At 43.2% G+C, this 57,404-nt stretch carries 36 protein-coding genes and 1 pseudogene (1 of these 37 only partly in view); 12 read left to right on the top strand and 25 right to left on the bottom strand.

Translation table 11 applies throughout. The annotated features are described in order from the left end of the window. Window positions 1–267 precede the first annotated feature (267 nt). The 10 genes and pseudogenes from I3249_RS01745 to I3249_RS01700 all read right to left on the bottom strand — a co-directional run. Window positions 268–2,664 (bottom strand): annotated as a pseudogene (locus I3249_RS01745) (AAA family ATPase); the annotation flags it as partial. A 637-nt stretch (window positions 2,665–3,301) separates the two neighbouring features. Next, the gene (locus I3249_RS01740) at window positions 3,302–3,697 is read right to left on the bottom strand and encodes an ATP-dependent Clp protease adaptor ClpS (RefSeq protein ID WP_101206289.1); all 396 of its coding nucleotides are present in this window, start codon (window positions 3,695–3,697) and stop codon (window positions 3,302–3,304) included. Between the two features lie 166 nt (window positions 3,698–3,863). Then, the gene (locus tag I3249_RS01735) at window positions 3,864–4,730 is read right to left on the bottom strand and encodes a hypothetical protein (RefSeq protein ID WP_238068243.1); all 867 of its coding nucleotides are present in this window, start codon (window positions 4,728–4,730) and stop codon (window positions 3,864–3,866) included. A gap of 103 nt (window positions 4,731–4,833) precedes the next feature. After that, window positions 4,834–5,901, bottom strand: coding sequence for an N-acetyl-gamma-glutamyl-phosphate reductase (gene argC / locus I3249_RS01730; RefSeq protein WP_238068242.1), 1,068 nt, complete (start codon window positions 5,899–5,901; stop codon window positions 4,834–4,836). A 111-nt stretch (window positions 5,902–6,012) separates the two neighbouring features. Continuing rightward, a complete protein-coding gene (gene hemE / locus I3249_RS01725) occupies window positions 6,013–7,149 on the bottom strand; it encodes a uroporphyrinogen decarboxylase (protein WP_238068241.1) in 1,137 nt (378 codons plus the stop codon). Between the two features lie 92 nt (window positions 7,150–7,241). Continuing rightward, the gene (gene proB / locus I3249_RS01720; protein ID WP_238068240.1) at window positions 7,242–8,414 is read right to left on the bottom strand and encodes a glutamate 5-kinase; all 1,173 of its coding nucleotides are present in this window, start codon (window positions 8,412–8,414) and stop codon (window positions 7,242–7,244) included. A 78-nt stretch (window positions 8,415–8,492) separates the two neighbouring features. Next, window positions 8,493–9,698 (bottom strand): Obg family GTPase CgtA, encoded by a 1,206-nt coding sequence (gene cgtA / locus I3249_RS01715; protein ID WP_057759175.1) that lies wholly within the window; start codon window positions 9,696–9,698, stop codon window positions 8,493–8,495. A gap of 289 nt (window positions 9,699–9,987) precedes the next feature. Then, a complete protein-coding gene (locus I3249_RS01710; RefSeq protein ID WP_238068239.1) occupies window positions 9,988–11,430 on the bottom strand; it encodes a glyceraldehyde-3-phosphate dehydrogenase in 1,443 nt (480 codons plus the stop codon). 355 nt (window positions 11,431–11,785) lie between these two features. Then, entirely contained in the window at window positions 11,786–13,033 is a 1,248-nt protein-coding gene (locus I3249_RS01705) for a lipocalin family protein (RefSeq protein ID WP_238068238.1), read from the bottom strand. A gap of 449 nt (window positions 13,034–13,482) precedes the next feature. Then, window positions 13,483–14,607, bottom strand: coding sequence for an NUDIX domain-containing protein (locus I3249_RS01700; RefSeq protein WP_238068236.1), 1,125 nt, complete (start codon window positions 14,605–14,607; stop codon window positions 13,483–13,485). Window positions 14,608–14,899: 292 nt separating this feature from the next. Here I3249_RS01700 and I3249_RS01695 point away from each other — a divergent pair, with 292 nt between their 5' ends. Further along, window positions 14,900–15,064: a hemin uptake protein HemP gene (locus I3249_RS01695; protein ID WP_010200173.1), complete on the top strand. Its 165-nt coding sequence runs from the start codon at window positions 14,900–14,902 to the stop codon at window positions 15,062–15,064. A 151-nt stretch (window positions 15,065–15,215) separates the two neighbouring features. On the opposite strand, the gene I3249_RS01690 is transcribed toward I3249_RS01695, so the two are convergent. Next, on the bottom strand, window positions 15,216–20,210 hold the full coding sequence (locus I3249_RS01690) for a translocation/assembly module TamB domain-containing protein (protein ID WP_238068234.1): 4,995 nt from the start codon (window positions 20,208–20,210) through the stop codon (window positions 15,216–15,218). Window positions 20,211–20,312: 102 nt separating this feature from the next. Next, window positions 20,313–23,804 (bottom strand): BamA/TamA family outer membrane protein, encoded by a 3,492-nt coding sequence (locus tag I3249_RS01685; RefSeq protein ID WP_238068232.1) that lies wholly within the window; start codon window positions 23,802–23,804, stop codon window positions 20,313–20,315. Between the two features lie 529 nt (window positions 23,805–24,333). On the opposite strand from I3249_RS01685, the gene I3249_RS01680 reads away from it, so the two are divergent. The 7 genes from I3249_RS01680 to I3249_RS01650 all read left to right on the top strand — a co-directional run bounded on the left by I3249_RS01680 (window position 24,334) and on the right by I3249_RS01650 (window position 33,879). Continuing rightward, a complete protein-coding gene (locus I3249_RS01680) occupies window positions 24,334–25,665 on the top strand; it encodes an MFS transporter (RefSeq protein WP_238068230.1) in 1,332 nt (443 codons plus the stop codon). Window positions 25,666–25,911: 246 nt separating this feature from the next. After that, entirely contained in the window at window positions 25,912–26,556 is a 645-nt protein-coding gene (gene coq7, locus I3249_RS01675; protein ID WP_057759163.1) for a 2-polyprenyl-3-methyl-6-methoxy-1,4-benzoquinone monooxygenase, read from the top strand. Window positions 26,557–26,799: 243 nt separating this feature from the next. After that, entirely contained in the window at window positions 26,800–27,924 is a 1,125-nt protein-coding gene (locus I3249_RS01670) for a hypothetical protein (RefSeq protein ID WP_238068229.1), read from the top strand. Between the two features lie 299 nt (window positions 27,925–28,223). After that, window positions 28,224–30,704 (top strand): alpha/beta hydrolase, encoded by a 2,481-nt coding sequence (locus I3249_RS01665; RefSeq protein WP_238068228.1) that lies wholly within the window; start codon window positions 28,224–28,226, stop codon window positions 30,702–30,704. A 466-nt stretch (window positions 30,705–31,170) separates the two neighbouring features. Beyond that, a complete protein-coding gene (locus I3249_RS01660) occupies window positions 31,171–32,652 on the top strand; it encodes a cytochrome ubiquinol oxidase subunit I (protein ID WP_238068250.1) in 1,482 nt (493 codons plus the stop codon). Further along, a complete protein-coding gene (gene cydB / locus I3249_RS01655) occupies window positions 32,652–33,668 on the top strand; it encodes a cytochrome d ubiquinol oxidase subunit II (RefSeq protein WP_238068227.1) in 1,017 nt (338 codons plus the stop codon). Before I3249_RS01660 ends, cydB begins: the two co-directional genes overlap by 1 nt. Before the next feature lie 94 nt (window positions 33,669–33,762). Beyond that, window positions 33,763–33,879 (top strand): DUF2474 domain-containing protein, encoded by a 117-nt coding sequence (locus tag I3249_RS01650; RefSeq protein WP_101206161.1) that lies wholly within the window; start codon window positions 33,763–33,765, stop codon window positions 33,877–33,879. A gap of 182 nt (window positions 33,880–34,061) precedes the next feature. Here I3249_RS01650 and murU read toward each other — a convergent pair whose 3' ends face one another. Continuing rightward, a complete protein-coding gene (gene murU / locus I3249_RS01645; RefSeq protein WP_238068226.1) occupies window positions 34,062–34,799 on the bottom strand; it encodes an N-acetylmuramate alpha-1-phosphate uridylyltransferase MurU in 738 nt (245 codons plus the stop codon). A gap of 46 nt (window positions 34,800–34,845) precedes the next feature. Next, entirely contained in the window at window positions 34,846–35,949 is a 1,104-nt protein-coding gene (locus I3249_RS01640; RefSeq protein WP_238068225.1) for a phosphotransferase, read from the bottom strand. 381 nt (window positions 35,950–36,330) lie between these two features. Between I3249_RS01640 and lptD the strand changes: the two genes are divergently transcribed. Both lptD and I3249_RS01630 read left to right on the top strand, forming a co-directional pair. Beyond that, entirely contained in the window at window positions 36,331–39,405 is a 3,075-nt protein-coding gene (gene lptD, locus I3249_RS01635; RefSeq protein WP_238068224.1) for an LPS assembly protein LptD, read from the top strand. 156 nt (window positions 39,406–39,561) lie between these two features. Further along, on the top strand, window positions 39,562–40,947 hold the full coding sequence (locus I3249_RS01630) for a peptidylprolyl isomerase (protein ID WP_102091960.1): 1,386 nt from the start codon (window positions 39,562–39,564) through the stop codon (window positions 40,945–40,947). A gap of 477 nt (window positions 40,948–41,424) precedes the next feature. On the opposite strand, the gene I3249_RS01625 is transcribed toward I3249_RS01630, so the two are convergent. Next, entirely contained in the window at window positions 41,425–42,555 is a 1,131-nt protein-coding gene (locus I3249_RS01625; RefSeq protein WP_238068223.1) for an endonuclease/exonuclease/phosphatase family protein, read from the bottom strand. A gap of 438 nt (window positions 42,556–42,993) precedes the next feature. Between I3249_RS01625 and asd the strand changes: the two genes are divergently transcribed. Further along, window positions 42,994–44,127: an aspartate-semialdehyde dehydrogenase gene (asd, locus tag I3249_RS01620; RefSeq protein WP_238068222.1), complete on the top strand. Its 1,134-nt coding sequence runs from the start codon at window positions 42,994–42,996 to the stop codon at window positions 44,125–44,127. A 64-nt stretch (window positions 44,128–44,191) separates the two neighbouring features. Here asd and I3249_RS01615 read toward each other — a convergent pair whose 3' ends face one another. Then, window positions 44,192–44,785, bottom strand: a complete 594-nt coding sequence (locus I3249_RS01615; RefSeq protein ID WP_238068220.1) for a heme-binding protein — start codon at window positions 44,783–44,785, stop codon at window positions 44,192–44,194. 418 nt (window positions 44,786–45,203) lie between these two features. On the opposite strand from I3249_RS01615, the gene tgt reads away from it, so the two are divergent. Continuing rightward, window positions 45,204–46,355 carry a tRNA guanosine(34) transglycosylase Tgt gene (tgt, locus tag I3249_RS01610; RefSeq protein WP_238068218.1) on the top strand — a complete coding sequence of 384 codons (1,152 nt, stop codon included), beginning with the start codon at window positions 45,204–45,206 and terminating at the stop codon, window positions 46,353–46,355. Between the two features lie 140 nt (window positions 46,356–46,495). On the opposite strand, the gene I3249_RS01605 is transcribed toward tgt, so the two are convergent. From I3249_RS01605 to uppS, 9 genes are all read right to left on the bottom strand, one after another. After that, window positions 46,496–47,848 (bottom strand): sodium-dependent transporter, encoded by a 1,353-nt coding sequence (locus I3249_RS01605; RefSeq protein ID WP_238068216.1) that lies wholly within the window; start codon window positions 47,846–47,848, stop codon window positions 46,496–46,498. A gap of 300 nt (window positions 47,849–48,148) precedes the next feature. Then, window positions 48,149–48,928: an acyl-ACP--UDP-N-acetylglucosamine O-acyltransferase gene (gene lpxA / locus I3249_RS01600; RefSeq protein ID WP_201579408.1), complete on the bottom strand. Its 780-nt coding sequence runs from the start codon at window positions 48,926–48,928 to the stop codon at window positions 48,149–48,151. Between the two features lie 173 nt (window positions 48,929–49,101). Beyond that, window positions 49,102–49,638 (bottom strand): 3-hydroxyacyl-ACP dehydratase FabZ, encoded by a 537-nt coding sequence (fabZ, locus tag I3249_RS01595; RefSeq protein ID WP_238068215.1) that lies wholly within the window; start codon window positions 49,636–49,638, stop codon window positions 49,102–49,104. Window positions 49,639–49,690: 52 nt separating this feature from the next. After that, window positions 49,691–50,707: a UDP-3-O-(3-hydroxymyristoyl)glucosamine N-acyltransferase gene (lpxD, locus tag I3249_RS01590; protein ID WP_238068214.1), complete on the bottom strand. Its 1,017-nt coding sequence runs from the start codon at window positions 50,705–50,707 to the stop codon at window positions 49,691–49,693. Window positions 50,708–50,853: 146 nt separating this feature from the next. Then, window positions 50,854–53,253, bottom strand: coding sequence for an outer membrane protein assembly factor BamA (gene bamA / locus I3249_RS01585; RefSeq protein WP_238068213.1), 2,400 nt, complete (start codon window positions 53,251–53,253; stop codon window positions 50,854–50,856). A gap of 262 nt (window positions 53,254–53,515) precedes the next feature. Beyond that, window positions 53,516–54,892 carry an RIP metalloprotease RseP gene (gene rseP, locus I3249_RS01580; protein ID WP_238068211.1) on the bottom strand — a complete coding sequence of 459 codons (1,377 nt, stop codon included), beginning with the start codon at window positions 54,890–54,892 and terminating at the stop codon, window positions 53,516–53,518. A 96-nt stretch (window positions 54,893–54,988) separates the two neighbouring features. After that, window positions 54,989–56,191 carry a 1-deoxy-D-xylulose-5-phosphate reductoisomerase gene (gene ispC, locus I3249_RS01575; protein ID WP_238068208.1) on the bottom strand — a complete coding sequence of 401 codons (1,203 nt, stop codon included), beginning with the start codon at window positions 56,189–56,191 and terminating at the stop codon, window positions 54,989–54,991. A gap of 184 nt (window positions 56,192–56,375) precedes the next feature. Then, the gene (locus I3249_RS01570) at window positions 56,376–57,185 is read right to left on the bottom strand and encodes a phosphatidate cytidylyltransferase (RefSeq protein ID WP_238068206.1); all 810 of its coding nucleotides are present in this window, start codon (window positions 57,183–57,185) and stop codon (window positions 56,376–56,378) included. A 199-nt stretch (window positions 57,186–57,384) separates the two neighbouring features. Next, on the bottom strand, window positions 57,385–57,404 hold the end of the coding sequence (gene uppS, locus I3249_RS01565; RefSeq protein ID WP_238068204.1) for a polyprenyl diphosphate synthase. Its footprint extends 739 nt past the window's final position; only the last 20 of its 759 coding nucleotides appear in the window; its start codon lies off the right edge, out of view — the gene reads right to left on this strand; it ends in the stop codon at window positions 57,385–57,387.

Genomic DNA, 57,404 nt, shown 5'->3' with positions numbered 1-57,404 from the left:
AGCGCTTAAAGCCTGCATCATTCTGTTCAAGTAGCTTATCTATGTTTGGCATGGTTTCCAGCCAGTTGTGAGTGCATCAGTTATTGTAAAATCCTCTGCCACTTTTGCAAGAGGTCTAATAACTTAACTGGCTAAAGACTCAGAGTCAGGATGTGGTTCATGAGTTTCAATAACTGTTAGAATAATACGACTATCAGCTGAGCCTTTGTCTGACACCTTATCAAGCTTCATCGTGTCACTCTCTTGAGAGTCATCGACTTTAGGCTCTAAGGTCAGGTGTACGACACCGCCATTAACCAAATCTCCAAATAAAATCATACTTGCCAATGGTTTTTTGATTTCATCCTGAATCAAACGCTGCATCGGACGTGCACCCATTAGACGGTCATAGCCTTTATCTGCTAGGTAATCACGTACATCGTCATCAATCTCTAATGTCACTTGCTTATCATCAAGCTGTACTTGTAATTCAACCAAGAACTTATCGACAACCGATACAACAACTGACGTATCTAGAGGATTGAACTGAATAATGGCGTCTAAGCGATTGCGGAACTCTGGCGTAAAGACACGTTTCAGCGACTCTGTATTATCACGACTATGGTCTTGTTGCGTGAAGCCCATTGACGAGCGACTGATACTATCAGCACCAACGTTCGTTGTCATAATAACGATGACTTGCTTAAAGATGGCCACACGACCATTGTTATCAGTCAACGTACCATGATCCATCACTTGTAGTAACAAGTTGAACACATCTGGATGCGCTTTTTCAATCTCATCAAGCAACAATACACAATGTGGATGCTGATTGATTTTTTCGGTGAGTAAGCCGCCTTGATCATAGCCAACATAACCTGGAGGTGCACCGATCAAGCGTGATGCCGTGTGCGCTTCCATATACTCTGACATATCAAAGCGTACTAATTCTACACCTAACAGGTTCGCTAACTGACGCGATACTTCTGTTTTACCCACACCAGTCGGACCTGCAAACATAAACGAACCAATTGGCTTATCTGGGGCTTTTAATCCTGCACGTGATAGCTTGATAGCATCAGCCAACGTAGCAATCGCCTCATCTTGACCAAATACCAAGTGCTTTAGATCTCGATCTAGGTGCTCAAGGATACTCTTGTCATCACTCGATACAGATTTAGGTGGAATACGTGCCAGTTTAGCAATAATAGCTTCGATATCAGCAACATCAATTTTCATCGGTGGCTTTTGACCTTTTGATAATTTCACACCATCTGCTGATTTAGCACTATCGCTCGCTTTCGCAGTCGCTGCCTCATCCTGCATTTCATTATCTGTATCACCATCGATACCTTCGATATCAGCATCAATCTGCGCATCAAAATCTTGCTCTAAATCAGCAATGAAACTTTCTTCCGCTTCGATATCATCGACATCAGGCACCACACCTAAGCGCTTATACGCACCTGCTTCGTCAATTACGTCAATAGCTTTGTCAGGTAAAAAACGCTCATGAATATGTTTGGCTGATAACTGTACCGCTGTGACCAACGCTTCATCCGTATACTCAACATTATGGAATTCTTCATAACGAGGTTTCAGACCGCGTAGGATATCGATGGTGTCATCCACACTAGGTTCTTTAACATCGATTTTTTGGAAACGACGCGACAATGCATGGTCTTTTTCAAATACTTGGCGGTACTCAGTAAAGGTTGTTGAACCGATACAACGCAGCTCACCGTTAGCAAGCGCTGGCTTGATAAGGTTTGATACATCCATATTGCTACTCATAGATGAACCAGCACCAATAATCATATGAATTTCATCAATAAAAAGAATAGCATTTGGTTTTTTCTTTAGCGCATCAAGCAATGACTTCATGCGTTTTTCAAAGTCACCGCGATACTTAGTTCCCGCAATCAGTGAACCGATATCAAGGCTATAAATCACGCAACCGTTAAGAGGCTTTGGTGCTTTATCGTTAATGATTAACCATGCTAAACCTTCAGCGATAGAGGTTTTACCGACACCAGGCTCACCTACTAGCAATGGGTTATTTTTACGACGGCGGCACAGTACTTGGGCAGCACGTTCAATCTCAGAGGCACGGCCAATCAAAGGATCTGTTTTACCTTCAGCGGCTCGCTGGTTTAGATTGGTCGCAAATTCAACCAAGGGATCTTTGCTGGTCTTTTCAGAAGCACTACGACGCTCAGTGCCTGTAGAACCGCGTGATTCAGATGGCTCTTCTTTATCTTGACCATGTGATAAATACTGGGTTAGCTCAAGGCGACTGATACCTTGTTTTTTAAGCAGGTAGACAGCATAAGTATCGTGCTCTGAAAACATAGAGACCAAAATATCAGAGCCTTCTACCAAACGACCACCACCGATCGATTGCACGTGAAAAATAGCACGCTGCAAGATACGATCAAAGCTTTGAGTCGGCTGCGGTGACTGTTCTGTATCAGCATCGATAGTTGGCGTGTGTTTATTAATATAAACCTCAAGCTCAGTACGCAACGCCGAGACATTAGCATTACAAGCAGTCAACGTATTGGCAGCATGAGTGTTTTCTAATAAGGCCAAAAGCAAGTGTTCAACAGTGAGATACTCATGCGATTTTTGGCGCGCAAGCGTCATTGCTAAACGTAGAGAAACTTCAAGATGACGACTTAACATAACAACTTCCTACGGTTATATCTATCTTTATAATTGATAGTTTTATGAATGAGTTAGTAAGTAAATCAGGGTGGTAGATGAATTGTTCAAGGGCTATATTCGTATTATTAGAAGTCATGAATAAATGAGGTGAGCGGTAGACTATTGATTAAATACTATAATCTCGCTATCAGCCAACAGTAATCATAACTATCAATGGCCGCTTTTCTTTATATCAACACGATACTTCGACGGAGTCAATCTATTAACACAGACTAAAATGTATCAAAGCGTGCTACAAGCTAGTAGCGACAACCTTAATAACGAATATTAGATGTTGAAAAACTGATTAGATAGAAAGAGAGATTGATATTTGAAAAGCTAGAAATGACGTGGTTTTAGCAAATTCAACGGAGATACTTAGTCTAAAATTATTGAACAGGCTGTTTTAATAGATAGGGTTATTTGCCATATAAATCAAGACTCTATGGATAATAAAACTATTTTAAAAGATTATACTTGTATATAAAGGGAATGACTGAAAAGTCAAAAAAGCTCACTATGAAGGTGAGCTTTGAGAAGGATTACTTAGAAATAAAGAACAGTAGGTAAAGCTTTAATAGAGCCATATATCAGTATAAAAAATTAATAAACTGCTCTACTCGCCTTGATGTGGTTCGATTTGGGTCAATAACGGATAACCTTCACGATGTGCCAGACTATTTACTTTTTTAGCCTTGGTCTCGGCGATATCTTTGGGATAAATGCCAGCAATACCTTTGCTGCTATTATGAATAGTCAGCATAATCTCGACCGCAGAATCCATACTATGACGAAATTCTGACTGCAATATGTATACCACAAACTCCATCGGTGTGTAGTTGTCATTGTACATAACGACCGCATACATAGGCGGTTTGGCTACTTCAGGCTCTGCGACCAATACATCTGCTTGCGGTGACGTTTCACCATCGGTATCACCGTCTTGTGCACGATGAGCAGGCATATTGGGGAAGTGCCAATCAGCAACCGTTGGCGTGGCTTGTGATATCATTTTTTTCATCATAATCAAAATATAAGTATAAGGTAAGTTTAAGATAGAAGAGATTGTTAAGGCAGGCGATAAGGCATGGTATAAAGCACAACCACTAATTAGGGCCATTGTGCTTTGATTTCAACCACAGCATCGTCATTGAGTGTTTCAATAAGACATGAGGTAATTAAGGTACGATAGGACTTTCATCAACTTCTGGTAAATCTAGGAGCGATGGTAGCATGTTATCCACACTATCACCGAGCTTCCAGTCATACAACTGCTCTACTTTTTGACCACCAGCTTGCAAAGTCAGTTTGGCTTGCAATGGTCTAAAGCCTGATGGCATTACAAAGCGACCACGTATCCGAACGATACCTTCGATCATATGGTATGCAGGGTCAAGTGGCACCTCTACAAGGTCATCATTGTTAAGTAATGTCAATACAGGCCGTAGGCGTTTGGCTTGACCATCGCTACTGAGCATCCCAATATCAAAACCATACTCAAAAGCACTTTCAGGTAATGGCGAAATTTTGGCACCTAATACCTGTAAAGGCATACCACCTTTCTCACGGATGACATCTGAATATAGCTCATTGAGCTGTGATACTTGTTTATTTTCTACCGTCAATTCTTGCTGGCTTTCACGCAGCTCTTTTAAATTAGCCAAACTGATAGCCAGTTCTTGTTTGGCAGTTGCCGCTTGGTTAGTAGCTATCTTATTGCTAAGGCGCAAATCTTCTAGCGCTTGTGTCGCTTCAGTGCTATCGATGATTGCTTGCTTGGCTTCTGTTTCCATCGAATGAAGGCCACGTTGGTAACCAAGCTTATGACCGAATACCAGCCCAACCACCGCTGTCACTAGGACTGCCACTACAAACAGTGCCAATACCAATGTAGAAGCGCCGCGTTGTGAGCTAGCAATACCACTTATAGGGGCATTATTATTTCTAAAGGAATGCTGTTTGCGCTCCAAGCTAGGTATAACCGAGTCTTTGCACGATAGACGTGCTGGCTGTGAGCAAAAGCGTAGTACGAGCTGAACACGCATTTAGACAGTATCTCTTAAGGGTAAGGGCAAGTCATTATAGCCGAATTTATAATCAATACCTAGCACCGTAAATGTGAATGATTGGAATATGAAGTCTTTGATATTAAGGAACAATAGGTGCAAAGTTCAGACCCATTGACTCATCAAAACCGAACATCACATTCATGTTTTGCACAGCCTGCCCAGCAGCACCTTTGACTAAGTTATCTTGAACGACGATAACTGTTAGCTCAGCGCGCTCATTGTCCTGATGTACCGCAATGCGTAGACGGTTACTAGCGCGAACACTGCGCGTATCGGGATAAAGCCCCTTCGGCATGACATCAACAAACAACTCTGACGCATAGCTATTTTCAAACGCTTGCTGCCAATCGATAGCAGCACCAGCATCGGTCAGCTCCATATGAATAGAGCTTAGCATGCCCCGAATCATCGGTACTAAATGCGGCAAAAAGCGAATACGGTGTGTAAACTGACTGTCTAACAACTGTGCCACACCCTGCTCAATCTCAGGTAAATGACGATGGCCTTCGACGCTATAAGCTTTAAAACTATCTGTTGTCTCAGCATAGTTAAGTGCAAGTGATGCTTGACGACCTGCGCCAGACACCCCAGATTTTGCATCAATAACGATACGAGACTCGATCAAACGCTCTGCTTGCTTATTCTGAGCTTCGATAATTGGTTTTAGACCCAAAATCGCAGTGGTTGGATAACAGCCTGGGTTGCCTACTAGTAACGCATTTGCAAGCTTGTCACGATTGATTTCTGGTAAGCCGTAGACTGCTGTTTCCAACAACTCAGGACAAGCATGTGACTGCTTGTACCAATGCTCAAAGTCAGTCAGTGACTGCAAACGAAAATCAGCAGCCAAATCGATAACCTTAACCCCAGCTTGTGTAAGCGCTTCGGCTTGCTTCATTGCCACACCATGCGGAGTCGCAAAAAACACAACATCACATTTTTGCAATGCAGCAAGCGTATTATCACCCAAGTCGCTAAAAACGATGTCAGACACACCTCGTAAGCTTGGGAAGATTTCATCAGCACGAGTGCCAGCTTCGCTACGAGAAGTTAATAAATCAATAGAAACCTCAGGATGAGCAGATAATAAGCGAATGAGCTCAATACCCGTATAGCCTGTACCACCGACGATCGCTGCTGAAATCATAAAACACCCTTTTCTTGGTAAATACTGAATATGCACTGATAGATTCTATGTTTGCCTGTAATTCTACAAATATAGAACAAAGATAGAATCACTCTCTAAATATTCTGACTCTTAAATTTTATAGTCGTGTACTGCATCCACAAACACTTTGGCATTGTCAGGATTGACCCATTGGGTGATACCATGACCTAAGTTTGCTATGTAACCAGTCTTTTCACCGTCGGCGTAAGCACGGTCAAGCATGGCGTTCACTTCAGAACGGATAGTGGCAGGCGAGCCGTATAACGTCGCTGGATCTAAGTTACCTTGGATAGCTTTGCTGCTTTGCAGTTTTTTATGCTTTTTGGTCAACTGACGCTGACTCTTAGTCAGTACTTGACGCGCACGATCAATCGGCATCGTCCAGTCTAGACCTAGCACATCTGCTTCGCTGTCAGCCTGAATATCAAGCCATAACCCACCGCCTTTAGTGAACAGCACTACAGGTACTTGTGGATGACGTTCCTTTAGTTCGGCGACAATACGTTTATTATAAATGTGTGAAAATTCGATAAATTGACGATGGCCTAACGCCCCGCCCCAACTATCAAATATCTGAACGATTTGAGCGCCAGCTATGATTTGGGCATCTAAGTAGTCGATAACTGACGTTGCAAGCTTGTCTAATAACTGATGTAAAAAGTCAGGGTTACTATACAAGAAGCCTTTGGTATAACGATAATCCTTTGAGCTACCGCCTTCTATCATATAAGTAGCCAACGTCCACGGACTACCAGAGAATCCAAACAATGGCACTTGACCATTTAGCGCTTTGCGAATACTGGTTACAGCACGCATTACATAGTCAAGAGAATCATTAGGCTCAAGCACTGGCAATCTATCAAGATCAGCCTGCTCACGGATAGGATGTTTGAACTTAGGGCCTTCACCCGTTTCGAAATATAAGCCCAATCCCATCGCATCAGGGATAGTTAGAATATCACTAAACAAAATAGCAGCATCTAAGTCATAGCGACGCAATGGCTGTAGAGTCACTTCAGTAGCGCGGTCTGTATCTTTGCACAGGCTCATAAAGTCACCCGCTTCAGCACGAGTGGCCTTATATTCTGGCAAATAACGACCAGCTTGGCGCATCATCCATACCGGTGTGGTATCAATGGGCTCAAAACGTAATGCACGTAGCAATCTATCATTTTTTAAAGGTGCAAACTGTTGTTGAACCGAGTTACTACCGTCTGAAGCACTCATGTACAAATCTCCAAAACAGCACAATATCCATATTTATCAATGGATATTGTGCTGGATAAAATAAGTTGAATAAAAAAGGTTATATGAAAGCGCTATACAGTTAATGCAAGATTGTCGCGGTGTACCATGACGACACGTTCTTCGCTACTGCCAAAGATCTTATCGAACTGTTCGGTACGCTCACGAGCGACGCGGCGCGCATCATTCGATGAAAAGTTTACCTGCCCGACGGCTATACGTTCGCCAGTATCTTGATGGATGATTTCTACCACATCACCTTCATCAAATCCGCCCTGCACTTCTACAACACCCACTGGCAATAAACTTCTATTGTGCTCAGTCAATGCTCTTGCAGCACCTGCATCGACAACCAAACTACCTGACATACGCAGATGCGCAGCTAGCCACTGTTTACGCGCGATGATTTTATCTTCGTCATTAGTCGTCAGCAAGGTACCTACGGCTTCGCCTGATACCACACGAGTGATAACGTCATCGATAGCACCGCTAACGATAACGGTAGGACAACCACCCATTGCTGCAAGGCGTCCAGCACGGATTTTGGTCAACATACCACCGCGTCCAAGTTTACCGCCGTCTCCTGCAATATCAAATAAATAATCCGCCATTGCACGCTCTTGACGAATCATCTTAGCATCAGGATTATCACGTGGGTTATCAGTGAAGACACCTTCTTGATCGGTTAAGATAATGTACAAATCAGCATTAACCATTGCGGCTGCCATCGCACCCAAGGTATCGTTATCACCAAATTTAATCTCATCAATCGTGATGGTATCGTTTTCGTTGATAACAGGTAGTACGCGCCATTCTAATAACTGTGTCAGCGCATCCGTCGTATTGAGATAACGACTACGATTAGATAAATCATCATGAGTTAGGAGTAGCTGCGAGCTTTGAATGCCATGCTGAATCAAAGCTGACCACCATGTTTCAATCAACCCCATTTGACCAATAGAAGCACAGGCTTGTAGTGCTGCTAGTTTCTTAGGACGTTCCTCAAGGTTCATACGTACCACACCTTCAGCAACAGCACCTGATGATACCAGCAGTACCTCAACGCCTTTTTTGTGCAGCTTAGCAATTTGCTTTGCCCACTCATATATGGCAGTACGATCCAGCCCTCGACCGTTATTGGTTAATAGTGATGAACCAATTTTGACAATAACGCGCTGAATATCAAAGTTGCGAGTTTGCTTAACAAATCTTGCTTCTTCCATCGTGTTTGCTATGTCATCTGCCATATAAACTCCTTTTTTTCATATAAATTGATTGTAGGGATTAAATTCACAATTCAAGTATAACTGCTCAAGCATACTAGCTTAAGGAACGTACATTACCTCAACGCCATCGTCATCATCATCGTCAAAATCAGACGCATCCAAGCCTTCACGCGCCGCTTTACGAGCTGCACGATATGCTTCACGCTGTGCTTCAGTGTTAAGACGTACTTCAGCTTCTAGACGCTCAAAACGTTCTTTTTGTGCTTCAGCGAAGATAGGATCTTCTATTTCACGCTCACGCTCAAGTTCGATATCATTCATTAGATGATATTTGACCGCATCAACGCCTTCACCAGTTAGCGTTGCCGTACGGAAGACCATACCAGTCCAACCAAGCTCTGCGACAATATGAGTACAAAGCGCATTCAAATCTTCATCATTGACCTGATCGATTTTGTTTAATACCAGAATCTGCGGCAAGTTGGCCAATTCAGGAGAAAAACGCTCAAGCTCGTTTAAAATAACACGGGCATTCTCGACTGGGTCGCTGCCATCAACAGGCTTAACATCAACTAAGTGTAGCAGACGACGCGTACGCGCAACATGCTTCAAGAAGCGAATACCAAGTCCGGCGCCTTCTGATGCACCTTCAATAAGACCAGGAATATCTGCCATTACAAATGAGCGATGACGACCAATATCGACCACACCCAAGTTTGGTACTAAGGTGGTAAACGGATAGTCAGCTACTTTTGGTCTAGCAGCAGAAACTTGACGGATAAAGGTCGATTTACCAGCATTAGGCAAACCAATCAAACCAACATCAGCCACTACTTTTAGCTCAAACTTAAGAACTTTTAGCTCACCTTCAAAACCTGACGTCGCTTTACGCGGTGCTTGGTTGGTCGAGCTTTTGAAATGGGTATTACCTAGACCACCGTCGCCACCTTTGGCAATCAGTAGTGTCTGGCCAATCTCAATCAAATCGCCCAATACTTCGTCTGTTTCGGTATCAACTACCGTGGTACCAACTGGTACTGGTAAATAAAGATCATCAGACCCTTTACCTGAACAGTTTCTACTATGGCCGTTCTCAGCACGCATGGCGTCATGACGACGCGTATAACGATAGTCAACTAGGGTGTTGGTGTTGTCTTCTGCAATGACATACACATCTCCGCCCTTGCCGCCATCACCACCATCAGGTCCACCACGTGGGACATACTTCTCTCGGCGAAAACTGGCGATTCCGTTACCACCGTCACCTGCTTTTACCGTTACGACGGCTTCATCAATAAATCGCATCTTACGTTCCTTAATTCACAATCCAGTCTATAAACTGGTTACAACCAACGGTTGTATTTTGGGGTTTTGCTATGTTGTTGCGTCAAAATAAGCACTGTATAAATACTACTTTTACTTAGTGCCCATTATGACAATAACACCCGATAATCAATCGGACTATCGGGTGTTTAAGTATGACAGTTAAAGTCCTACCAAGCTATTTAAAGTAGCATCTGCTACAGCGCCATTCTTGTGACACAATAGCGCTACTATACTTGGTATGACGTATTGCTCTACTGTATTTCGTATTCTATGCTGGAATCTGAACGTAGCTGATCCCGGCCATTTGTGTCGCCAAACGCAATACCTGAGTACTATAACCTACTTCGTTGTCGTACCAAACATATACGATAGCTTGGTTGTCAGTCAAAATAGTGGCTTGAGCATCGATAATACCAACATGAGTCGTACCAACAAAGTCAGTTGATACCGCTTCTGTAGAATCTGTATAAGCAATCTGCGACTGCCAAGTGCTGCTGTTAGCCATTTTACGCAAGAACTCATTCAACGCATCAGCGCTTGCTGGTGCAGTTTTTAGATTCACGTTCAAGATTGCTAGGCTGACGTTTGGTGTTGGTACACGAATAGCGTTACCTGTTAGCTTACCATTTAGTTCTGGCAATGCTTTACCAACGGCTTTTGCGGCACCAGTACTGGTGATAACCATGTTCATCACAGCACTACGACCACGGCGGTCTGCTTTATGATAGTTATCAACCAAGTTCTGATCATTGGTAAATGAGTGAATAGTCTCTACATGACCATTTACAATACCGTACTCATCATTCAATACATTCAGCGTTGGCGTAATCGCATTGGTCGTACAGCTAGCAGCACTAACGATCGTATCATCACCAACGGTATCATTGTTCACACCATAAACGACGTTTTTGATATCACCGCCAGCAGGTGCTGTTAGCAACACTTTTTTCACGCCAGTAGACTGTAAGTGTTTGCCAAGGCCTGCTTCGTCTTTCCAAATACCGGTGTTATCGATAACAAGAGCGTTATCGATACCATAAGCAGTATAGTCGATTTCGCTTGGGTCTTTGGCATAGATAACTTGTACAAAACGACCATTAACGATCATGCCGTTATTATCATCATCAATGCTAATGCCACCTAAGAATCTACCATGGATTGAGTCACGCTCAAGCAATGAGATACGTTTAGCCAAGTCACCAGCAGCGGCTGGACGTACAACAATCGCTTTCAGTTGTAGACCTTTTGCGCTTGAGGCTTGTGACAATAGCAGACGAGTCAAAATACGACCGATACGGCCGAAACCATACAGCACAACATCCGTCGCGCCATTTACAGCACCAGCGTTGTTAATAGACTGTAGAGCGGTTTGTAAGTCAGTATCATTAGCAATCAATTGACCAACATCGATACGAGTGGCTTGGATATCAGTGTTTTCTGAGATAACTTTTACCATCGCTAGAGTATCAGCGATATCGATAGCTTTGGCGCTATGGTCGCGTAGTGCTACTTTTTGATGTAAAGCAAGTATTTGACCAACTGAGGTAGAGTCTAGCGTTTCGCCAAACAAAGTCACTTGTACGTCTTGCTTGTTATAGAGCTTGTTTAGTAGCCCCATAAGCTCAATCGCTTGTTGCTCTTGATTGTTGTAGTTGTTCAAGTGGTCTTGATGTAATTGGCGTAAGGTATCAGCGTTGCTCACGAGAAACATCCTTATGGTCAGTAATGTATGATCAATAAAATATGAAGAAGTGTAAAATAGATAGGTCGTGTATGCTCTAAATGGCGACTCTAATATGATAATCAACCACTATCAATATGGGTTATTGACGCTAGAGTATTTGAATCGCCTAGATTTTAGCCTAAAACGCCTCATTTTGCCAGTGGTAACCGATTAGCTAGCGTGCATAATAGGTTTTACTCTTATATACAGCTCTTATATATAGTTCTCATATACAGCTAGTAATAAAAATAAAGGCAGCCACATATGCTGACTTATCGAGACGTAATTAATAATAATCGCTATAGAGATAGATTAATTAAAGCAGTAATTTCAGTTACATCTATTATGGCGCTAGATTCACCGTTTGGTTGCTCTGCGACGTCAAGGTAAATTCTTTTAAGTCATAACCTTGCTGCTGAGCGATTTGACGATATTTAGTATACGTTTCCTGACTGATATTTGGCGAGCGTGCTAGTAGCCATAAGTATTTTTTATCAGGCGTTCCTACTAGCGCAGTTTTATACTCTGCATCACGTGCCAGCACCCAATAATCAGCACGGCCGACTGGAATCCAGCGAATCCACTTCGGCAAGAACGTCACTTTTAGTTTGCTGCCGCTTTCATCGACTGGCTTAGCCAAGCCTTCTGCAACAATACCCGAACCATCCTCGCTCACACACTTATTAGTAACCGTGATTCCCGAACCGTCATCTTTTTGAGCATAGTTGGCGGTGACATCACCAGCACACTTGCGCTGGAAATACATTGGCAAACGGCCAATCTCATACCAAGTACCTGCATAGGTATTAAGATCTACGCTATCTACAGTAGTTGGCGTGCTTGCAGATTTATGAATAATATCGCTTGGCTTAACCGATAGCACATCAGTCGTGGTCTTCTCGCTCATCGCATCATCAGACATGCCATTAGTTGCCGTGTTATTAGTTGACATATTCATTGGCGGCGTGGCCGCATAGGCTGAGAACGCTGCTAACGGTATAATAATCGCTAAAGCAATGCCTGTATGTTTGATAAGTCCATTCATAAATATGCGCTCCGGTATTTCTTTATAAGATGAATTATTTGTTGATGAATCACTGATTTTCTCAGCGTCGATGGCGTGTTCAGAACTACTGTTTAGATTATCTATTTGATCCTCTAACAGTCCTGACATTAATGGCTCATCTTCATTTAGCTTTTGTGGTTGCTTATTTTGTAGTTGCTTATTTTGCGCTGACTTATAACCAGATGATTTATAGCCACTAGCCACGTCATGATTGTCCTCATTGCTATTTTTTAGATCTTTGCTTATTTCATTGTTACTCATAGCTGACTCTTTTGCCCTAGGGCTTTTGTCGGCGCTTTTGTATCCAAAATAGCTGTCTTGCGAAGACGTGTCTTTTGCCAGATGGTGCGAATATTCGCCATTCGAGCTGTCGTGATTATAGCTAGCATCGTTACTAGCTTGGTTTGTCTGTTGCGTATCATCGCCATATTCATTGTCATTGAGCGATTGCTTAGGCTGCTGAAGTTGAGAACCAGCTGCCTGTGAATCAGTCCATGCTGACTCAGGTAACTTATTGGTTTTCATAGGAGTACCATTCTTAAATAGTGATTGTTAAAAACGCTTTATGTACGGCATCTATTTGGTCTCGTTTTCTAAAAGCCATTTGCCTTGGTATAAATTATTCGTGCAAAACTTGACTCTACAAAAGCTTTTTTATTATTGTATTTTGAGCATTACTTTTGGCTAGTCACTTGTCTATAGAAATAAGATCAACGTATCGTAGATATGCAATATATATTAAGGACAACTGGACTATTAAAACAGTAGTGCAATGTAGGAAAACGCAACGGTTTGTAAGTAACTATAGGGTTTGAGTGTTGTTTGAACACATCATAACCACACAGTTACTTACTGGATAACTAAGTTAAAAATCAGTTATTTGAACTTACTAAGCTTAATACGCAAGTCTAATAGGGGTCACATTCAGGCAAATGGAATTATAGCTTGTAGATAGCTTTCTTGAGTCATGCGGATTATATAAACTGACGAATACCTGCCACACCGATACCGCCATACTGCAATGCTTGATTGAACATAGCAGGCTTCAGACCACCTAACCCAATGACAGGCATATCTGCTAACTCTGCTAACTCTGACCATGCTTCCCAGCCAAGCGGTGTGTCATCAGGATGCGTTTGGGTAGCGAGCACAGGTGATACGAAAGCACCAATCACGGGTGGTAATGCATTCTCTATGCGCATGCTGGCAAGTTGATTGGCTGCCGTTATGCTCGCAATGTCATGGCAGCTGACGATAAGCGGATGGTCTTTAGATAACGACTGCGTGAGAGCTGTAGAACTGCCTACATCATTGAAACACTGCATCAGTGTCGAGTGTGTCAAATGCTTGGCAACTATTCGCTGGCTAATCTCTGTCTCATTAGCGGTTAATGAGCCTTGCTCATTCAAAGGCTGCTCATTATCATTAGGTAAAATCGCTAAAATATCTGGGCGTGCCGTCATCAGTTGCTCAGCAAGATGCTTAGAATTTGTGTCCTTCAAGCGGATATATACCCACGACTCTAATGCTAGATTTTCTTGGTGATACTGTAGCCATGCCGCGGCGGCATCAGTGTGTGTGCCAAAATGTGCCAAAGGATAAGTAATCGCTATCTTCGATGAGAGTTTCAACCATTCAAGGATTGTCTTATTAGCAGCGGGCAGATGATACGCTCCTGCCAAAAGCTGTGATTTGCTTACCCAAGTTAATGCCTGCCCTTCTAAACCCTGCTTACGATGTTTATGCTGCTCGTACTGCTCTGCTGTCAGCTCAATCTTATAAACCTGTAAGCTGACCTGCTTGTCGCCATAATCATGATGCAAACGCCCAAGCTTAACGATAGTATTATCATCAAGTAAGATACCTGTCTCTTCAGCCACTTCTCTTATCAACGCCTGCGCTGCTGACTCATCTGCTTCTATCTTTCCCCCGACAAACTCATAACGATTTCCTTGATGCTGAGTAGCATCTCGAAACCCAAGTAAATACTGATCTTTATAATGAATGACAGCCACTGCAACATTTACGATGTTAGGTTTGTTAGTTTTCGTCTTACTTTCCGGCTTGGTCTCTGATTGTTGATTTGACCCGTTCAACATACTTATATCCTTTATTTCGGTATTTACCTTGATTATTTTTGATAATTTAATAGTTTTTATAGGCTAGATGATTTATTTGGATTTAGCACTTAACTCATTAATTTATTTAAATAAAATGCTTAATCGAGATAGTTTATAACAGTAAACTTAGATAAGTTTACATAATAACTGCATTTTATTTTATCAATTGCCTTGCAAATTTATCAAATCTAAATGATAATTATTATCGTTAAAAACAATTACGCTATGGTTAGCCAATTTATAAGCCACTTTTTTTCAAAAGGAATTTACTATGAGCATGGTCATCTCTCGTTATTTAAACTGTCGTGAAAACCGTTTACCTACTTTGCAATCACAACATCTATTTGCACTGACTAAGGAGGTACGTATCGAGCATGAAGGCGAAGAGTATCGACTACGCCTAACTCGTAACAATCGCTTGATTCTAACCAAGTAACGTCTATTTAAGTGACACTTTTTTCAATACTTCTATAAAAAAACGCCTTCCTTATGAGGCGTTTTTTTATAGGCTATACAACTTAAAAATAATTTCAAAAACTCTCTCAGTTGACATCAACTAGAAAGCAGTTGTCCTCTAAATAAATAATTTAGAACTGCCAACTATAGACCACATCTACTGCATTTTCTGCTGCTGAGCTTGCTTCTACATAGATGCGGCGTGTCAATTGATAACGAACAGAAAGGCTGTTTTGCGCGTTGAAAACACCTACGCCATAGCGAATGTATAAATCAGGCGTTACATAACCTGTGACGTTGACATTGGTGTCCTCGCTACTACCTGAGGCATCGACTGTTAGGCTCTGCAAACCGAAAGCTTGCCCGATTTGATTGGTCAGGCTACGAGTGCCACTCAGACCGAAGCTCAATCCAGCGGCAGCCAGATTATTGGTCACTTGCGATTTAAACCCTTGCTCACTGATTTGTGTGGCGCTCTTATTATCGATGCGACCTGTCACCAACGCGTTCATGGCTTGTTGCTGGGTCAGTCCTGCATTGTTAAAGACGATAATATTAGGGCTTTCAGTCGTCCCTTGGACACGCAGACCAACTGTTTTGCCATTAATCGTTTTGGCCGCTTCAATACTCAAGCTCGGTTTCATCACATCGCCATTGAAACGAACTTGACCATAATTCAACTCTAGGCTTTGGCCAAAAGCATTGATATTGGTACGGCGTGAGACCTGCACAACACCTCTGGCACGCATGATACCTGTGCCATTCTGAGTCACATTAATCGCACCTGCCAACGGAATGACGGCGCCAAAACCACGGAAGTTTATATCATCGCCCAAATCAACACCGATATCAGCATTGATTGACCAAGGTTTTGAGATAGCCAGTACTTCATCGATATTACCAATCAAACGGCGATCTAGTACGACTGCATCTTCAGTCTGAGTAATGATATCTTCGCTGGCTTCAGGCGGACGAATGGTCGCAGACGGCACACTGATCGCCCCTTTTATATCAACATAACGGTCGCCTGGACGCACGATAATATCAATATCAGGATCAATTTCAGCAACCAGTAATGGGGGCTGAGTGATGACTAGGCCTTCACCGACGATACTCAACTTGGCTTGCAGTTTTTGTTGCCAGTTGACTGTCCCTGACAATTCGCCTTCACCTGTACCACTATTAAATGTGCCATCAATGGTTGCTTGTGTACCGCGGATTTTGGCTGCCACATTTACTTTAGACAGATTCACTGGCAAATCAAGCATCGCTATACGGCCGTCAGAGAGTTTTACATCGCCATAGAACTGTGGTTTGGTTAAGGTGCCGCCTAGGCCACCCGCCATTGTGACATTACCTCTTAGGACGCGCATACCGGGGAAGAAAGGCTTAAATATCGCAAGATCAAGCTCGTTCAGCACCAATGCGCCAGAGATTGGTTTAGGGTCTTTATAAGGATCAACGATCACTTCAGCATAACCACGTGCCCCGCGTCCAGTATTGATATCGGTACGCAGCTTGATACCCTCAGGCACAGACAGAGCAATGAGAGACACGCGCTTGTATGACAAAGTCATTGATGTGCTTTCGCCATCTTGAGCGAGGCCAATCTTGCCATTGTCTGAGTATAAAGTAGTATTAATAGTTGGCGGACGACCACGTTGCCATCCAACGATTGCTTTACCATTAATCTTACCATTCCAGTCAATATCTTCTGGCAAGAACACTGAGAATAACGACGTATCTAAATTCTGCAATGCTACATTGACTTCGCCTTGGTCTGGCGATGCCACTAGTTTTTCTCGTAGACAAAGCTTGCCAGTTTGATCCGTGGCCTGCCAGCAGTGAGCGGCAAGCTGTACTTTTAGATCACGATTCTCACCACCCTGATTGTAAGGTAAATTCACAATCAGCTGTGCAGGTTGCAATTGATTCAAAGTCGCATATTTAGATTTGATTCGGCCTTTTCCAATGACACCTGACCAGCTTAGCCTGTCTCGATCAAAACCACCTTTTAGCCTAGCGCCGACATCGAGTTGCTTATTGGCCACATTTAGATCGACCACATGAGACTTTTCGGTACCATTAAAAGACGCTTTAACACTATCGAAACTTTGACCAGCAGCATCTAGGCCTTCAGCCGTCACGATTAACTGGCTTGGGCTATTGGCTAAGTTGACCAGCTTGCCGCGTACACGGCCTTGACGCAATATAAAGCCAGGTAGCGCGAGTCGCTCACCGACCAAATCAATATAAATAGTAGGCAGTGCTTGTCCAGCCGGTTGAGACAGCGTGGCACCGCCCGTGACTTTACCAGCCAGTTGGCTAGACAGCTGATCTAGGCTGGTGATATTAATTTTGGTTTGTAGCTGCTTGGCATTGCCGTTAGCCGTGACATAGTTGTCACCCCAACGCAGCACAAGGTTATTAGCATTTAGGCTATCAATCAAAGCATTTACTTGCTTGTATTGCGCTTGGGCATCTTTGGTCTGAAGTTGTTTGAAGTAACTTGCTAAATCTTTGGGCAAACGCATTTTCGCCGATAGGCTGCCTTTGGCACTCAGTTGCTGACCTTTTAGCATGCCATTCAGATTGACTTGTTTAATATTGATGATTTGCTGCGTGTCACTCCAGCGGCCATCTGTATCAATCGTACCAGTAATGAGACTTGGGGTATCTTTTAGGAAATAGCCAATGTTAAAACGATCCATCACTGCCTTGATATCCCACGCAATGCCTTGACGCACATCAACGGTACCGCTGGCATCAATACTACCTGCTGCACTCACATGACGGAAACGGTTGATACGTATCAGCTGACTGTCACCACTGGCTTCTATATTTAGCTTACCTGCTGGCAATTGCTCGGCATCCAATATGCCGTTGAAATTTACGGCAAAGCGCTGCAATGCCCCTGCAGTATTTTTGCTATTTTTTGATGCATTTTGCCACTCGCCACTGGTTTTTAAATCGCCTGTGATTATCGCTGGATTATTGGGTAAGAAATAACCCAAGTTGAACTGATCAAAACGACCATCTATATTCCAGCCGATATTTTTACGTAAGTCGATAACCCCTTTCGCATCAACTGCGCCCGCTTCACCCTTATAGTTCAGCTTACGAATACTGATCAGCTTTGGCGTACCCGCAGCATCAATAGACAGACGACCTTGTGGTACATCTGCTGTATCAATCCGACCATCAAAACGCACATCAAATACTGACAGCTCACCACCTACGATATCGACACTGGCATCACCAGCACCAGTAATACCAATAGCACGATCTGCTTGCGTCGCATCGAGCTGCGCTTGCATATCGGTATTGTTTAAAGTAATCACATGACGTTGACCGCTGACACCATTTTTGGTGATGTTTAGCAATCGACCACGCGCACTTATACTACCTGTTAGGCGCTCAAGCGGTAAATCGCTACGATATTTCTTAGGGAGTAAACCTTTGGTACTGGCATCAATCTGCCATGTCAGTGGACGCTGCTTGCTCGCCAACTGAATCTGTCCTGTGCCGGATAAGTCTCCTACGATGCCATTATAATTAAGACGATTGATATCTATGACATCACCAGCCTTACGTATACGTAGATCATAGTTGCCCTTGGGGGCAGCATTTAGCTCATTGATAACGGCATTGGCATCGACTGATAGGGTTGAACCACGAACGATGACGTCTGCCTGTCCACTAGGACTGTCGATATTGCCAATATTGGGTACGTTACGGCGGGTTAAGTTTTTCCAGTTAGCGTCAATATACCAAGGCGCAACTTGCTTGGACTTGGCAGAGGTTTTACCGCGAACCATATTCGCGTTGATGTGCTCACCATCGCGCTGACGCAAATCTGCATCGATCTGCGTATTACCAGTGGCATTCTGCTGCTGATAACGCAGTGACAGCCTACCGTTAAGGGTTTGCGGCGCATAAGCTTTGAAGTCAGTATATTCATCCGGAATAGCTTGGCGAATATCAAAGTTGCTACCCGTCGCACGCACTGTGGCCTCAAAGCTGTCTTTCCAATCTAGAATACCTTGCAACGCCAAACGTCCCGCTGGCACGTCAGCATCTAGGCGATCTATACGTAGCTGACTGTTGGCAATAACGGCGCGGCCTTGATAATGACCTGATGGAATGTCTTTGGCGGTCAATTCAGTATTGATACGCAGCCGTATCTCAGAAATGACACCAGAAGCTGTAGCCGTACCGCTTTGTAGGCGAATGTTTTGGCTGTCAGCGTAAGGGATAAGAATATCATCCCACTGTAGTTTTGCATCAAACGGCGCACCCGCATCTAGCCCCTGTACTACAAAGTCGCCTTTCACATCGCTATCGTTATAACGACTACGTACTTTACCGACAGTACGTTTAAGCGTTCCCGTTGCAGATATATTTAACGGGTCGATATAGGCTTTTTCAAGGGCGCTGACTTCCGCAATCGCACTCAAATCTAGTGGATAGTCGCCCTGTAGGTCGATCTCTCCTTTTAAGGCACTGACTTTTACGATATCAGCGTACTGCAAGTCACCACGGCCAACGGTCACCGTACTACCTACCCACGTTAGATCACGCGCCGTAATATCTTGAATAACGATAGGATCTTTGGTTACTTGCTTATAGATAATTTTCTTAATTTTTGCTTGATCAAAGCGCAAGTTTACTGGCAACTTTAAGGTTTTATAATCGAACGGTTCACCAGTAGGCGGTTTTTTATTGATAATCTCTATGGTCTGGATGTCTGCATCGCTTAAATGCACTTCTTTTGCAAATACTGCACGCCAGCCTATTTTTACATAGGCCTTATCTACCAATATCTCAAGATCTTCAGTCGCTTCAATATCGATATCAGTGACCCAAATGCCATCGCGCAAGTTACCGCGTCCGTATTTGAAATCAATACCTGTCTCAACACTAATTTTTTCTAATATAAACTTCGTACCAGCGTCAGTCCCTGCTGCATAAAAGAATATGGCGAACATAATTGCTAGTACGATAAGCATCAATACCAGAAGTTTGAGCAGAAATGACAACGGATACCAACGCCTAACGGCACGGGCATCACGCTGTGCTGGATCTTCATCTGGAGCATTATTAGGCGGGGTATTTTCTGTCAGCATGACACTCAACTACGTTAAAAAATGAAGACCAGCAATCGGTACGATAAGTGATGATTAGAACATTTGGAGCTACTAAACATTTGGAATTACTACATTGAGCGATTATAACGGTGAACCAATAAAGAAGTGTAGTCGTACTGGAATGCTTTCCTCGGTCACGCCAGCAGCTACATCGACGCGCACCATTCCTACAGGCGATGCCCAGCGGATACCGACACCGACGCCGACTTTTGTCTCAGTGTCAAAATCTTTGTCGTAGGCATTACCGACATCAGTAAAGAATGCGCCACGGAAACCTGGTTTAAATTCATAGTTATACTCAGCACTACCGACCGCTAGCACCTGCCCGCCCGTTAAATAGCCTTTGTCTAATGGTGACAAGCTCTCATAGTCATAACCACGGATACTCTGATCGCCACCTGCAAAGAAACGCAACTTATAAGGCACATCGTAAAAATCATCCGCCCAGATATAACCGGCATTGGCACTACCTAATACTTGATGCTTTTTGTCTTCGCCAAAGCTATAGATACCACTAACGCCTGCGCGAATAATCGCCATATCGGTATCACTGAATGCGCTATCAGTGCCAGCCTCGATTGAGTAGTACTGGCGCATGCCCTGCGTTGGGTTGGTAGCGTTGTCAGTATCTGTTTTATTCATACCATAGCCAAATAGCAGCGCGCGCTGTTTCGGACTTGAAGAGGTAAAGCGGATAGGCAGATCATCTAGTGCTGCCCCATCAACCCCCGTCTCAAGCTCATCCAAGCGGTAACGCAAAGAGTAGCTACGATTCCAACCAGTATCACTACGGATATTACGTGCCAAAGCTGCCTTCAGCGTTGTGGTTGACAGGTCGAAGTTGCCTTCACCTTGATCAATTACCTCTTCTTCATAAGTCAAACGCCCATCTAACTTATCATTGAGCGGATGCTTCCATGGACGACTGGCATAGACAGCCACGTTTTTGCTGATTCTCGATACTTCCGTCTCAGCCCCTGCTTGATAGCCTTGACGGTTAATCAAGTTATAGTCTATTTTTGCAGTGGCGCGAACGCCTGTATCTGTTCCATAACCAAGACCAACTTGAGCATCACGTGGTTTATCCGCGTATACAAACACATATAAGGGCACTTTTTTGCTTTCTGCAACGTCTTGTGGCGTTTTACGTCCTGCCAGCGTTGGCGGTACAAAGTTCTCGTCAGCGATCAGACTCTTTTCATCAGGGAATATTTTTTGTGCGACATTACTGATTGAGTCACTGATTTTGCCCAATAGATTGTCAGCTTCCTGATCTTTTTCATCAAGTACGCGATCATTCGGCAAGCGGCTTAGTCGCTCTGCTTTTTGTCTGATGGCTTGCAGCTTATCAAGGGTGGCTTCATCAGCCTCAAAATCAATCGCAGCGATATCCGCTTCATTGACCGTCTCGCCACTATTAGCACTCAGAGCATTATCGCTCTCTGCACCTATATCACTATTATCGTTAACCGTATCTTCTTTGCTAGCAGTGACATTTGAGGCAGCTGCGCCATAATTATCCACATTGTTAATATCGTCATCTAATGTGTCGTTACCCTCGGTAGCAGCATTGTCAAACGCCAAAGTACCAGCTTCACTACTATCAGTTGGTGGTAGTATCGACTCGACGTTGACCGTATTAAAGTAACGAGTTGCCGATAGGTCATTACTGAACTTCGTGACTGCTGGACGATAAAACGGCTCACCCGGCGTAAAGCCATAGAGCTGTTGTAACAATGAAAGCTGTACTGGTAGCTTGTCAGGGTCTTGGGTCAGCGTATTGGTTTCTTTGTCGTAGGTAAAAAACACCACATCGTCAAACTCGTAACGATCACCTGTGTTGTAAACCAACGAGACATCTGCTTTATTGTCCGGCAAGATGATATCAACGGATTTGTTCAGCCAATACTGGTCAAAGTAGCCATAGGTATTGCTCAAGGCCTCTAAAGCCGCTTTACTGCTCTTATAGACACGATGATTAAAAATATCACCTTCTTGCGGTGGCAAGTCTGCCTCAAGCGATGCAAACTCTTCTTGCTCACTGCCCTCACCGCGAATCTCAATAATCCGGCTGTCTACCAATACCGGCTCGCCTAGCTCTTCAATCACCACATTGACTGTATCGCGATCAGGCTGGGTCAAACGCATCTCAACCTCGTAGTAACCAACGGCTTTAGCAGCATTCTGTGCCGTCTCACGCAGACGTGGCAATGCCGCAGTAAAGTCAATAACCGACTGAACGGAAGTATCATCAAGTGCTGCTTTGATGTTTTTCATTGGCTGAATATCATTATCGGCTTCAATCAGTTGAGCCTTACCGTTAGGAGAGTCTTCAGCGGATACTTGCTCTAGATAAATAGCGGTTTCTACGTTTGGCAGAGCCACCACGCCACCGTCGTTAAAAAAGCGATTGTACAGACGCGTCACGATATTACCTCTATTGCGCGCGCGTGGCCGTGGTCTATTGGCTTGTTCGATACTTTGATCGACAGCCTGAGTATCATTCTGATAATCTGGTAGGTAGTCATTAGGATTGATAATATCTGTCGTCGTACCTTCTACATTGGCAGGAACATTCGTGCCAGTTATCACCTCATCACTACTAACATCAGTCGTCAGGCCATTTTCATTCTTAACAATAGCTTCATTGCTAACGACATCTTCATTGCTGATAGCGCCACTTACCTCAATCGGACGTGACATCCCTTCAGCTGCGCTCGTCTGTTCTTGCGTTGTTTCATTTCTACCCAACGTATCAAGATTGCTAGGCGCTGGCAAGTTTGTTGCATCTAGCTCTGTATCTAGACCAATTGGCGATGTTGTGTCATCTAACGTAGCGATTGGCGCATCAAAATCACTATCATTATTGCTAATATTGATACTATCAATGTCTTGAGCATTCTGCGCAGCCATTGCCGCTAGCTCACGATCGATCTGCTCAGGGGTCATCATTTGATAGCCTTGCTGCTGAATCTCGGTTGCTTGTTGCAACAGGTCATCATTAGAAGCGATTGATTGAGCATTATTTGAATTATATGAAGTGCTTGGACTATCAGTGAAAATCTCTAAATTCTGAGAGTTGTTGTTTTGAGAAGTTGCGTTTTGAGCATTGGTATTTTGCGTCGACGAGTTTTTAGAGCCTGACTTTGTCGAGTTAGGTTTCTTAATGCCCAAGCTCTGTTCGCTATAGTCGTCCAATACTGACTGATCGATGATGCCTTGTTCCACTGCTTTTTTTAGACGTAGTGCATCTAGAGCTATATCTAGCTGAGTATCGTCATCGGATAATGTAGCTGATTGCTTGATAGACGCTTGATCGTTCGCACTTTGACTACTGTTAGTCTGGTTACTAAGCGTTTGATTGCTATCAGTTTGGTCAGTAGCAGATGAGTTAGTGATAGCGGTATCGTTTACATTATTGATGGTATCTGCCATTGCCGCAGGTGCTATACCGAACAAACTGGTCGCAAGCGCAGTGCACAATGCCGAACGTCTGAAATTTTTACGCGGCACTGCTGGGTACGTACTTGGGTTATTACTATCGTTTTGGATTATGGCTGTGTCACGCTGCATCATTAGAACCTTGCATGCTCGAGTTGAAGGCTGCTTTATCATCTTTACGTCCTATCAGCTCACGCGGCACAATCTTATCAACGATAACAATCGTCAAGTCTGACCGGTGAATAAACTTATAGCAGTTATCTGCAATTAATGGTTTACTACTTTAATTTTATGACTGTTTATCTATAGTGTCGGCTTTAGCACTGTGTGTCTACTGCCTTGTAGGTCTACTAGCTTAGAGAAGGCTACTAGCCTATAGATAGATAGTGTTGATGTGTAGTAGCCTTTGTTTTCACTACTATTTATACCCTAAAACGCAATCACATAAAATTTATAAATCATAACTTAGTTAAATATCGAATCATAGCATTGACTGCATGTATTTTCACCGAAGCCTTGCTATTATACGGCTTAATATTGATAAAACCTATGCTATATCTTGATATAGTTTTTAATAAAATTGACGATTATTATCATAAAAAAATTGTCGTTCAGCGCCACTCTTTTCTTTATTAGTCGCGATTTATCTGTAGGAATGTCCATGTCCAACCAGTTTCAGTTATTCAAGCGCCGTCGTTTTAGCGCTATGTTTTTCACCCAGTTTTTGGGCGCATTCAATGACAATATTTTTAAGCAGGCGCTCATACTGGTGCTGACTTATACTGCCGCCAGTAAATTGGGTGTAGAGGTCAGCATCCTTAATAACTTGGCCGCTATGCTATTCATCCTGCCCTACTTTTTGTTTTCTGCTTTGGCAGGACAGATTGCTGATAAGTATGAGAAATCAAAGCTCACGCAGTTTATTAAACTTCTTGAGCTGGTCATTATGGCTGTTGCCGCAGTCGGCTTTGTCTTTGAATGGTATGCACTGCTATTTGTCGCGTTGTTTTTGATGGGTACGCATTCGACTTTCTTTGGACCGATCAAATACGCTTATCTGCCACAAGCGATGAAAGAAGATGAGTTGGTCGGCGCCAATGGTCTTTTTCAGATGGGTACTTCGCTGGCTATTTTGGTCGGTATGATTGTCGCTGGTATTTTGACTCAGCTATCACAATCATTATATTGGATTAGTGCCACGGTGTTGGTTGTTGCTGTTTTGGGATATTTAGCCGCACGATACATTCCTACTATGCCAGCGATGCAGCCTGACCTGAAGATTAACTGGAATATTATTACCACCAGCTTAGCCACTGTCCGTTACTTATACTCTTTGCCTTTTTTGTTCTTTATCATTCTTGGCAACAGCTGGTTTTGGTTTTATGGGGCGACGTTTTTGACCCAAGTGCCAGAGTTCAGCAAGGTGATTTTGCTTGGTGATGAGTCAGTCGTTATTTTCTTACTCACATTGTTTTCTGTTGGCGTGTCAATCGGTTCGGTGCTGTGCAAAACATTGACCAAAAACAAAGTCAGCTTGCGTTTATTGCCTTTTGGTATTGCTGGATTAAGTATCTTTGCTATTGATTTGTATTTTTCACTTTCAGGTTTAGATATAAATGTGAATAATGACACATTACTTGGTATCGGTGATTTGTTTAATATAAGTGGTAGCTGGCGGGTATTCGCGGATTTATTCTTATTAGGATTCAGTGGTGGTTTGTATATCGTACCGCTATATGCTTCCATGCAAGCCTACGCACCTAAGAGTCATCGAGCACGTATTGTCGGTGCGAATAACATTTTTAATGCGATATTTATGGTTACCTCAGCAATATTTGCGATTGTTATCTTAAACGTTTTAGGATTTACGCTACCACAGCTATTCTTGATAACAGGACTACTAAATATTGTATTTGGCGCATTTTTATACATTAAACTTAATAAACATATTAAGCATGCCGTTATCCAAACCAACGATGGTATAGCGCCGTAAATACGGTTAACGCCTTAAATAAGTTTGGTTCCATAGATACAGTCTAATGTTACGTTTATGACTTCGTCATTATGATAGCTATAGTAGTTTGCCCACTATCTATAGATTATTTATGAGCTATCTAGACAATAATATTCGAGCCGATAATTTGGATTGTTTGTTATAGTAATACGCATCATGCCGTTGCGTTTAAACGGTAATACATTTTATTTTATTGACAGTTTTTAACACCATCAGGAGTGAGTTATGACCCTGCGTCCTTTATCTAAAATTGACCAGTTGTTACTTGGGGTCGATAAGGCATTACGAGCTGTCGTGCCACATTCCAATCCAAGCACGCGGCCGTTGCCCGTCAGTAGCGATGAGATTCCTGAGCTGACCATCACAGAGGCGCGGCACGTCTCAGGTCTTATGCGTATCAATCATACCGGTGAAGTATGTGCGCAAGGTCTATACCATGGCCAAGCGTTTGCCGCGAAAGATAGTGGTGTCAAACAAGCCATGCAACAATCGGCCGAAGAAGAAGTCGATCATTTGGTCTGGTGCGAGACTCGTCTAAGCGAGCTTGGTAGCCATGCCAGCGTATTTACGCCGCTTTGGTACGGTATGTCGTTTGGACTCGGTGCAGTCGCAGGCGCGATCTCCAATGAGTTTAGTCTAGGGTTTGTAGCGGAGACAGAAGCGCAGGTCAGCGAGCATCTACAGGATCATATCAAGCAGTTACCTGAACATGATCAGCGCTCAAAAGAAATACTGGCACAAATGGATAAAGAGGAGCTGCATCATCGCGAGCTAGCACTTGCAAGTGGCGGCGCTGCCCTTTCTCCGGCAGTACGTCGGACCATGCGATGGATGGCAAATCGTATGAAAGATACTGCTTATCACTTATAGCTTATCACTTATGGCTACAGGTACTGTTGTTAGTTGCTGTTGTCGATTTTCTTACTAATTAATAGCTGCACAGATTTACGTAGGTTTGCTTAATTCTAGCGATTAACAATCCTACCACAGATAGCGTAAAGCTTAATTTGCTACGGTATTAAAAATTTGTACGATTTTGCAGCAATGCGCTATTTATATTACCGTCCAATCAATGAATAACAACCAAATAAATTAAACAAGGTAACGATTTTTATGAAAGCGATTCTCTCTAGTAGCCACTCTATTAAGTCACCAAAGTTTGCAACGTTGACCGTCATGGCTGCAACCTGTGCCATGCTGTTATCTGCACCTGTAAACGCTGCAGAAACTGACGCCACTGCAACGGCTGTACCTAGTGCGATGGATTCAAGCAAACGTGTGATTCGTCTTGCTCGTCCTAATGCAGCTATCAGTCCTGCTCAAGCCAATGCCGCTCAAACAAGCTTGCCAGCAACACCTGCGAGCAACAGCCAGCCGACTAATGCGCAAACCACTAACATGCAATTAAGCGGCACTCTGCAAAACAATGCATCTGTTAGCACTGCTCAACCTCAAACACCACAAATGATGTCGCCTGCTGCTGCACCTGTCATGAACGGTACTACTCGTGTTTATGAGCCTGGTCCAATGACAGCTACCGGTATCGACTTGCGTAGCGGACAACTTCCGAACATTCCTACACCGCAAGTACAGCTCTCAGATATGAGCTTTGTCAAAACTGTACTAATTCCACAACAAAAAGGGCTAGGTACTGATAAGCTTGATGTCAGTTTATTAGATGACTTCATCGCTGACGTATCCCCTAACGCGCGTCACTATCCACCAAACTTCCCTAACCGCTCACAGCGCCATTACACACGTGAGAAAATCAAAGTATTAGCGGATTGGATCGAGCCATATGCTAAGTCGCCAAATGCTTCTTATGATGTGTTGCTTCGTGCTGCTAAGCTAAACGGCATGGGTCGCAATCTAGATTTGGGTTCAGACTACACGGTACGTGGTGGTCAGTATGTCGATCGCGCTATCAAGCTGCAACCTGATAGTGGTGAGGCTAACTTCCTATACGGCATGATGCTATCAGAAGGTGGCGGCTTCAAAGAAGGTCAAAAATATCTAGACCGAGCTGTCGCTTTAGGATACACCGAAGCAGAACAAAGCTTAGCACAGTCAGATTTACTTAGTGACCGCCGTGCTAATGCGTTAGAGCGCCTACGTCGTCTTGAAGGGCAATACCCTAACAATACTGTTATTCCTCAACAAATCAAACTCGTTGAAGAAGGCAAATTCTACATTTGGGATATTCCTGCCCCTGACATCAGTGTAAAACCAGGTGCTTAGAAATTTTATACTTGTTGAGATTAGCTATTGAGGGTTTGATTCATAAGATATTTGTTTAATAAAACCTTCACTAGGTCAAATCTCTAATAAATAATTTAAGCTTCAAATACCAAGCGCTTTTGTTTTATATCTATAAGACAAAAGCGCTTTTTTTCGACTAGTAGAAACACTTTCGTTTTAAAACACGCTCTTGTAGAATTGCAAATAAATAGTCTAACGTCAAAAGTTGCGCTACACTCATTATCAATTGCTACTTTCATTACTCATACTCTCATAACTACCGTTTATTGGACTGACTTATGACTTTCGCTGGCTTTAGCAAACAGACAGTAATGCATACTAATAAAAAAGCCCTGCCTATTACGTCACTTATGCTTTTGGCGGCAGCAGTATTGCTACCAGCGTGTAGTACGGTGACGGTCGATAAACAAGCCTCGGCCAAGACCATCTCAGCGCAGCGCGGCAATATCGTCACTGACAATGCGCTAAGCAGCGACACAGCATCTGCTTTGTTATCAGCAGGACTGAATGAGCAAGCCTGTATGCAGCAATTTGACTTATGCTTGACTCAGCTCTCTGACAGTATGCTTAACAGGCACTATCGCCCTGCTTTGGCTATTTTTGCAGAACTGCACTATGCAAAAGCGCGTCAACTATCTGATTCAAAAAACTGTCGTAATGCGCTTGCACGCCCGCCACTTGATCCGTATTACGCCAATGCGCCTTTAAGTGATGATGACGCCAAAACGCAGCAAAAAGAGACCGACCTGTGCTTAACCGATTATCAAGCAAGGTTGTTTGATGCCGTCAAATACAGCTACACCTATCTGTTTTATGACAGTTTAACCCATGACTTCGAAGGTGCAGAACAAAATAGCAATGGCATTCGTGCGCAAAACCGTATTCCGAATGACAATGATATCCAAACCCAAGATATTTATAACGCTGCTAGCAATGACGTTATTACTCAAATTTATCAATCGACTGAAAACGCCAATAAATTGATGGGTGATACGATAGTAGAGTACTTGCCGATAACCTCTACCAAGCGTGATAACACGGATGAAGCAGCGATTGCCAATCGACAACCATTAAAGGGCAAAGCGACAGACCAAGTCAAAGTCATGAAAGTTACCGTAGATAACTATAACCTTGATATTTATTTGCCCAACGAAAACAACTATCTACAAAATGCTCATAAACAAACTTCCGCTTTGGCAGACTTATCATCCACTTATGAGCTGCGACTATCGGGTCTCAATTCTGTGAGCAAACGTCCCGGCTTAGGCATCAGCTTGGTGGCGTCGTTAGATGATCGCTACACCACCACAATCCGTCAGTTATTGGTCGCCTCCTTATCTGCTGGTCGTCTAACAAATGAAGATAAAAACACCGACGACAGCGAGCCAAGCTCACGTATTTATCCGACGGGACATCTTTTACTAACTGGATTGATTAAGCCAGATGGCAATAGCGTATTAGATGCGCTAGGCAGTCGCAAACTTGATATTCATCTATATAACCCGTACCAAACCGAATCCGTTAATATTCTCAATGATGACTACCCACTGGCAGCCAACTTTTCGGCGGGATATGGCTTATGGCTATCAGAAAACCAGTTAGATGGTGTGGGTTATTTAAACTTGATTACGCGCCAACCAGATGCTCAGCTGCCCAAACTCTTTATGCTTGAGCCTTATGATCCTGATAAACGCGTGTTGATTATGTTGCATGGGCTAGCCTCTAGTCCGGCCACTTGGGTCAATCTGACCAACGATATTCTTAATGATGACAAGCTGCGTGATAATTACCAAGTTTGGCAAATATTCTATCCAACCAATCTGCCTATTTTAGAAAATCGTTATCAGATTCAGCAGTTAATCAACAGCACCTACCAGCAGACTGATCCCAATGGACAAAATCGTGCCAGTCGAAATAGTGTGATTATCAGTCATAGTATGGGTGCCATTATCGCTCGCATGATGCTGTCTGATGAAAATTTAGTCGATGATTTAGATAAGCTCAATGATAAAGACATACTCTCTAGTAATGAGAAACAGCAAATCCGTAACGCGCTTAAGACTTCTTTTGGCGAAGATGAGTTAAAGGAGCGTTTTGAGCTACAGGCGTTGCCGCAAGTAGACACTGCTGTTTTTCTATCTGCACCTTTCCGTGGTACCGATTATGCAGATCGTTGGTTCACCCGTGCACTACGCCGCATCGTTTACTTACCTGTAGGTCTGGTCAAAACATTCACTGATAACTTAGCGACCATTGCCACACAAGGCGACTTGGCGCAAAACCCACTGGGCGCATTATATTTGCAGAACGGTGCCAGCCAGTTAAGTGATAAGTCTTCTTTTATAGAGTTAACCAAAGACATCACTATTAATGAGCGTATCACTTACCATTCAATCATTGCCAATAACGATGCCGATATCACTAAAGGACTGGCACAAACGCAACCAAATGGTGCCAAGATTGATTTGTCTCAAGCGGTAGAAGACAATGCTGGAAATGAAACGGCGAGCGTTGATGTGAGCGATAATACTGAGACAGCACAGCTACCACCTGAGCCGCTTGTTGCCGCTGTAACAGTCAATGATGATATCAGTCAAGCACTGACCGAGCGTTTGTCAGATGGTATCGTTCCTTATAATAGTGCCCATCTCGATGGTGCCGCGTCTGAAACAATTATCAATGGCGGTCATAGTATCCAGACCAATCCGCAGACCATTTTGACGTTGCGAAGAATTTTGCATAAGCAACTACAAGAATGATGTAGATTTTTGTTATTTCACAAAGTTTTTGACGTATAAATCGTAACCTTCAAACATCAGTTATAGGTTTCAGATAAGCAGTATGTTCACGCATACTGCTTTGTTTTTAATAATATTAATTTTATTTTTCAATGTTTGAATCATGTTATTTTGATGACTCTTAGGTCTGCAACTGACAGATTGGGTTGCTTGCGTGTATATCTAGGTGAGCGCATAATATATCTATAGCACATGACAGTAATATGTAAATTTATAAGGACATAAATTATTCAATTCAGCTAAACAGTGAGTCGCAAACTTAGCCACAATTTATGTCTAATGGAGCTAAGTCCACGTCACTGAGCTATTGCCCGTAATGTTTGCCACTTTGATCGATGGATAGTTACGGACAGTTACTTGAGCGTTGTATGGAAGTCAGCGCTATTCAGCTAACAGATGAGAGTAACCGTTTATGTTCGCTACATTTATGATTGACCAGCTCGATGCGCTGATGCTTGCGCGTATCCAATTCGCTTTTGTTATCTCGTTCCATATCGTCTTTCCTGCCTTTTCTATCGGTCTTGCCAGCTGGCTTGCGGTGCTCGAATTCCGCTGGTTAAGAACTGGTGAACCTATCTATGCTGAAGTCTACAAGCATTGGGTCAAAATATTTGCTGTCGTCTTTGGTCTAGGCGTGGTATCCGGCGTGGTGATGTCCTACCAGTTCGGTACCAACTGGGCCGTATTCTCAGATAAAGCTGGCAACGTCATAGGCCCACTACTTGCCTATGAGGTATTGACCGCGTTTTTCTTAGAAGCCTCCTTTTTAGGTATTATGCTATTTGGCTGGGGCCGTGTAAGCAAACGCATGCATTTTACCGCCACTGCCATTGTTGCCATTGGTACACTGATATCAGCTACTTGGATTTTGTCGGCTAACAGTTTTATGCAAACCCCTCAAGGTTTTATGGTGGGTGCAGACGGCCTACTTTATCCGACCAACTGGCTTGAGATTATATTCAATCCCTCATTCCCTTACCGTTTCGCACATATGGTGACGGCGGCGTTCTTAACCACTGCCTTTGTCATTGGCGGTATCGGTGCCTACTATATCCAGTCCAAAAAACACGCCGAGCACCGTCAGCATGGTCGTGTCATGCTAGGTATGGCAATGATTATGGCCATCTTCGTTGCGCCGGCGCAGGTATTAATTGGTGATGAGCATGGTCTAAATACGCTTGAGCATCAACCTGCTAAAGTGGCTGCGATGGAAGGGCTCTGGGAGGATGAACGTGGTGCTGCACTACGTCTATTTGCGATTCCTGACCAAGAAAACCAGACCAATAAGTACGAAGTAAAAATCCCTTATGTCACAGGTTTGATCCTAACCCATTCATTAGATGGTGAAGTCAAAGGACTCAAAAACTGGGCACCTGAAGATCAACCACCCGTTATCATCGTGTTTTGGGCATTTCGTATCATGGTTGGTATTGGCATGCTTATGGTGCTGGTCGGCCTATTCAGTCTGTACAAATACTTCAAAAAACAGCAGTTCAATACTGACAGTGTGTGGTTCCACCGTGCTTGGATGATGATGACTCCGCTTGGTTTTATTGCGTTATTGTCTGGATGGTTCGTAACCGAGACAGGACGTCAGCCTTGGACGGTTTATGGGGTCATTCGTACTGCTGAAAGTATGTCTCCTCTCGCTGCACAGCAAGTCGCCACCACATTGATTGGATTTATTGTGCTCTATATCTTTGTCTTTGGTGCAGGTAGCTTCTATATCCTACGCTTGATTGCTCAGGGGCCAAAACCTTATACAGATCCTGCTGAGGATAATTTCTATGAGCATTCGGTGACAGAGAGTCAAGGTCGCGCGTTAAGTGGTGATAGTAATCCTGCCAAAGGTACTGAAGAAGGCTTAGATGAGCCTGCAAATGATGTCGATGATGGAGGATTACGCTAATGTTTAACTTTGGTGATGTATTAGATTTACCTCTCATTTGGGGCGGTTTGATTGCTTTGTCTGTCTTTGTCTATGTACTGCTTGATGGCTTTGATTTGGGCTGCGGGATTTTATTTCCTTTTGCAGGATCAGATAAAAACCGTAGCCGTATCATGAACTCTATCGCCCCTTTTTGGGATGGTAACGAGACGTGGCTAGTGTTAGGTGGCGGTGGGCTATTTGCAGCATTCCCTGTTGCTTATGGCATTATTATGACTGGTCTCTATTTGCCTGTGACGGCGATGTTGTTTGGTCTTATTCTACGCGGCGTGGCGTTTGAATTTCGATTCAAAGCGAATACACGTCGTCATATCTGGGACACTTGCTTTTTTGTGGGCTCGGTCGTTGCGACCTTCTCTCAAGGCATCATGCTTGGGGCGTTAGTGCAAGGGTTAGAAGCCAGTAACCGTCTATATACTGGTGGCCCATTTGATTGGCTCACGCCTTTCTCAATTGTGTGCGGATTTGCCATGATTATCGGCTATGCCTTACTTGGTTCAACGTGGCTCATCATAAAAACGGAGCACACATTACAAGTATGGGCGCGCCAAGTTTCTAGATGGATGCTTACTGCGTTACTAGTGGCGATGGTTGTGGTCACAGCGTTTATGTACTTCTCAGACATCGATGCATTAGAAGGCTGGTTTAGTTTCCCAGATTTATTATACCTTGCTCCTATGCCTATCATTGTCATGCTCTTATTCTTTATCATGCGTAAAGACTTAAAAACAGAGCGTGAATATCGTCCATTTTTACTAACGGTTGCCTTATTTTTGATGGGTTATATCGGGGTTTGTTTTGCCCTATTCCCTTATATCGTACCGTATCAAATGACGATTTATGAGGCTGCGGCTGCTGATACTTCGTTATCATTCATGCTGATTGGTGCCTGTATCATGTTACCGATCATCTTGAGCTATACAGCATTTGCTTACTATACCTTCAAAGGTAAATCTGATCACAATCCGATGTACTAGTCGCTAATCGCGGCGGGTAACGGATCAGCTAAGAGGATGGCTATCATCGTTTATAGATGGTAGTCACACTTCATACGCTAATCAGGAGATCTCTATGAAAAAATTCAGTAAAAAACAATCACAATGGGCATGGTTTGTAGGTCTATATTTAGCAGGATTTTTAGTGGTGTTTACTATTGCTCAGCTAATTAAACTGGCCATGGGTGTTTAGCGTAATTGCCTAATCATACGATTGAGTGCCAGTTAGTTAGCTAATGAGTAGCTTGCTAGATGCTAAGTTTGCATTTTTGCCTTGCCAATATACCTTTTAGACATGTCGTAAAAAGTATCTCTATATGTATAAAAAAAGCAGCGTTGAATAATCGACGCTGCTTTTTATTTATCCTAAATTTATCAGCTTGGTTTACCTGCGTGCTCGATATCATGCTGTTCGATAAACTCATTAACCTGTGTTAGACGCTCTGGGGTCCCAACGTCTATCCAATTATCTGTGGTCACTTCAGCGGTAATTTGAAACTTTATCATTGCTTGCTTTAGTAGTGGTGCTAATGCAGCAGGCTGTCCTGACACCAGACCTTCTACCAATTTGGGTGACATTACGCTAATACCCGCAAAGGTATACTTATCTGCATCGCCCACCGGCTGCTCACTAGCAAGACCGTTATTGATGGCGAAATCGCCGCCATTATTGTGTTCTGGATTATCTATCAATAACAAGTGCGCGCGCTGATCCGCTCCCAATGTATAGTCTGTTAATTGAGAGAAGTCATAGGTAGTCCAGACATCAGAATTGACCAGAATAAACGGCTCATCCTTTAGCTTACCTGATTGTAATGCCTGAAAAATGCCGCCTGCGGTCTCAAGTGGTTCATCGTCTTCTACTGACCAATGCAGCTTTACGCCATATTGTGAACCGTCACCTAAGGCGTCCATTAGCTTGTCCGCTAACCATGATGCATTGACCGTGATATCAGTAATGCCTGCTGCTTGTAGCGCTTTAATATGCCATACAATAAGCGGTTGACCTGCGACTTCAACCAAAGGCTTGGGCGTCTCAAGCGTTAATGGACGTAGGCGTGTGCCCTTGCCCGCTGCCAAAATCATGGCTTGTGTAATCGTAGAGGTAGACATCTGCGCTCCTATCTTTATTATTTAAATTAATTTAGCTGAGCGTCATCTACGCGGAAGCAAACTTCTCTTTATAAGCAGGTAGCACTGCCTCTTGTAACCATTGATTAAACGATATAACTGACTGCTTTAATTCATCGTTGCCATGTTCGGCAAGCCAGTTTAATTCAATAATCAAATCACGCATGACTTTAGGAATATCCGCCAAATAGCGGTCTTTGCCATCACGCTCAGACAAACGAATAAAAATCCCTAGTACCTTTAAGTGACGTTGTACGCCTATGACATTTACATCGTTTTCAAACTGCACCGCGCTATCAGCAGTGGTTAGTGATTTTTGCTTTTGTAGCTGCCAAAAGTCACTAATCCATGCAGATATTTGGCTCTCTGGCCATTCAACATAAGCATCACGCACTAACGACACTAAATCATAAGCATACGAACCAATGACGGCATCTTGAAAATCAATCACACCCAACTTTGATTGATCTGCTTGATCTTGCATGAGGTTGCGGCTGTGATAATCACGATGGACCACTACCTGTGGCTGTCGCAAAATCTCATTCATTAATGCTGTTTTTAGGTTTCCCCAAACCTGCTCATTTAGCGCTATACCAATATAAGGCATAAACCATTCGCTAAATAAATCCATCTCACGGTCTAATAGTGCTGTGTCATAATCTGGCAGCTGGTGTTGCGACTTTGCCGTTTCTACTGGTACCGTTTGTAGCGCCACTAATGTCTGCATTGCTAGCTGATAGTAGTCATTGATTTGGTCTGCGGTGGCATCGACAAGCAAATGGGCAAACTCTACTGTACCAAAATCTTGTAATACCAAAAATCCTTTTTCTACGTTTTGTGCAGTCAGAGTCGGCACGTTGACAGCAGGTGCCATCAGCTTAGCGACATTGATGAATTGCAGCATCGCATCTTGCTCGTCAGCGGAGTCCATGACGATATAGTGCTTATTGGCACTATTGTCTGTCTCTGATAGTTCGATACGATGATATCGGCGGGCACTAGCGTCACCATGTAAGCTGTCTAGACTAAATGCTTGATCTAAAAATACTTGCTGTAACCATTGTTCTAATTGCTGTTGGCGGTTGTTATTTTCATCGATCATATCAGTCTCTAAAGTCGTTTTGTCAGTCATATGGGGCATCGCTGGTTAAATATAAGTCATAAATAATTAAAGTAGTGATAAGTCTGACAAATACTTGCTAAAATAGCGATATGTGTCGGTGCTATACAAGCTGCCACAGACGTATTGCTATATCATTCAATACTTGATGTCGGATAGAATCGCTATCGCTACTTAAAAATCAGCATGGCTATATTATAAATTTTGGTAAATAGTGTAGCTGATTTGGTTTTTTTTGACTATGATTAGTCGTCATTATATGTAAAACATCCAAATTTTTGAGAATACATTAGTCATATTTTAGTCGCTCGTTCACTGCTTTATGTCGTTCGGTGATACCGCTACTAAACTCAGTCATGCAATCCAATAAGCTCTGCAATCATAGGTGTGCCCTTGTTATATTCTCCGCTTTACCAAAGCATCCGCTTGATCTTATTTGGTGCCTTAGGCTTATCTAGCCTAACTGTCAGTGCTGCCATTGGTGATGCCAATACGCAAAAAACTGAACCACTCACTACGGATAGTACAGGCAGCTATGCGTCTAATAGTGTGGCGACTGACGCCAATAGTATTAGTCGTACTCAAAGTAATGATGGCTATCAAGAAGCAGATATTCTAAATGACAGCTATCCAGACGATGCTAATACGAATGACGCTACTTTATCGAATGATACTACGTTAAATAGCAGATTCTCTGAGAACAATGACCTAAATATCACAGATATTAATGAGGCTGCTGACTCTAAAGCTTTTAGCAACGAAGTTTCTAATGCTAGTAATCTAAATACAGAAACTAGCAACCAACCAAGCAGTGATACACCAGATAGCAGTGCCTTTGTTCCTAAAGCGATAACAAAAAATAATGGCAAACTAGATATTAATGATGAGAGTATTCAAGCCAGCCTAATGCGCTTAGCAGAGTTTTATGAGCTAACACCAGATACCGATGCTTCAACATTAAACAATGAGGCTGTCAGCACTGAAGCAAACAATACTCATAATAATGCGATGCCTGCCGCACAGACGATTCCAAAGGTCGGTAGAGACTTACGTCTGTTGCCAAATGCCGTGGACAGTGCCCAGCGCTGCGAAGGTCAATGGGTATATCCGCAGAGTAACCCCAATTATCAACGTGCTGTAAACGAAGCTGGTACGGCAAACGGACAACCAGCACCAAATGTGGCTAGCGTTCCGAACAATCAAGCCCCTTTATTTACCGAGTCTGATTACGGTTATTACAATAATATTAATTATGCTGAGCTATCAGGCAATGTAAAAATTGACCAAGGCACTCAGCATATTGAAGCAGAAAAAGTCATGATTGACTTGAGCAATGGCGTTGCAGCTGCTCAAGGCAAAGTCATGTTTACAGATAATGCGACTGGACAGCGTACAAGCAACGTCTCTACAAACAATGCAGCTACGAATAACGGCCAAGCCAGCTTTAATGATAGAGCGGCACAAGGCGGCCTAATTGGCGTTGCAGATAGCTTGAATTACAATACTGAGACTGGTCAATCAACGGCCAATGATGTGGCGTTTGCCAGTGTCGGTCTACAAGCGCACGGCTATGCCAAACGCTTAAACAAACCTAACGAAAGTGAATACGAGCTGGATCAGGTGATGTTTAGTACCTGTCCACCTACCAACCGCAAATGGCAGTTTGAAGCCAAAAGTATCGATCTAAATACTGATACAGGGCGCGGCGAAGCGTATAACACCACTTTCCGTATTGCTGACATACCCGTATTTTATCTCCCCTACTTTAACTTCCCGATAGACAGTCGCCGTAGTAGTGGGTTTTTATTGCCAAGTGCCAGTGTCAGCAGTGAAAGCGGTCTTGAAGTTGATATTCCTTATTATTTCAACTTAGCACCTAACTACGATGCCACCCTTAACACGCATATTTATACTGACCGTAACCCGATGCTATCAGGTGAGTTCCGTTATCTGACTGAAAGTTATGGGGAAGGTATTTTAAACGGTTCATACTTACCAAACGATAAAGAGTATGACGACGAAGATCGTACCAGCTTGTTTTATGACCATACTTGGTCGTCGAAAAGCATTCCGCGTTTAAGCGCTGATGCCGAATACAACTATGTGTCGGATGCCGATTACCTTAATGATTTTGATACGTTGGGCTTGTCGGATAGCACCATAAACTTGCCACGTCGTGCTCGCGTCAATTACTACAATGATTATGTCGATGGTGAACTGAAGGTAGAAACCTTCCAGACTTTAGACGCTTTTGATGATAATGGTGAAGCATTAGAAGATAAAGACAAACCGTACTCACGCTTGCCACAGCTCAAATTAAATTATCGCCTGCCTTGGGTTGAGCGTCTTGATATTACTGGAGTCCATGACTCTGCATACTTTAAAAAATCTATTAATGATGGCTCTGAAAACGAAAAAAGTGGTGCACGTATTTACAATAAATTGAGTGCTACTTATCCGATGGAAACCTCTTGGGGTTATGTTCATCCCAAACTTAGCCTACAGCATCTATATACGTCATATGATGAAGATAGCTTAATCGCGAACCAACTCAGTGAAGAAGACGGTAGTCAATCTGTGTTTGTCCCGCAAGCCAGTATTGATGCAGGTTTGACTTTTTATCAAGCAGGCTCACCGTTTGGCGCGTTTGATGATACGATGGGTGGTTATCGCTTGCTTAGTCCCCGCGTAAAATATACGTATTCACCGTATAAGAACCAAAACGATATTCCTAACTTTAATACGCGTATTGCCTCTATTAATTATGAACAGCTGTTTTCGGACAGTTGGTTCTTAGGTCATGATCGTTTGCAGGATTTGCATTCTATTACGCCTGGCGTCAATTATCGTTACATCGATGCAACGGGTGTGACACGTTTTGATGGTAGCATTGCAGAACAGTTCTATCTAGATGATGGACGTGTAACACTTGATGACGATCAGCCCGTTTTTACCTCGTCTTCTTCAGGTATGGTATGGGAAACCAGCACTCAGCCTTATAATAATTTTTGGGTTGATGTTAGCGGTGCCCTAACCAGTAATTATGATTTGAACTACATTACGACTGAACTACGTTATCAACCATCAAATAATAGTTTATTTAATGTGGGCTATGTCAAACGTCAGCGTGATGACAATACCGAGCAGTTGCCACTATCCGCGTTTACAGCTTCCGCTGTTTTCCCTATCAATAACAGCTGGCGAATATTGGCTCAAGGTCAATATGACCTGAACAGCGACAGAATGCTTGATTCACTCATTGGCGTTGATTATGAAGACTGCTGTTTCGGCTTTGCTGTTTATGGTCGCCGCTATTACAATGACCTAAACGTAAAAGACGAGCCAACACAAGCTATTATGGCAGAAGTTAGATTAAATGGTCTTGGCAGCGGTAGTAGCCGCTTGACACGATTGCTTGCTGATAAGATTTTGGGCTTTGAACCTGTACAGACGGCATGGAAAGACTAACCAGTTTTTTGCTAGATTAGAATTATTTACGTAAATATTTATAAGACACTATTTGAATCCCTATTATGGGAAACGCTGTCGAATATTTTATTATTAAGAGTATTGGATAGAGTTGACCGACTACCATCCGATGCAATGACATTGATGAGGAGCATCATGAGATTTTTTTCTTTACGTCAGACTAGCAGAGCAGTATTGCTATCTATGGCAGGCCTTACGCTTACGCTAAGTGCCAACGCTGCTACTGTCAAACCTGCAGCAGCTCAAGCTTCTGCTGCGCAAAGCTCAGTTGATCGCTTGACGCCAGCCAATAGCACAGACGGTATTATTGCCCTAGTCAATGAAAATGCTATCTTAAAAAGCGAACTGGTTGATGCTATCGAGCAAACTCAAGCACGTGCAAAAGCTGCTGGAGAGCCTATCGCAAACTCAGCACAACTACAGTCTGAAGTGCTAAACGCGCTTATTTTGCGTGAACTACAACTGTCTATGGTCAAACGCGCGGGACTGTCTGCTGATGAAGCAGAGATCAATCAACGTCTTGGTCAAATCGCTCAAGCTGAAGGCCTTAATAGCATCGCAGCATTGCAGCAACGTCTAGATGCAGCACAACCTGGTAGTTATGCCAATCTACGTGCCAAATTGATCGAAGAGGCTTCTATCCAAGCGCTACAGCAGCGTCAAATTACTCGCCGAGTACGTATTAGCGAGCAAGATATTGATGCATTTTTGGCCTCACCTGAAGCCAAACGTCTGAATCAAAGCGAATATCAAACCATTCACGTACGTGTGCCTTATATAGATGACTATAGTCGCCTATCGGCCGCTCAACGTGAAGAAGCATTAAAAGTCGCGCAAGCATTACGCACGCGTTTGCTTGAGCCAAATGTCAACGTCGCTGAAGCCGTTGCTGCTAGCCAAGGAAGCTATCCGATTCCATTGCAAGGTGGAGATATGGGCTTTCACAAGGCCGCTTCTTTACCAACAGAGCTGTCTAGCAAAATTACCAAGCTAGACGTTGGTACTGTAAGCGAGCCATTATTGACTCCTGAAGGGATTGACATCATCAAACTTGCTGATAAAAAAGCCAGCAATACGATGCTGATACCACAGTGGCATACTCGCCATATCCTAGTCAAAGTCGATGATCTACAGACTGACGCGCTTGCTGAACAAAAAATTAATGATCTATACGAGCAGCTTCGTGGCGGCGCTGACTTTGCTAGTTTAGCCTCAACGTATTCAGACGATCCAGGTTCTGCTGGACGTGGCGGTGATCTTGATTGGGTTAGCGAAGAAGATATGGTTGGTCCATTTGAAGCCACAATGAAGAATACGGCTGTTGGCGACTACTCTGCGCCATTTAAGACACAGTTTGGTTGGCATATCCTAAAAGTCGACGGTAAGCGCGATCAAGATATTAGCGAGCAATATCGTCGCAATATGGCGCGTCAAGCACTGTATCAACGCCTAGCACCGCAAGCTCAAGAAGACTGGTTACAAGAGCTACGTGCTGGCGCTTATATTCAGATACTTGGCTGATATGTTGCAATAAGCTAATAGTATTAAGTTAGCTAGAATATTGAATCGATTTAAATAAAGAAGGGTATATGCAATGGCATATACCCTTCTTTATTTTGCGCAGTTAGATACTTAACTGGAAGCTTTAAAAGAGATATCAAAGTTAAATAGTTTAAATCTTGATAAACCAAAATCTATACACAAAGAAAAACCCCGAACCTAGGGCGATTGGTTCAGGGTTTCAATACTTCGTGTTATTGTTATTATCTCTCTTCCGTGCTGACTCATCCTAAGTCATTTAACAGTATTATATAAGACAGCGGGCTGACCTGTGCTTTTATTGATACTGTCTCAACACTACATCCATGCGTATCCTTGTGTTGATGGATGTATTATAGGCCAATGGATTTGGTGCCGATAGAAGCTAAAGACTCTATTTTGCGTAAGCATATGCTTACATCATTTCTATGCATTACCGTTAATAAACAGCCTCTTTTATTAACCAAAACTGCGCTGCTCTTGTCTGTGCTCTTCTGACACTTTTTCGCCTTCTTTTTTGCCTTCTTCGATTTTGTTGTCAGTTTCTTGGATATCTTCTGCTTGTGCCTTAGGCGCATTGCCTTCTTGCTTGCTTGCCTCTTCAGGCTCATATTGCAAGGTAGTCATCACAGGAAAGTGATCAGATCCTACGGATGGCATACGCTGAATATCAACTACTGTAAAGCAGGCACTATGAAAGATATGATCTAAAGCCCAACGCAGAAATGGATATTTAACATGAAAGGTATTAATAAAATGTCGACCAATGCGAGGATCTAGCAGGCCAGAGATACGTTGGAAACGGCGCGTAGTTTTTGACCATGCGACATCATTGAGATCACCTGCCAGTATCGCCGTTTGGTCATTTTCTTTTATATGTTTACCTACCATAAGCAGCTCAGCATCACGCGTGGTGGACTTATCAGCTTCAGTTGGGCTAGGCGGCATGGGATGCAAGCAATATAACCAAACGACGCGGCCACCTTGCAAACGCAATTGTGTATGAATAGAAGGTATATCATCTATCATTAAATACTTAACTTCAGGATCAATCAGCTCAAGCTTAGAATACAAGTGCATACCATATAGATTATCTAGTGGCACTTTTACGGTATAGGGATAGTCAGACTCAACTTGCTGTAAGGCTTGCTCCCATTTCTTATCACTCTCTAATGTAATTAAGATATCAGGCTGCTTTTGCTTAACCAAATCAACCAGCTTTTGCGTTTCATCATTGGGCGTCAATACGTTTGATACCATGATTTTTATTTGATGCGCTTGTCCTTCTGGCTTATCTTTTGCCTTTTGAACTTCTTTTTTCCATAGCTTAGTATATGGCAGTACCATTCTTAGCTGGAATGCTAACGTACCGCTCAACACAACAAACAATATCCACTGCCCTAATTCCCACTCTGAGAAAAACACTATCATGCCGACCCAAGCGATAATACCAAGCACCATGATTTGGATGCGTGGAAACTCAACACCGCGCACCCACCAGTTATCCAGTGGCAACCAGCCCCAGATTGTGACAAAGGCGATGAATCCTGCTAGACCTTGTAAGGCGTAATATAATAGTGAGAGATCCATAAGTAGGTACTAACCGTTGATTGAAATGTTGATAAAGCCGATGATGTATATTGGTTAAGCTTTTGTTTGATAAGAAATATTGTGTTTGTAACCCGCCTGACATCAAATAACTAACGTCGAGTAATTGTGTTTGAGACTTACTTTAGCATTTCAGAAGATTCTCGCCTACTGGTGAGTCTCAATTATGCGACAACTATCATAAAACGTTACAATATTGGCTCATTCAATATAATGAGTGCTTTATTAACATTATATTTTTGAGGTCGCAAGATAGCCAAGTATCTCTTCAATAGTAATAACTTAAAGTTATAGTCGACATAGTTAATAGTGTATAGAAAACGACCAAATAATAGCCAAAACGCCTTGCTTTTTCGCGCCATTCACGGCATTGTTATCGGTTGACGATGCAACAAATAATTGTAAATAGGATTGAACTTCATGAGTGATTTAACAGTAGGTTTGGTAGGCTGGCGCGGTATGGTAGGGTCAGTATTGATACAACGTATGCAGGAAGAAAATGACTTTAACGGGATCAAACCCGTGTTTTTTTCAACCAGTAATGCTGGTGGTGATGCACCAAAATTCGATGGTATTGAAACCGGCCAACTAAAAGACGCTCATGATATTGAAGCACTTGCTGCTTGTGATGTCGTTATTACTTGCCAAGGTGGTGACTATACGTCAAAGGTCCATCAACCACTGCGTGATAGTGGTTGGAACGGCTATTGGGTTGATGCGGCAAGTACGCTGCGAATGAAAGATGACAGCATCATCATTCTTGATCCAGTCAACCGTAATGTCATTGATAGTGCCCTAGCCAACGGCAAAAAAGACTTTATCGGTGGTAACTGTACCGTATCATTGATGTTGATGGCTATCGGTGAGCTGTTTAATAAAGGTTGGGTCGAATGGGTCAGCGCGATGACGTATCAAGCTGCTAGTGGCTCTGGCGCAAACAACATGCGCGAGCTCATCAACGGTATGGGTGTGTTACGTGATGCCGTTCAAGACGAATTGGCTGACCCTGCTAGCGCTATTCTTGAGATTGATAAAAAAATCGCTCAGACTCAGCGCTCAGCAGACTTCCCTACACAATACTTCGGTGTACCATTGGCAGGTAGCTTGATTCCTTATATCGATGCGCAGCTAGAAAACAAACAGTCAAAAGAGGAATGGAAAGGCGGCGTCGAGACCAATAAGATCTTGGGTAACGATGATACCAGTACGATTCCTATCGACGGTATGTGTGTACGCGTCGGCGCTATGCGTTGTCATGCGCAAGGTTTAACGATCAAGCTGAAAAAAGACATTCCACTAGAAGAAATCGAAGCTGCACTCAAAAACAGTGGCAACGAGTGGTTGGACTTAGTCGAAGATGACAAAGAAGCTACTATGAATCGCCTAACGCCAGTAGCAGTGACTGGCACCCTAACCGTTGCGCTAGGTCGCTTACGTAAGCTTAATATGGGCCCTGAGTATCTAGGCGCATTTACCGTTGGTGATCAGTTGTTATGGGGCGCAGCAGAACCATTACGTCGCATGCTTAATATCATCCGTGAGCAAAACGTCTAACTCAGATACCTTAAATAAAGCACAAAAAAGACAGCGATTGCTGTCTTTTTTTATGGGCTGATTACTAGTTAGATCGATAAGCAATCATCACCTCATTACGACGTAAAAATGGTAGCGTCCAAGGTGGGTTATAACGGGCCAATTCAGGCTCGCCTATAGGCGTCAAATTCTGGTCTTGCATCCATGTTTGCAGCGCTTCGGTTTTTTCCGCTACTTTGTCTTCTCCTGCGAGCCAAGAGAACTTAATCACACCGTACGTCTGTGCAGGCACCTCGATAATCTCAACGTTTGGATTGTTTGGCTTTGGCAGTGTTTGCATCGTATATTTACTAGGCATCGTAAATTGTACGCGCCACTTACCATCGTCTTGTTGCATACTGACTGGTGCTGTCATGGCAATTTTTTGTGACTCATTATCACTTTCTTTGTTATCAGCTTGCATCGTGACAGGTGCCGTCATACTAATTTTACTACTGTCTCCACTTGGTGCTGTGTTATTACCAAAAATATAGTCCGCTAAAACCTTAAATCCTTCACGACTTGCTGAGTCTTGGTCACCACTCACCCACGTTTGCGCCACTAGCTGCTCATCATAACGACGCAGCTCAAAGTCATCTACTTGGGTCAACACCGTATATTTCGGCTCTTCGGTAGCCATAGCCCCTCCTGATATCAATAATGAACCACTCAATAATAAATAAGCTGTCTTTTTCATATTATGTCTCCAGCATCTAAAAGCATGATGTGGTAATGATTATCACCTCACCTGTATAACTTCTACTGTATCAATAGACCTCTAGCACTGTCTGTGTCTTTTGGCGTGCTGTCTGTATTTTTTAGTTATGGTAAAGCGGTATTGACCAAAGTGTATATTGCGCGTATATCGATGACACCTAATAACTATAGTCAAAGAATGCTAAAACGGATACAAGGTTGCCGATTGAAAATCGTACAAGTAGTATATTTAGGGAAAGTAATGCCATAGTAGTTCAGTGATTCTCTGACTATATGTCCAAAAAAACCGCTAACAATGCTATAATTAGCGCCATTTTCATAGCTTAAATAGCGGTTATCATATGCAATTTGTCTTACATAAAACGGCCAGCGGTGCAACGCGTGCACGCCGTGGTACGGTTCATCTCAATCATGGCGACGTGCAAACGCCTGCTTTTATGCCTGTTGGTACTTATGGTACGGTCAAAGGCATGCTGCCACGTGATATCGAAGCCATCGGTGCTGATATTATTCTAGGCAATACCTTTCATCTATGGTTACGTCCAGGTACCGAAGTCATTGATAAATTTGGTGGCTTGCATAAGTTTATGCATTGGGACAAGCCTATCTTGACCGATTCGGGCGGTTTCCAAGTATTTAGCCTCGGCGCAATGCGTAAAATTACCGAAGAAGGCGTCAATTTTAAATCTCCTATCGATGGTGCAAAAGTATTTCTCTCACCTGAAAAATCTATGCAGATTCAGTACAGCTTGAACTCAGACATCGTCATGCAGTTCGATGAGTGTACGCCTTATCCAGCCACTCATGACGAAGCGAAAAAGTCGTTAGAGCTATCATTACGTTGGGGACAGCGCTGTATCGATGAGCACGACAGACTGGGCAGTACCAACGCATTATTCGGTATCGTGCAAGGCAGTATGTACCCTGATTTGCGTCAGCAATCACTTGAAGGCCTGTTAGAGATTGGCTTTGATGGTTATGCTATTGGCGGTCTATCAGTTGGCGAGCCTAAAGAAGAGATGATAGACGTCCTAGACTACCTGCCTGACGATATGCCAGCAGATAAGCCGCGCTATCTTATGGGTGTTGGTAAGCCTGAGGATTTAGTTGAAGGTGTACGCCGCGGTGTGGATATGTTCGACTGTGTGATGCCAACGCGTAACGCGCGTAATGGCCATTACTTTGTGACGGGCGATGCAGACAATGCTGGTGTGGTACGTATTCGTAATAGCCAATATCGCAACGATAAAGGCCCCTTAGATCCTGAATGTGACTGCTATACTTGCCAAAACTTTAGCCGTGCTTATCTGTACCATCTTAATAAGTGTAAAGAGATGCTAGGTGCTCAGTTAGCGACCATTCATAATTTACGCTATTACCAACGTTTGATGCAAGGTATTAGAGATGCTATCGAGCAAGATAAATTTGATGAGTTTGTAAACGAGTTTTATGCCAAACGCGGTCAAACAGTTCCTGAGTTAAACTTGCGTTAATCCTGTTTAACATTCACGACTGTGTAACGAATCTGTTGAAATAAAAAAGGGCTTAAGAATAATCTTAAGCCCTTTTTTTGTGCTGCTTTTATCATTTAATGATTATCACCTAATGATTCAAATAGAGTCTATTTTGACTACTATCCCATCAATGACGTCACAAATACTACAATAACAGCGATTGGCGCGATGAATTTTGCAACGATTTGCCACAGCTGCCATGTACCATTAGATAAACCAAGCTCTTGCTGAATGTTACGTTGATCCATTTTCCAACCAACAAATACAATTGCAGCCAGACCTGTTAGAGGCAATAGGAACTTACTAGTAAGCTTATCTAATGCATCAAAGATACCATTACCCATGATAGTAAATTCAGACCATAGGTTGAACGATAGCAGTGCTGCAATACCTAACAACCAGATTACTGTACTTGCCACGATAGTCGATACAGTACGACTCATCGACGTACGCTCTTCTAATAACTCAACGGTTGGCTCAAGTAACGAGATAGATGAGGTGATAGCTGCAAAGGTAATAAGCAAGAAGAACAATGCGCCAATGATAGTGCCCGCACCCATGCTACCGAAAGCAATTGGTAAACTTACAAAGATAAGACCAGGACCTGATGCAGGATCTAGACCATTGCTAAAGATGATTGGGAAGATGGCAAGACCAGCAGCCAACGCAATAACCGTATCTAAAATAACAACGGTACGTGCTGTTTTTAGCAAGTTTACTTCACGGCCCAAATACGAACCATAAGCAACCATGATACCCATACCAATTGATAGGGTGAAGAATGCATGACCTAATGCTGCAAGCATAACATCAGCCGTTAGTTTGCTAAGATCTGGTGTAAATAGGTAAGCAACTGCTTCACCAAATCCACCGTTCATCACGTTATAACCGACGATAACGAACAGAATTACACCCAATAATGGCATTAAAATCTTAGCTGTTTTTTCGATACCACTTGTCACACCAATACCAACGATGACAGCGGTTAAAATCATAAATACCGTATGCCAGATCGTCAATGTACCAGCTGATGCAAGCATAGCATCAAAGGTTGCAGCAACAGAATCACTGTCTTGACCAGCAAAGCTACCTGTTGCAACTTTAGTGATATAATTAAGCGCCCAACCACCGATCACACTATAGAACGATAGAATTAAGAAGCCGCCTAAGATACCAGTAGCACCAATAATACCCCAACTACGTGACTTACCTTCATTCGCTGCTACGTCTGAAAAAGTATTGACTGGGTTTTTTTGACCACGTCGACCAATTAACCATTCAGCAACTAATATTGGAAAACCGACCAGCGCGATACAGAACAAATAAGCAATAACGAAAGCTGAACCACCGCTTTCGCCAACCATGTATGGAAATTTCCATATGTTTCCTAAACCAACTGCTGAGCCTACTGCTGCCAATACGAAGCCAAAGCTTGAGCTCCATTGGGCATGTTCTTGTTTATTGATAGCCATTTTTTCCGTCCTCGTGCTTCAATTAACGTTACTGATAATCTTCCTTGATCAACATAAATAGTCGGCCTTACCGTTGAACTATTTAGTAAACGCTTCAATGTGAAACGCCCAGCAACATTAAGAAAGAATTGATTACAATATCGTAAACGCTCAGTTTCTGCTAAGCGACCAAAAAAGTCAAGTGCTCATAAATATAAAAAGCCATAACAAATAGTTATGGCTTTCATCTAATTCGCCTTCATTCTATAAGAATTTAGCTTATTAAAAGTATTTAACTCATCATTAATCGAGTTGTTTTTTTTAGCGGACAACACCGCGGCTGCTATTTTGCAAAGAATCAATAAGTAGCTGAATTTTTGGCTCTTTAGCCAATAGCTCATTATGTAAGACTTCCAACGCTTGTGCAGTGGTCAAACCTGATCTGAAAATCGTACGATACGCTTGACGTAAGACATTAATCGTTTCTTTTGACCAACCTTTACGGCGCATACCCTCGATATTGAGTCCATGAGCCTTTGCTGGATTGCCAGATACCATCGTAAAAGCCGCCACATCTTTTAAAATAAGGCTGGCTCCGCCAATCAAGCTATAATCATCTACTGTACAAAACTGATGTATGCCTGAGTTACCACCGATGATGGTATGGTCGCCGATAGTCACATGCCCTGCCACACCGACATTGTTAGCCAGTACGTTATGATCGCCAATGACACAATCATGTGCGACATGGGTGTTTACCATCAGTAAATTATGACTGCCGATTTTAGTCAGCTCGCCATCTTGCGCTGTACCGCGATGTAAGCTACAGGCTTCACGAATCGTATTATGATCGCCGATTTCAAGCCAAGTGCGCTCACCTGCATATTTCAAATCTTGAGGATCTTCACCGATACTTGCAAACTGATAAAACTCATTGTGTTGGCCAATACGAGTCAGTTTAGTCACAACGACATGTCTATGCAAAACCGTATGCGCACCAATTGATACTTCATCACCAACGATACAATAGGGCCCGATAATAGCAGTCTCGTCAATCTGCGCGGACGGTGAGATGAGTGCTGTAGGATGAATCTGACTCATAAGATGGGCCCTTGTATCATTTGATGCGAGTAAATAATAAAAAAGTATCGCTATTTCAGTGTTACTAACGAAGCTAATACCAGTTATGTTGTTGAATTTACATATAGCTATTTATTGCAGTGGTAGTGAGCGGTTTCAATATTGCTCTTTGTACAGTATGGCTTATTAAAAACTCAAGCACCCTTCACGTTAGCAGGTTTTTGCTGCTCTTGACGTGCAATCATAATTTGCGCACTAGCCGCCAATTCATCTTCGACATGGACAGTACAATCAAACTTATAGATACCATGTCTTTGCATCACAGTTTTTGCGCGAATGATAAGCTGATCACCAGGAATCACACGGCGTTTAAAACGGACTTTATCCACACCTGCAAATAGATAGAGGTAACCGTCTTCTGCTGTCAGTCCTGCACTGATAAAACCAAGCACTCCTGATACCTGGGCCATCGACTCTACCATCAATACCCCTGGCATAATTGGCTCATCAGGAAAGTGACCGTTAAAAAACTCTTCATTAATAGTCACGTTTTTGATACCAGTAATACACTCACCTGGCGTACAAGCTACAATACGATCTACCAGCATAAAAGGATAACGATGCGGTAAGTAATGCTTAATCGTATGATACGTCAATGGTAGCGTAAGACCTTGCTCAGCCAAGCTTTTAACGTCTTCATCAGTTGGGATATCTATATTGTTATTGCTCATAATGACGCTTCCTTGCTGTGTTTTGAATATCTATCATTTGTTTGTGTTTGCATTAGTTACTGCCCAGCTGACGAAAACGTACAGCCGCACGTCGCCAATTAGCAGTCGGCATTGCAGCCGTACCAGATGAATATGAGCCAGCGGTTTTAATGGATTTGGTGACCATGGTCATGCCGGACAAAACAACATCGTCTGTAATCTCGATATGCCCTGTGATACCGACAGCGCCGCCTATTATACAGCGCTTCCCTATCGTAGTACTACCCGCAATGCCAGTTTGAGCAGCAATAGCAGTACCATCACCAATACGGACGTTATGGGCAACTTGTACCAAATTATCAATAATCACGTGATTACCAATAACAGTATCATCAATAGCGCCACGATCGATACACGTCTGGCTACCAACTCGTACATAATCACCAATAATGACACGGCCTAACTGGGCAATGCGCTCCCAACCTGTGTTACTAGGATCTTTAGTAGGAGCGAACCCGAACCCTTCAGATCCGATACTGACCCCTGCATGCAATCTAACGTGATTGCCAATGACACACTCAGGCCCGACAACAACTTGCGACTTAATGACACAATCGGTACCGATACTAGTATTGGCCTCAACCACGACATGAGCATCGAGTGAGCTACGCGCTCCTATTTGCACATTGTCACTAATCACACAAAAAGGGCCGATATTGACTTGCTCGCCAATAACAGCACTGTCTGCAATCACAGCACTAGGATGAATCCCATTAGATAAAGAATGACGTGCAAACAGCTGACTGGCACTGGCATAAGCCAGATATGGATTTGAGACGACTAGCGCTATCGCTGAGGTAGGCACTTGATCACGATATGCTTCCGTTACCAATACCGCACCTGCGTCACTGCTAGCCAAGCTAGAGATATAGTGAGGATCTGCCAAAAAGCTTAACTGCTGCTGACTGGCTGTCGTCAAACTACCGACGCTACTGAATGGTTGACACAATTGCTCAGTATCAATCTCAGCCTTATTAATAATAGGCTGACGCTGCTCAATTCGAGTAATGAGTTGCTCAATCGTTATCATAATGACTATTAATAAAATATGGTTATAAATGAAACGGTCGCCAAAATAACAATGCGTTTTGACGACCTACTAAGCTCTAATGATATTTCCGTCTATTTGAGACAATCTCTAAAACTACTCAAATAGATGAGAATGATGTCATTAATTTAGAATGTATTACCAATCTGGAACTGGACTTTTTCAGTCTCATCGCCTTCTTTGTCACCAAATGGTACCGCGTAGCTAAGTGAGATTGGACCAATTGGCGTATACCAAGTGATACCGGCACCAGCACTGTAACGGAAGTCATTATCTTGAGTCAGCAATGGAACATCTGAGTCATTAAAAGTGCGATCTTCTTTATCAGACGTGTCAAAGACCTGACCACCTTCAGCAAACAATACTGGACGTACCTGATCTGCCCAATCGCCTTTAAACGGCATTGGTAAAATTAGTTCAGCACCAAACGTTGCTAGTGCATTACCACCAACCTCTTCTGCGGTAAAGGTTTGGTTGTCTGGATCATTGACCGCATCATAATAGACTTGTGATTTAGGTCCTAGAGTAGATGATTCATAGCCACGTACTGAGCCATAACCACCAGCATAGAAGTTTTCATAGAACGGTAAATCATTACCATAACCAAGCTTAGTATAACCACGCGCGATCACGTCTTTATAAATAGGGTAATATATATTGCCGCTATACGTTAGCTTTTGGTAGTTGGCATCGCCAAGACCAATGGTTGCATCAATTGCATGGCTCATCCCTTTGGTAGGGAATACTGGGCGATCTAACGTGCTGTAGTCCCAGCCAAGTAACAAGTTATAGGTTTGATAGTCGTTTTTAAATGTTGAAACGCCATCAGTATCATCGTCAAATGTTTGTGTGCCACCATCATCTAGAATCTCTTGAACATTAGATATACCTAGATAACGACCACCACGAACCTTTGTGTTGTCTACATTTAAACCAGCACTCAGGCGTTTGGTTTCATCAATAGGATAACTATAGTTCAGCGTCGCACCATATGAATCGGTCACATAGTTACTAACGTTGTCGTCATCATATTTGGTTTTGCGATAATAACCGCTGATGCCTTGAGAAACGCCGTTTTCTGTAAAGTACGGATCGGTATAACCTAGGCTATAAGAGTCGCGTGTTTCTGAACGAGAAAGCGCAGCCTTAACACGGTTACCGGTACCCATGAAGTTGTTTTGGGTCAGATCCAACTGGAAAGTCACACCACCACTTTGTGAGTAACCAGCTGCAATTGTTGAGCTACCAGAAGGCTGCTCTTCAACCACATAGTTTACATCAACTTGATCTGGCTGATTAGGTACGGGCTTAACGTCGACAGTGACATTTTTAAAGAAACCAGTACGCATCAAACGCGTGCGTGACAGTTGAATTTTGTCATTAGAAGAAAGTGTACCTTCTAACTGACGCATTTCACGACGTAATACTTCGTCTTGCGTTTTGATATTACCCGTAAAGTTGATACGACGAACGTAGATAGGACGAGCAGGGTCAATATAGTAATCAACATCGACCATTTTCGTATCGTCATTGATACGTGGTACTGGTCTGATTTGAGCTAGATAATAGCCTTCGTTACCATAGCGTCTTTTAAGAGAAGCAGTGGTTTCGTCTAGTTTTGCTTGCGAGTATTTTTCGTTAGATGCAAAGCTCACCAGCTCTTTTAGCTCACTGTTCTCAAAAGTAGGTTTACCTAAAAAGTTCACTTCGCCAAACTGGTATTGTTCGCCTTCGCTTAGGCTGACTTCGATAAACACACTACTTTTATCTTCGCTGATGTTCAATACGGCATTATCAACTGAAAAACGCACATAACCATCGTTCTGGTACAGCGCCTTTAAACTCTCTAGACTTGCGGCCAGTTTCTCTTGAGCGTATCGATCAGATTTAGATAATAGACGTGTCCATGAAGATTCTTTTACCGCGAAAACGTCTTTAATCTCTTCATCACTAAAGTGTTTGTTACCAATAATATTGATATCGACAACTTTTGCAGGCTTGCCTTCTACAAAACGCACATCAAGTTTCACGCGGTTACCATCAAGTACCGTTTGATCTACTTCGATATTACTATTGTAGTAACCTTGGCTAATATATTGCTGTTGTAGCTCATTGGCCACGCCTTGCAAAGTAGACTGCTTGAGCACGTCACCAGCAGACAGTCCAGCATTCTTCAATCCCTGCTCAAGCCCTTCTTTTGGAATAAGCTTATTGCCTTCAAAGGTTACTTCAGCGATCGTTGGACGCTCAATGACGTCAAACCTTAGCTTGCCACCTTCGACACGGCTTTGAATATCAGCAAAGTTCTCAGTTGCATATAGCGCCTTAATACTGGCAGCTAAGCTACTATCATTCACCGTATCGCCTACCGTAACAGGTAAGACCGGATAGAGGCTATCAGGGGTTAGGCGTTGTAAGCCATTAAAACCGATGTCAGTTACTACAAATTCTGCAGCCTGTACTGGCATACTCATCATCGCTACAACTAACGGCAACCCAGCCGCGCTCATAATTAAAGGCGTACGCATAAACACTATCCGTCAATAAAAAAATTGCTTAAGTTAAGTTAAAAGGCACGTATTGTCTAACCCGTGCGCATAAGTTTATAAACCCATGCAAGGGTAACTCAGAACACTTTATATAAATTGCATCACAAAATAAACTAAAAATTACGATTAGTACAGAGGCTGCGACACAGAGTAGCATGCCTATCATAACAATAATCAGCCTATAATAGGCGTAAAACCATTAGTATATCGTGCTTTATCAGCCATATTGCTTATCAGCCGATCAAAATAGCCGGCTGATGTCATTACCAATTGCTAACACCATGAAACCTGCCAGCAAGAGTAAACCGATATTTAGACCGACCATTTGCACACCTTCAGATAATGGCTTACCACGGATCAGCTCGATAAAATGATAGACAATATGTCCACCATCCAATACCGGAATTGGCAAAAGGTTTAATACAGCAAGACTCAAGCTAATCAGCGCCGCTGTCGATAATACCATTTGCCAACTGATATCAAAGCTTTGTTTGGCGACTTTGGCAATGGTAATTGGCCCTGATAGATTGTCTAAACCAATCATACCTGACAGCATTTTCCCCATCGAGCTTACGGTCATTACTGCGAGCTGCTCAGTCTTTTCAAACGACTTCACTAACGACTCACTAGGACCATAGACCACGGTGGTCTTATAATCATCAGGAATAACAATCTCAGTCTGATCCACCATTGCACCAATCTGTCCGTAATCATTACCCAAGTTGTCTTTTTTGCCTTGGGGCATAATTTGCAACTGTACAGGCTTGTCATCACGCAACACCGTAAAGTTCAATAGCGTTTCAGGATTATCACGGATGATACGTGTGGCAGTAATCCAATCTTCGATTGCTGTATCATCAATAGCAGTAATACGGTCGCCAACCTTTAGACCTTGGCGGCTAGCGGCACCATCGGGAGCCAAACCGCCTACAATCGGCGCAATCTGCGGCTGCCATGGCAACATACCAAAGCTGGTCAATGCGTCTTTGCCTTGAGCTTCACCTTGCATAAACTGCGTGACGGGGGCTTGATAGGTTTTAGTCGACTGATCGGTTTGGGCATCTGACTGCAAGGTAATGCTGACATTATCCGTCTCGCCCATACGTCCTGCAAGTCGATAGTTAATACCTTCCCATGTTTGCACATCGTGCCCATCAATCGCCACAATCTTATCACCGACTGGCAGCTTTGCCATCGCAGCAGGCGTATCTGGTAGTACCTGTCCAATCTTAGTCGCCAACTGCTCAGATGGGGTCATAAATAGTACCCAAAATAGCGCGATAGCGATGACAAAATTCATGATAGGACCAGCTGCAACGATAGCAATTTTCTTTAGCGGATGCTGCCGATTAAATGCAAGATGCTGCTCATCTTTTGCGACATTACCTTCACGCTCATCCAGCATCTTTACATAGCCGCCGAGTGGCAATGCTGAGATACGATAGTCGATGCCGCTCTTTTTGCTAGTCCAACCAAAAACTTTAGGACCAAAGCCGATAGAGTACGTTAGCACTTTGACACCGCAAAGCCGCGCCACAATATAATGCCCCCATTCGTGTAAGGCAATAAGCGGGCCTAAGACAAATATAGCGGCAAGAAGTGTTAGTAAAAACGTCATGATTTTTTCTCAGTATTGTCTCTCAGCATTTTCATCAACATCTTCGCTAATATCGTTTATCAATGTCACGTATCAGCTAAGAGACGCTTGCTACGATTATGTCAGCTTTGCTACCAACTTATCAGTCAGATGGCGTGCAATCTTATCGATTGCCAATATGTCTTCTATGTCAGCAGTTTCGTTTAATGGGGGCAGCTGTATGTCATTTAAGGCTTGTTCGTTAATATTAGCAATATCAGTCAAACGAATTTTCCCATCGAGGAACGCCGCCACTGCAATTTCATTTGCCGCATTGAGCACAATCGTGGCTTGCGTCCCTGCTTGCATAGCTTGGCGAGCTAAACGCAAACAGGAAAATTTTTGCAAGTCAGGCTCAATAAACTCCAAACCACTAAGCGCAAATAAGTCTAACGGCTGCGAGCCACTATCAATCCGATCAGGGTAGCTAAGCGCGTGTGCAATGGGCGTTTTCATGTCTGGACTACCTAGCTGCGCCAAAAAACTCCCATCGCTATATTCTACCATTGAGTGAATGATACTTTGTGGATGAATGACCACATTTATCTTATCTTCAGGCAAATCAAATAAGTGACAGGCTTCTATCAGCTCAAGCCCCTTATTCATCATTGTCGCCGAATCAACAGATATCTTTTGACCCATTGACCAATTGGGGTGTTTGACCGCTTCTGCGACGCTTGCCTGCTGCATCTGCTCGAACGACTGCTGCAAAAATGGCCCACCAGAGGCTGTTAACCATAGTTTACGGACACCATGATTTGACTGATGGATTTGCGTATTATCTTGCTGAATAGCAAGTGGTAAGCATTGAAAAATAGCATTGTGTTCAGAATCGAGCGGCAGCAAAGTAGCTTTGTGCGTCTTGACCGCATCGATCATGACCTTACCTGCCATGACTAAGGCTTCTTTGTTGGCCAATAAAATACGTTTGCCTGCACGTGCTGCTGCCAATGTAGACGGCAACCCTGCCGCCCCTACAATCGCCGCTACAACCGTATCAGTCTGTGAGTCAGTGGCAATATCTACCAATCCTGCCTCGCCCCCTACGACATCACTAGCAATTCCCGCAGATTTAAGCCTGTTAGCAAAATCATCTACGGCTGACGTCGGCACACTGACGCGTTTCGGCAAAAACTGCTGACAAAGTGCAAATAGCTTATCTAAGCGATGATAGCCTGATAAAGCATAGACTTCATAAGTGTGCGGTTGCGCCGCTAATATTGCTAAGGTGCTATCGCCAATCGAGCCTGTCGCGCCTAGTACGGCGATGCGTTGCGTCATAACTATCAATGCCCATGATACTTAAAAATAATAAAAATAGAATATCGTCTGTTAACTATAAAGCCACTGCTCTGATAACTTCGCTTGCCATACCAATGTATTACTCACGCTCGGCTCACTTATATCAATATTATTGTGGATGTACCACAGAACAGGCTCAAATAGAACAGTGCTGCTATAAACCTTACACTACTATCAAGCCAAGCTGCTGTATCGCCCAAAAACCAAGGGCAAATATCGGTGTTGCAGACAGAAGCGAATCAATACGATCAAGGATACCACCGTGACCTGGCAAGATAGTGCCTGAATCTTTTACATCAGCACGACGTTTGAGCATCGACTCGAATAAGTCTCCAAGTACAGAGGCAAGAATAGTGATGGCCGATAACGCTACAAATGCGATTAATGGTATACCGGTCAGCTGTAATTTAAAGACGCTGATAGCTATCACAACTAACAGCCCTGTGAGGAGGCCACCAGCCAACCCTTCCATGCTCTTATTGGGCGAAACATTGGGTGCCATTTTTCGGCGACCAAGCTTGCGTCCAACGAAATACGCACCGCTATCTGCACACCATACTAATAAGAACACATACAGCAGCCACCATGCCGACAGTTGCCAGAGATAGAACATTGCCGTAATAGATGCCGTCAAAATAACCGCGCCCATCATTGCCAATTGGTTGCCGTACCATCTTGTTTGTGTTGGGAAGACTCGAACCCAAGACAGCGCCATTAGCCATATAACGAGTGACGCCACCCACCAAAACAGCCAAGTCACCTTGAACATCAGTGAGAATATAGTGAGCGCTAAAATCAATAGAACAAATACCGCAGGTTGGCGCCACTTAGGCATCAATTTAGCCCACTCATGAGCGGCGATAATGACCCCAATGGCCAACAGTGGTGCAAATAAAATAGGTGTTTGGCTCGCAAACATTGCAATACCAACGATAATAACGAGAACAATTGCCGTTTTAATTCGTTGCCACATACTTATCGAGCCTTATAATAATGAAGAACAGATGTTCAAAAAATGCATTATAGCAGCTAACTAACGATGGCCTAGTGATAGCATTCAATACTAATTCAAGCCATTTATCATTGCATAAACCAACCCTATTGACCAGTTATACAATACTAACTGAACTGAACTGAACTGAACCGACTGAACTTACCTATCAACTCATTGCTCAGTGCCCTTGCTGCTCTA

Source organism: Psychrobacter sp. Ps1, assembly GCF_022129425.1.
Classification (GTDB): Bacteria; Pseudomonadota; Gammaproteobacteria; order Pseudomonadales; family Moraxellaceae; genus Psychrobacter.
Note: the sequence above shows the minus strand (reverse complement) of the source record. Positions and strands in the feature narration are given on the sequence as shown.

Bases quoted from the DNA above. Each gene is read 5' to 3' on its own strand.
- I3249_RS01665 (WP_238068228.1), top strand. From the start codon at position 28,224: ATGACTTTCGCTGGCTTTAGCAAACAGACAGTAATGCATACTAATAAA.
- fabZ (WP_238068215.1), bottom strand. From the start codon at position 49,638: ATGAGCAATAACAATATAGATATCCCAACTGATGAAGACGTTAAAAGC.
- cgtA (WP_057759175.1), bottom strand. From the start codon at position 9,698: ATGCGATTTATTGATGAAGCCGTCGTAACGGTAAAAGCAGGTGACGGT.
- I3249_RS01695 (WP_010200173.1), top strand. From the start codon at position 14,900: ATGAGCATGGTCATCTCTCGTTATTTAAACTGTCGTGAAAACCGTTTA.
- I3249_RS01605 (WP_238068216.1), bottom strand. From the start codon at position 47,848: ATGGCTATCAATAAACAAGAACATGCCCAATGGAGCTCAAGCTTTGGC.
- asd (WP_238068222.1), top strand. From the start codon at position 42,994: ATGAGTGATTTAACAGTAGGTTTGGTAGGCTGGCGCGGTATGGTAGGG.
- I3249_RS01735 (WP_238068243.1), bottom strand. From the start codon at position 4,730: ATGCGTGTTCAGCTCGTACTACGCTTTTGCTCACAGCCAGCACGTCTA.
- I3249_RS01700 (WP_238068236.1), bottom strand. From the start codon at position 14,607: ATGTTGAACGGGTCAAATCAACAATCAGAGACCAAGCCGGAAAGTAAG.
- I3249_RS01705 (WP_238068238.1), bottom strand. From the start codon at position 13,033: ATGAAAACCAATAAGTTACCTGAGTCAGCATGGACTGATTCACAGGCA.
- coq7 (WP_057759163.1), top strand. From the start codon at position 25,912: ATGACCCTGCGTCCTTTATCTAAAATTGACCAGTTGTTACTTGGGGTC.
- I3249_RS01670 (WP_238068229.1), top strand. From the start codon at position 26,800: ATGAAAGCGATTCTCTCTAGTAGCCACTCTATTAAGTCACCAAAGTTT.
- cydB (WP_238068227.1), top strand. From the start codon at position 32,652: ATGTTTAACTTTGGTGATGTATTAGATTTACCTCTCATTTGGGGCGGT.
- I3249_RS01710 (WP_238068239.1), bottom strand. From the start codon at position 11,430: ATGTTTCTCGTGAGCAACGCTGATACCTTACGCCAATTACATCAAGAC.
- murU (WP_238068226.1), bottom strand. From the start codon at position 34,799: ATGTCTACCTCTACGATTACACAAGCCATGATTTTGGCAGCGGGCAAG.
- I3249_RS01615 (WP_238068220.1), bottom strand. From the start codon at position 44,785: ATGGCTACCGAAGAGCCGAAATATACGGTGTTGACCCAAGTAGATGAC.
- I3249_RS01630 (WP_102091960.1), top strand. From the start codon at position 39,562: ATGAGATTTTTTTCTTTACGTCAGACTAGCAGAGCAGTATTGCTATCT.
- I3249_RS01650 (WP_101206161.1), top strand. From the start codon at position 33,763: ATGAAAAAATTCAGTAAAAAACAATCACAATGGGCATGGTTTGTAGGT.
- lpxA (WP_201579408.1), bottom strand. From the start codon at position 48,928: ATGAGTCAGATTCATCCTACAGCACTCATCTCACCGTCCGCGCAGATT.
- proB (WP_238068240.1), bottom strand. From the start codon at position 8,414: ATGGCAGATGACATAGCAAACACGATGGAAGAAGCAAGATTTGTTAAG.
- argC (WP_238068242.1), bottom strand. From the start codon at position 5,901: ATGATTTCAGCAGCGATCGTCGGTGGTACAGGCTATACGGGTATTGAG.
- I3249_RS01680 (WP_238068230.1), top strand. From the start codon at position 24,334: ATGTCCAACCAGTTTCAGTTATTCAAGCGCCGTCGTTTTAGCGCTATG.
- I3249_RS01690 (WP_238068234.1), bottom strand. From the start codon at position 20,210: ATGCTGACAGAAAATACCCCGCCTAATAATGCTCCAGATGAAGATCCA.
- I3249_RS01660 (WP_238068250.1), top strand. From the start codon at position 31,171: ATGATTGACCAGCTCGATGCGCTGATGCTTGCGCGTATCCAATTCGCT.
- tgt (WP_238068218.1), top strand. From the start codon at position 45,204: ATGCAATTTGTCTTACATAAAACGGCCAGCGGTGCAACGCGTGCACGC.
- I3249_RS01640 (WP_238068225.1), bottom strand. From the start codon at position 35,949: ATGACTGACAAAACGACTTTAGAGACTGATATGATCGATGAAAATAAC.
- bamA (WP_238068213.1), bottom strand. From the start codon at position 53,253: ATGCGTACGCCTTTAATTATGAGCGCGGCTGGGTTGCCGTTAGTTGTA.
- I3249_RS01625 (WP_238068223.1), bottom strand. From the start codon at position 42,555: ATGGATCTCTCACTATTATATTACGCCTTACAAGGTCTAGCAGGATTC.
- rseP (WP_238068211.1), bottom strand. From the start codon at position 54,892: ATGACGTTTTTACTAACACTTCTTGCCGCTATATTTGTCTTAGGCCCG.
- ispC (WP_238068208.1), bottom strand. From the start codon at position 56,191: ATGACGCAACGCATCGCCGTACTAGGCGCGACAGGCTCGATTGGCGAT.
- I3249_RS01740 (WP_101206289.1), bottom strand. From the start codon at position 3,697: ATGATATCACAAGCCACGCCAACGGTTGCTGATTGGCACTTCCCCAAT.
- I3249_RS01685 (WP_238068232.1), bottom strand. From the start codon at position 23,804: ATGCAGCGTGACACAGCCATAATCCAAAACGATAGTAATAACCCAAGT.
- I3249_RS01570 (WP_238068206.1), bottom strand. From the start codon at position 57,185: ATGTGGCAACGAATTAAAACGGCAATTGTTCTCGTTATTATCGTTGGT.
- hemE (WP_238068241.1), bottom strand. From the start codon at position 7,149: ATGAGTGCTTCAGACGGTAGTAACTCGGTTCAACAACAGTTTGCACCT.
- lpxD (WP_238068214.1), bottom strand. From the start codon at position 50,707: ATGATAACGATTGAGCAACTCATTACTCGAATTGAGCAGCGTCAGCCT.